Origin of the sequence: Amantichitinum ursilacus, assembly GCF_001294205.1 — a bacterium.
Lineage (GTDB): Bacteria > Pseudomonadota > Gammaproteobacteria > Burkholderiales > Chitinibacteraceae > Amantichitinum > Amantichitinum ursilacus.
In genome coordinates, this window is record NZ_LAQT01000027.1 from 56,725 (window position 1) to 105,006 (window position 48,282).

At 60.4% G+C, this 48,282-nt stretch carries 51 protein-coding genes (1 of these 51 only partly in view); 10 read left to right on the forward strand and 41 right to left on the reverse strand.

Annotation, left to right across the window (positions count from 1 at the left end):
- Positions 1 to 1,690 carry the 3' portion of a helicase-related protein gene (locus WG78_RS16430; RefSeq protein ID WP_053938923.1) on the forward strand. The gene continues 317 nt to the left of window position 1, outside the view, so only the last 1,690 of its 2,007 coding nucleotides appear in the window; its start codon lies beyond the left edge, outside the window; the stop codon is at positions 1,688 to 1,690.
- Between the two features lie 58 nt (positions 1,691 to 1,748).
- Here WG78_RS16430 and WG78_RS16435 read toward each other — a convergent pair whose 3' ends face one another.
- The 11 genes from WG78_RS16435 to WG78_RS16485 form a co-directional block, all read right to left on the reverse strand.
- Positions 1,749 to 2,975, reverse strand: a complete 1,227-nt coding sequence (locus WG78_RS16435) for a sensor histidine kinase (RefSeq protein WP_053938924.1) — start codon at positions 2,973 to 2,975, stop codon at positions 1,749 to 1,751.
- Between the two features lie 2 nt (positions 2,976 to 2,977).
- On the reverse strand, positions 2,978 to 3,595 hold the full coding sequence (locus tag WG78_RS16440) for a hypothetical protein (RefSeq protein WP_053938925.1): 618 nt from the start codon (positions 3,593 to 3,595) through the stop codon (positions 2,978 to 2,980).
- 5 nt (positions 3,596 to 3,600) lie between these two features.
- Entirely contained in the window at positions 3,601 to 3,975 is a 375-nt protein-coding gene (locus WG78_RS16445; RefSeq protein ID WP_053938926.1) for a response regulator transcription factor, read from the reverse strand.
- Between the two features lie 79 nt (positions 3,976 to 4,054).
- The gene (locus WG78_RS16450; RefSeq protein WP_053938927.1) at positions 4,055 to 4,294 is read right to left on the reverse strand and encodes a hypothetical protein; all 240 of its coding nucleotides are present in this window, start codon (positions 4,292 to 4,294) and stop codon (positions 4,055 to 4,057) included.
- Positions 4,291 to 6,747 carry a chemotaxis protein CheA gene (locus WG78_RS16455; RefSeq protein ID WP_053938928.1) on the reverse strand — a complete coding sequence of 819 codons (2,457 nt, stop codon included), beginning with the start codon at positions 6,745 to 6,747 and terminating at the stop codon, positions 4,291 to 4,293. The genes WG78_RS16450 and WG78_RS16455 overlap by 4 nt, the downstream gene beginning before the upstream one ends.
- A complete protein-coding gene (locus tag WG78_RS16460; protein WP_053938929.1) occupies positions 6,744 to 7,118 on the reverse strand; it encodes a response regulator in 375 nt (124 codons plus the stop codon). The genes WG78_RS16455 and WG78_RS16460 overlap by 4 nt, the downstream gene beginning before the upstream one ends.
- Position 7,119: 1 nt before the next feature.
- Positions 7,120 to 7,983, reverse strand: coding sequence for a CheR family methyltransferase (locus WG78_RS16465; protein WP_053938930.1), 864 nt, complete (start codon positions 7,981 to 7,983; stop codon positions 7,120 to 7,122).
- Position 7,984: 1 nt separating this feature from the next.
- Entirely contained in the window at positions 7,985 to 8,530 is a 546-nt protein-coding gene (locus WG78_RS16470) for a HEAT repeat domain-containing protein (protein WP_161805138.1), read from the reverse strand.
- Between the two features lie 12 nt (positions 8,531 to 8,542).
- Entirely contained in the window at positions 8,543 to 9,595 is a 1,053-nt protein-coding gene (gene cheB, locus WG78_RS16475) for a chemotaxis-specific protein-glutamate methyltransferase CheB (protein ID WP_053938932.1), read from the reverse strand.
- Complete coding sequence (locus WG78_RS16480) at positions 9,592 to 10,989, reverse strand: chemotaxis protein CheW (protein WP_053938933.1); 1,398 nt, start codon at positions 10,987 to 10,989, stop codon at positions 9,592 to 9,594. The genes cheB and WG78_RS16480 overlap by 4 nt, the downstream gene beginning before the upstream one ends.
- Entirely contained in the window at positions 10,989 to 12,917 is a 1,929-nt protein-coding gene (locus tag WG78_RS16485) for a methyl-accepting chemotaxis protein (RefSeq protein WP_053938934.1), read from the reverse strand. Before WG78_RS16485 ends, WG78_RS16480 begins: the two co-directional genes overlap by 1 nt.
- 211 nt (positions 12,918 to 13,128) lie before the next feature.
- Between WG78_RS16485 and WG78_RS16490 the strand changes: the two genes are divergently transcribed.
- Positions 13,129 to 13,572 carry a hypothetical protein gene (locus WG78_RS16490; protein ID WP_053938935.1) on the forward strand — a complete coding sequence of 148 codons (444 nt, stop codon included), beginning with the start codon at positions 13,129 to 13,131 and terminating at the stop codon, positions 13,570 to 13,572.
- A gap of 205 nt (positions 13,573 to 13,777) precedes the next feature.
- Here WG78_RS16490 and WG78_RS16495 read toward each other — a convergent pair whose 3' ends face one another.
- The 18 genes from WG78_RS16495 to WG78_RS22745 form a co-directional block, all read right to left on the reverse strand.
- Positions 13,778 to 14,074, reverse strand: coding sequence for an ElaB/YgaM/YqjD family protein (locus WG78_RS16495; RefSeq protein ID WP_053938936.1), 297 nt, complete (start codon positions 14,072 to 14,074; stop codon positions 13,778 to 13,780).
- 341 nt (positions 14,075 to 14,415) lie between these two features.
- Positions 14,416 to 16,503, reverse strand: a complete 2,088-nt coding sequence (locus WG78_RS16500) for a methyl-accepting chemotaxis protein (RefSeq protein WP_053938937.1) — start codon at positions 16,501 to 16,503, stop codon at positions 14,416 to 14,418.
- A 464-nt stretch (positions 16,504 to 16,967) separates the two neighbouring features.
- Complete coding sequence (locus WG78_RS16510) at positions 16,968 to 17,270, reverse strand: hypothetical protein (RefSeq protein WP_152969255.1); 303 nt, start codon at positions 17,268 to 17,270, stop codon at positions 16,968 to 16,970.
- Complete coding sequence (locus WG78_RS16515) at positions 17,264 to 17,692, reverse strand: hypothetical protein (protein ID WP_152969256.1); 429 nt, start codon at positions 17,690 to 17,692, stop codon at positions 17,264 to 17,266. The genes WG78_RS16510 and WG78_RS16515 overlap by 7 nt, the downstream gene beginning before the upstream one ends.
- A gap of 372 nt (positions 17,693 to 18,064) precedes the next feature.
- Positions 18,065 to 18,538, reverse strand: coding sequence for a DUF6714 family protein (locus WG78_RS16520; RefSeq protein ID WP_053938941.1), 474 nt, complete (start codon positions 18,536 to 18,538; stop codon positions 18,065 to 18,067).
- On the reverse strand, positions 18,535 to 18,903 hold the full coding sequence (locus tag WG78_RS22525) for a hypothetical protein (RefSeq protein ID WP_161805139.1): 369 nt from the start codon (positions 18,901 to 18,903) through the stop codon (positions 18,535 to 18,537). The genes WG78_RS16520 and WG78_RS22525 overlap by 4 nt, the downstream gene beginning before the upstream one ends.
- A 207-nt stretch (positions 18,904 to 19,110) precedes the next feature.
- On the reverse strand, positions 19,111 to 19,392 hold the full coding sequence (locus WG78_RS22530) for a hypothetical protein (RefSeq protein ID WP_152969258.1): 282 nt from the start codon (positions 19,390 to 19,392) through the stop codon (positions 19,111 to 19,113).
- A 234-nt stretch (positions 19,393 to 19,626) separates the two neighbouring features.
- The gene (locus WG78_RS16530) at positions 19,627 to 20,283 is read right to left on the reverse strand and encodes a hypothetical protein (protein ID WP_152969259.1); all 657 of its coding nucleotides are present in this window, start codon (positions 20,281 to 20,283) and stop codon (positions 19,627 to 19,629) included.
- Positions 20,284 to 20,435: 152 nt separating this feature from the next.
- The gene (locus WG78_RS16535; protein WP_053938944.1) at positions 20,436 to 20,786 is read right to left on the reverse strand and encodes a hypothetical protein; all 351 of its coding nucleotides are present in this window, start codon (positions 20,784 to 20,786) and stop codon (positions 20,436 to 20,438) included.
- A 713-nt stretch (positions 20,787 to 21,499) separates the two neighbouring features.
- Positions 21,500 to 21,808, reverse strand: coding sequence for a hypothetical protein (locus WG78_RS22535; protein WP_152969260.1), 309 nt, complete (start codon positions 21,806 to 21,808; stop codon positions 21,500 to 21,502).
- Between the two features lie 55 nt (positions 21,809 to 21,863).
- Complete coding sequence (locus WG78_RS23425) at positions 21,864 to 22,097, reverse strand: polymorphic toxin type 37 domain-containing protein (RefSeq protein ID WP_373278990.1); 234 nt, start codon at positions 22,095 to 22,097, stop codon at positions 21,864 to 21,866.
- Between the two features lie 4 nt (positions 22,098 to 22,101).
- Complete coding sequence (locus tag WG78_RS22540) at positions 22,102 to 22,365, reverse strand: hypothetical protein (RefSeq protein WP_152969261.1); 264 nt, start codon at positions 22,363 to 22,365, stop codon at positions 22,102 to 22,104.
- A 10-nt stretch (positions 22,366 to 22,375) separates the two neighbouring features.
- Complete coding sequence (locus WG78_RS16545) at positions 22,376 to 22,798, reverse strand: DUF4279 domain-containing protein (protein WP_083459250.1); 423 nt, start codon at positions 22,796 to 22,798, stop codon at positions 22,376 to 22,378.
- 821 nt (positions 22,799 to 23,619) lie between these two features.
- On the reverse strand, positions 23,620 to 23,946 hold the full coding sequence (locus tag WG78_RS16550) for a hypothetical protein (protein WP_053938947.1): 327 nt from the start codon (positions 23,944 to 23,946) through the stop codon (positions 23,620 to 23,622).
- A gap of 550 nt (positions 23,947 to 24,496) precedes the next feature.
- Complete coding sequence (locus WG78_RS16555; RefSeq protein ID WP_053938948.1) at positions 24,497 to 24,808, reverse strand: hypothetical protein; 312 nt, start codon at positions 24,806 to 24,808, stop codon at positions 24,497 to 24,499.
- Positions 24,809 to 24,922: 114 nt separating this feature from the next.
- Positions 24,923 to 25,396, reverse strand: a complete 474-nt coding sequence (locus WG78_RS16560) for a hypothetical protein (protein ID WP_053938949.1) — start codon at positions 25,394 to 25,396, stop codon at positions 24,923 to 24,925.
- Between the two features lie 131 nt (positions 25,397 to 25,527).
- Entirely contained in the window at positions 25,528 to 25,893 is a 366-nt protein-coding gene (locus WG78_RS16565) for a hypothetical protein (RefSeq protein WP_152969262.1), read from the reverse strand.
- Between the two features lie 603 nt (positions 25,894 to 26,496).
- Positions 26,497 to 26,643: a hypothetical protein gene (locus tag WG78_RS22745; RefSeq protein ID WP_161805140.1), complete on the reverse strand. Its 147-nt coding sequence runs from the start codon at positions 26,641 to 26,643 to the stop codon at positions 26,497 to 26,499.
- A gap of 339 nt (positions 26,644 to 26,982) precedes the next feature.
- On the opposite strand from WG78_RS22745, the gene WG78_RS16575 reads away from it, so the two are divergent.
- Positions 26,983 to 28,263 (forward strand): Gfo/Idh/MocA family protein, encoded by a 1,281-nt coding sequence (locus WG78_RS16575; protein WP_053938952.1) that lies wholly within the window; start codon positions 26,983 to 26,985, stop codon positions 28,261 to 28,263.
- Between the two features lie 36 nt (positions 28,264 to 28,299).
- Here WG78_RS16575 and WG78_RS16580 read toward each other — a convergent pair whose 3' ends face one another.
- Together WG78_RS16580 and WG78_RS16585 are read right to left on the reverse strand one after the other, a co-directional pair.
- Entirely contained in the window at positions 28,300 to 29,052 is a 753-nt protein-coding gene (locus WG78_RS16580; protein ID WP_053938953.1) for a glucose 1-dehydrogenase, read from the reverse strand.
- A gap of 54 nt (positions 29,053 to 29,106) precedes the next feature.
- A complete protein-coding gene (locus WG78_RS16585; RefSeq protein WP_053938954.1) occupies positions 29,107 to 30,294 on the reverse strand; it encodes an MFS transporter in 1,188 nt (395 codons plus the stop codon).
- A gap of 80 nt (positions 30,295 to 30,374) precedes the next feature.
- Between WG78_RS16585 and WG78_RS16590 the strand changes: the two genes are divergently transcribed.
- Positions 30,375 to 31,283, forward strand: a complete 909-nt coding sequence (locus WG78_RS16590; RefSeq protein WP_053938955.1) for a LysR substrate-binding domain-containing protein — start codon at positions 30,375 to 30,377, stop codon at positions 31,281 to 31,283.
- Here the strand turns inward: WG78_RS16590 and WG78_RS16595 are convergent.
- Positions 31,262 to 31,885 (reverse strand): TetR/AcrR family transcriptional regulator, encoded by a 624-nt coding sequence (locus tag WG78_RS16595; protein ID WP_053938956.1) that lies wholly within the window; start codon positions 31,883 to 31,885, stop codon positions 31,262 to 31,264. The two genes, WG78_RS16590 and WG78_RS16595, sit on opposite strands and share 22 nt — an antisense overlap.
- Positions 31,886 to 31,973: 88 nt before the next feature.
- Here WG78_RS16595 and WG78_RS16600 point away from each other — a divergent pair, with 88 nt between their 5' ends.
- Positions 31,974 to 32,747 (forward strand): SDR family NAD(P)-dependent oxidoreductase, encoded by a 774-nt coding sequence (locus tag WG78_RS16600; protein WP_053938957.1) that lies wholly within the window; start codon positions 31,974 to 31,976, stop codon positions 32,745 to 32,747.
- Between the two features lie 100 nt (positions 32,748 to 32,847).
- Positions 32,848 to 33,960: an S-methyl-5-thioribose-1-phosphate isomerase gene (gene mtnA, locus WG78_RS16605; protein ID WP_053938958.1), complete on the forward strand. Its 1,113-nt coding sequence runs from the start codon at positions 32,848 to 32,850 to the stop codon at positions 33,958 to 33,960.
- On the opposite strand, the gene mtnC is transcribed toward mtnA, so the two are convergent.
- From mtnC to WG78_RS16640, 7 genes are all read right to left on the reverse strand, one after another.
- On the reverse strand, positions 33,930 to 34,658 hold the full coding sequence (gene mtnC / locus WG78_RS16610) for an acireductone synthase (RefSeq protein WP_053938959.1): 729 nt from the start codon (positions 34,656 to 34,658) through the stop codon (positions 33,930 to 33,932). The two genes, mtnA and mtnC, sit on opposite strands and share 31 nt — an antisense overlap.
- Positions 34,648 to 35,193 (reverse strand): 1,2-dihydroxy-3-keto-5-methylthiopentene dioxygenase, encoded by a 546-nt coding sequence (locus tag WG78_RS16615; protein WP_053938960.1) that lies wholly within the window; start codon positions 35,191 to 35,193, stop codon positions 34,648 to 34,650. The genes mtnC and WG78_RS16615 overlap by 11 nt, the downstream gene beginning before the upstream one ends.
- On the reverse strand, positions 35,190 to 35,840 hold the full coding sequence (gene mtnB, locus WG78_RS16620; protein WP_083459252.1) for a methylthioribulose 1-phosphate dehydratase: 651 nt from the start codon (positions 35,838 to 35,840) through the stop codon (positions 35,190 to 35,192). The genes WG78_RS16615 and mtnB overlap by 4 nt, the downstream gene beginning before the upstream one ends.
- Positions 35,837 to 37,117, reverse strand: coding sequence for an S-methyl-5-thioribose kinase (mtnK, locus tag WG78_RS16625; RefSeq protein WP_053938961.1), 1,281 nt, complete (start codon positions 37,115 to 37,117; stop codon positions 35,837 to 35,839). Before mtnK ends, mtnB begins: the two co-directional genes overlap by 4 nt.
- A 25-nt stretch (positions 37,118 to 37,142) precedes the next feature.
- On the reverse strand, positions 37,143 to 38,195 hold the full coding sequence (locus tag WG78_RS16630; RefSeq protein WP_053938962.1) for a substrate-binding domain-containing protein: 1,053 nt from the start codon (positions 38,193 to 38,195) through the stop codon (positions 37,143 to 37,145).
- A gap of 65 nt (positions 38,196 to 38,260) precedes the next feature.
- Entirely contained in the window at positions 38,261 to 39,295 is a 1,035-nt protein-coding gene (locus tag WG78_RS16635) for an ABC transporter permease (protein WP_053938963.1), read from the reverse strand.
- A complete protein-coding gene (locus tag WG78_RS16640) occupies positions 39,292 to 40,878 on the reverse strand; it encodes a sugar ABC transporter ATP-binding protein (RefSeq protein WP_083459254.1) in 1,587 nt (528 codons plus the stop codon). The genes WG78_RS16635 and WG78_RS16640 overlap by 4 nt, the downstream gene beginning before the upstream one ends.
- A 216-nt stretch (positions 40,879 to 41,094) precedes the next feature.
- On the opposite strand from WG78_RS16640, the gene WG78_RS16645 reads away from it, so the two are divergent.
- Complete coding sequence (locus tag WG78_RS16645) at positions 41,095 to 42,393, forward strand: NAD(P)/FAD-dependent oxidoreductase (protein ID WP_053938964.1); 1,299 nt, start codon at positions 41,095 to 41,097, stop codon at positions 42,391 to 42,393.
- A 79-nt stretch (positions 42,394 to 42,472) separates the two neighbouring features.
- On the forward strand, positions 42,473 to 43,414 hold the full coding sequence (locus tag WG78_RS16650; protein ID WP_053938965.1) for a glycoside hydrolase family 6 protein: 942 nt from the start codon (positions 42,473 to 42,475) through the stop codon (positions 43,412 to 43,414).
- A gap of 10 nt (positions 43,415 to 43,424) precedes the next feature.
- Here the strand turns inward: WG78_RS16650 and WG78_RS16655 are convergent, their stop codons facing one another.
- Together WG78_RS16655 and pdxR are read right to left on the reverse strand one after the other, a co-directional pair.
- The gene (locus WG78_RS16655) at positions 43,425 to 43,898 is read right to left on the reverse strand and encodes a hypothetical protein (protein WP_053938966.1); all 474 of its coding nucleotides are present in this window, start codon (positions 43,896 to 43,898) and stop codon (positions 43,425 to 43,427) included.
- A 96-nt stretch (positions 43,899 to 43,994) separates the two neighbouring features.
- Complete coding sequence (gene pdxR / locus WG78_RS16660) at positions 43,995 to 45,467, reverse strand: MocR-like pyridoxine biosynthesis transcription factor PdxR (RefSeq protein WP_053938967.1); 1,473 nt, start codon at positions 45,465 to 45,467, stop codon at positions 43,995 to 43,997.
- Positions 45,468 to 45,573: 106 nt separating this feature from the next.
- Between pdxR and gabT the strand changes: the two genes are divergently transcribed.
- Entirely contained in the window at positions 45,574 to 46,857 is a 1,284-nt protein-coding gene (gene gabT / locus WG78_RS16665) for a 4-aminobutyrate--2-oxoglutarate transaminase (RefSeq protein ID WP_053938968.1), read from the forward strand.
- Between the two features lie 25 nt (positions 46,858 to 46,882).
- Positions 46,883 to 48,282 (forward strand): NAD-dependent succinate-semialdehyde dehydrogenase (locus WG78_RS16670; RefSeq protein ID WP_053938969.1); only part of this gene is annotated, 1,400 nt, incomplete at its 3' end.

Sequence of the window (48,282 nt, forward strand, 5' to 3'; positions counted from 1 at the left end):
GCAAAACGTGCTGAAGATTGCGCAATCGGCCGAGCTGGACCCCGGCAGCGCGCTCAACGCCTTGCAAGGTCGTTACGAACTGGCGCGGGTGCGTTGCAAGCTGGCGCTGGAGCGGATTGAAGACCAGGCCGGCAGCAGCGCCGAAGACCGCCAGGCGCGGCAGACGCGCGATGCGGTTAATCTGTCGCTCTACCCCGAATCGTTTGTGGTGGCGCAAAGCATGTCGCGCCACTTTATCGCAGTGCTGGGCCCCACCAACTCCGGCAAGACGCATGCGGCGATGGAACATCTGGCCCAGGCCGAGACCGGTGCCTATCTGGCGCCCTTGCGTTTGCTGGCGTTAGAAAACTATCGCCGTCTGCAAGATGCCGGTGTGGCGGTCAGTTTGATTACCGGTGAGCAGCGCAAGCTGCACCCGGACGCCACGCACGTGGCCAGCACCGTGGAAATGCTCAACCCCAACAAGCCGATCGAAGTGGCGGTAATCGACGAAATCCAGCTGCTGGACGACCCCGATCGCGGTGCGGCATGGACGGCGGCAGTGTGCGGCGTGCCAGCAAAAATCGTCTATCTGTTGGGCGCGGCCGAAGCGCAGCCTGCCATTGAGGCGCTGGTTAAACGCGTCGGCGGCACGCTCGAAGTCATCCACAAAGAACGCATGTCGCCGTTGCAGATGGACCCGCAACCGCTGGGCACCTTGCGCAATCTCAAGCCGGGCGATGTGTTGATCGCGTTTTCGCGGCGCGATGTGCTGAACTGGCGCGATCAGGTGTTGGCGCTGGGCCTGCCGGTGTCGGCCATCTACGGCAATTTGTCGCCGGAAGTACGCCAGGCGCAGGCGGAGCGGTTTATCACGGGCGAGACGCGCATCGTGGTCGGCACTGACGCCATCGGCATGGGCCTGAACACGCCCGCACGGCGGGTGATTTTTACGACGTCGCACAAGTGGGATGGTTACGCCGAAGGCACCATCAGCGCGGCGCTGGCCAAGCAGATTGCCGGGCGCGCGGGTCGCTTTGGTGAGCACGAGGCGGGCTTTGTGGCCGGGCTGGATGCGCAAACGCACAAAGTGATCACCGGCTTGTTGCGGCAGAAGCTGGAACCACTGCCCGCTACCGGCTTCTTTGTGGCGCCCAATCTGGATTATCTGCAGCAGATTGCCAACGCCAGCGGCCAGACGCGTCTGCAGGCGTTGCTGGAACTGTTTACCCGCCACATCAACGTGCATGACGAATTCTTTTTGCCGGCCAACCTGACCGAGCAAATGGAAAAAGCCAAATGGCTGGATACGCTGACGCTGTCGCTGCCTGATCGCTTTGCCTTCAGCCTGTGTCCGATCTCGACCAAGGTGCCGATGCTGGAACGCGCGCTGCAGGATTGGGCGCGCATCCGCGCCGCGCGCAAACAGGCGCCGTTGCTGCGCATGGAAGGCATGGGCGGACGCAACGAGCTGCAATATCTGGAAGACACCTGCAAGCTGTACGCCGCGTATGCATGGTTGGGTTATCGCATGCCCGAGACTTTCCCAAGCGGCGAAATGGCGCAGGCCCTGATGCAATCAACATCAGAAAAAATTGACCATTTGCTGCAGGCGCAGAACACGCATCGGCGGCGCGACGGTCATGGCAAGCCGCGGCCTCATGGCGGCGGGGAAAAGCGCGGCGGACACTTCCGCCATCGGCGCAGTTAAAACAAACGCCCGCGATCACCACAGCGGGCGTTGTTTTTACCGCGACGACGTGCGCGCCTTAATGCTCCGGCGCAGGCGTCGCGGTGGGCGCGACACCGCTACCGGCCGCCAGCGGCAAGCGTACTTCCACCCGCGTGCCCTTGCCGGGCACCGACACCAACTCGAAGTCGCCACCGCGGGCCACGATGCGTTGGCGCATACCCAGAATGCCGTGCGTGCGCGGTGTATTGCGCGCTTCTTCGGTCATGCCCACGCCGTTATCGGCCACGGTAAACCAGATTTCGTCCGGGTCCAGTTGCAGCAACAAATCCACGCGGGTGGCCTGGGCATATTTGGCGGCGTTGGTGAGTGCCTCTTGCGCCACGCGGAACAGCGCCAGTGAGATATCTTCGGGCAGATGCTGCGCTTTGGCGTCCAGATCCAGCCCCAGTTGCCAGCCGTTGACGTCGGCCATTTCACCGGCAGCAAATTCCAGCGCTTCCACCAGGCCAAACTGCGTCAGCAAGGTGGGGCGCATGCCATCGATAATGCGGCGCTTCATCTGGATGGCTTCGGACAGGTTGTTCAGCACGCGCTGCAGCTTGTCCTGGATTTCCGGCACGCTATCGCCCAACTTGCGCGCTGACCAACTCACATCAATGCGCGCAGCGGTCAGGATTGAACCCAGCTCATCGTGCAGTTCGCGCGCCAGTTGCGATTTCTCGGCTTCGGTCACGTCTTGCAGATGGCGCGCCAGCTCTTCCAGCTGCGCCGTGCGCTCGCGCACTTGCAAGTCCAGCAGATCGTTGTGTTGTTCCAGCTCCTGCATCAGCCGCGACTGCGCTTGCAAGCTGTCGTTGAGCAGCGTGGCCTGGCGGCGCAAGGCGGCTTCGCGCTCAAACGCGGCCGACACATCACTAACCTGAATCACGCAAAAATGCTGCTCGGACGAATGCCGCAACGGCAGAATCTGGATGGCCTGGTGCAGGCGATCGTGCTTGTTGGCGGGATTCGCGTACAAGGGCAAAGGATTGCGGTTGAGCGATCCGGTCAGTATGGCCGGTTGATGCAACAGCAAGGCTTGCTGGATGGCCGCTTCAAACCGCGTACCCGACAAACCCGGAAACAGTTCGAGCACCGGTCGATGCAGCGCCGTGTCTCGCGCGATGCCGGAATGACGCGACATCCAGTCGTTCCATTCCAGTACGCGCAGCGACTGGTCGACCACGATCACGCCAAGGTTCAGCGTCACCAGTACCTGTTCGCATAACGGGCCGATTTCCACCATGTGCTCTTGGGTCTCCATGCTTAGCTCCGCATGGCTTTCTGGATAAAGCGTTCGATGCGTTCGACGAAGCCCTGGTACGAACGCACATCTTGTACAAACGCCACGTGGCCGCTGATTTCGTATTTCTCCACCGAGAAATCGATATGCAGCAGCATCACCACCTGCTCTTGTTCGTCGGTGGCGCCTTGCATGATCTCGACGCAATCACCTTGCTTGAACACCGGCAACGAAATCGAAAACTCGCCTTCCAGCAAATTGGTGATGGTGCCAATGCACGCGTTCAGGATGATGTTGCCCACCTCGGTCAGCGCTTCGCGTTCGATCTCGGACACAAAGGTCAGATCCACCGATTCGCCCAACATCAACCGCACCAGCTGCAGGCTTTTTTCTTCGGGGAAAATCAGGATCGCATCGGCGCCAAATTCGCCGCGCAGTACTTGCGTGATGCTGCACACGCGACGGCTGGTGCCGCCCAGCACCAGCGCAGCCTCTTTGCGCCGCATCAGCCGCACCGACGGAATGCTCAGCTTGACTTCCTCGTTCACCAGCGTCGACAGCGCCGCAGCGGCGCGGCCCATGCCGATATTGAACACCTCCTCGAGGGTTTCTTTCTGTAGTTCAGTCAGCACAATATTCATGGCGTTTACATTCCGAACAGGATTTTGCGGACGCCTGCTTCGTTAATGGGTTTCTCGACGACCGCCACGAAGAAAATGCCCAGGCCTTGCAGCTTGCGCCGCATGCTGTCCTGGATATTGGCCGTTACGATGGCGATCCGGGCGGTCGGGCACACTTCGGTAATGCGTTGGGCGGCCTCGATGCCGTCCATTTCGGGCATGTTCAAGTCCAGCGTCACCAGATCTGGCGTCACCGTCTTCAGTTTTTCCAGCGCATCAACGCCTGAGCTGGCGTGCACAAACTGCCAGTCCGGCATCTGATCCGAAATATGGTTCTGCACCATCATGCGTGATACCGAGCTATCGTCCACGATCAAGACGGTCTTGACGTCGCTTGCCATGCTTTTCCCTTTTGCTGGTTGCTACCAGATCTGAGTTTTTTAATGTGTTTGCGTTGCCGTAACTGGATTACGTCATTTTTTATATGGTTCGTATGCCGCTATTGCACACGATCTCGACAAACGGGTCTGTCGGTGCCCCGCCGACCCGCGCGCCCGCGCACAGCGCGATCTGCCACAACGCCGCGTGCAAATGGCGACAGCCGCTCAGGTCGAGCGGCGCATCGGGATTATCCAGCAATGCGTTCAGTAATGCTTGCGCATCGCCCACCGGGCAAATGCCGGTCAGCATGATGCGGCCGTTCTGTAGTTGTACGCTCATCGCACCAGCCCCGCCGGGTTAAGCACCAGAAACACCTCGCCGGTGCCGGCCATCGCCGTGCCGACATACTGCGGCAAGCCCGCCAATGCACCTTCCAGCGGCCGGATCAGCACATCCACCGTGTCCAGCAACTGGTCCACCAGCAACACAAAGTCGCCCGGCGCGGTGGTGATCTGCAAGGCGCGGCCGCGCGTGCCTGCGGGCAACTGCAGCAAACCGGCCAGATCGAACACGGCAAACATCTGCTCGCGCCAGACCAGCGTTTGCGCGCCTTTGACCGTTTGCAGCGTGGTGCGCGCCAGTGGCAACGATTCGACCAGACTGCTGACCGGCAGGCCAAACAGTTGCTCGCCCGCACGCACCAGCAGCACACGCGACAGCATCATGCTGACCGGCATGCTAAGGCTGATGCGCGTGCCCTGCCCGGGCGTGCTGGCCAGTTGCACTTCGCCACCCAGTTGCCGCAGCGTGGTGCGTACCACGTCCATGCCCACGCCGCGCCCCGAAATCTCCGAGACCGCCGCCGAGGTCGAAAAGCCCGGCTCAAATACCAGTTGCAGCAAGGCCTCATCATCGATGCGCTCAGCGCGTTCGGCATCGATCAAACCTTGGGCGCGGGCGCGCGCACGCACTTTGGCCGGGTCGATGCCCGCGCCATCGTCGCTGATTTCCAGCACCACACGTTCTTCCTGCTGTTGCGCCTGCACGCGCAAGCGGCCGTGCGGCGGCTTGCCCGAAGCGCGCCGCACTTCGGCGTCTTCGATGCCATGGTCCAGCGCGTTGCGCAGCAAATGCACCAGCGGCTCGTGCAGCGCATCCACCACGGCCTTGTCGGCAAACGCCTCGCCGCCACTCAATTCAAAATCCACCGGTTTGCCCAGCTTGCGCTCCAGACTGCGCACCAGCCGCGGCAAGCGTTCAAACACCCGTTCCAGCGGCACCAGCCGCATTTTTTGCACCACGTTCAGCAAATGGTTAATTTGCCGATCCAGCTGTTGCATCGGCGCGGTAAACGCCAGTTGCATTTGCTGCGCGTTGATCGTGGTTTGCAGCGTGTGCCGCGTAATCAGTAGTTCGCTGAGCAAGCCCAGCGCCTCGTCCACCTGTTCCGCGCCAATGCGCAGACGTTCGTTGCTGACCGTCGGGGTGACCGGCGCTGCGGCAACGGGCGCATCGGGCGCGCAGCTTTGCAGCAACTGGGTGATTGCAGCCACCAGGGCATCCGCTTGCAAGGTGGGCGCATCGTCTTCCGGGCGCACGCCGTCCAGCACGCCGCTGCGATCCAGCGCGCGCGCCACATTGGTCACCACCATGCGTACCGACGGCAACACCACCGGCAAGCGTTCGGGCGCCGAAGCCACCAGCACATCGCGTTGTTGTTTCAGCAGCGCCAGATGCAAGGGCAACCGTGCCTCGGCGCTGGCGGCATTGCCGGGCGCAGGCGCAACGGGCGTCAGCGCGGACCAGTCGGGCTGCTCGTTCTGAATGGCGTAATTAAGCAGATAGCGCAACGCCGTCGGTGCGGCTTGCGCGTTCACCAGCGCTTCCAGCCACAGCGCCGTGCTGCGCGCGCGCGGCGACGGCGGCACGGCAGCCAGCAAGGTGGCGGCCTGGTCCAGCAACTGGCCGGTGCGGGCATCATTCAGCGCTTGCAGCAAAGGCGGCAATACCTGCGCCAGGGCCTCATCACGCGGCGGCAACTGGATCAGCTGCAGCGGCTGCAACTCGTACAGATCGAACTCACCGCTGCAATCAAACTTGATCTTTTCAATGGCGCTGGCCGGGCTGTGGCTTAACGCAAACCAGGTCAGCAGATTGCGAAACGGGTCCAGCTCAGCCAGCGCGGGCAAAGTCTGGTTAGGGATGAAGCCCAGCGCCAGCAGCTCGTCAATCTGGCGCACGTTATACAGCGGGTCTTCGCCGGCAAAAAACGCGCCTTCATCGGGGCGATAGCGCAGCAGCACCAGCGGACGCTGGTTTTGCAATGCCGATTGCAGCGCGCGGATGCGCTCGGCCTCGGGCAGGCAACGCAACCAGGCGGCTTGCAGCGGCGGGGCTACGCGCTCGGAAGGCGCAGCATGCGCATCCGGGGCATGCGCCGCCAGGCGCGCTTGCAGCGCGGCATCGTCGCTGAGCGGCGCGTCGGCTTCAATCTGGTCGATCCATTCGCCCAACTGATCGGCCACCTCAAACAACACATCCACCAGCGCGGTATCCAGCGCCAGCGAGCCATCGCGCACCGCCGCCAGCACGGTTTCGCCGTTGTGCGTCAGGTGCGTGACCGGTTCGTAATCAAACAGCCCGGCATTGCCTTTGATGGTATGAAACGCGCGGAACAAGCGATGTACACTTTGCGCATCGGCCTCGCCGCGCCGGGCCAGCGCCAGCACGTCGCCCATGTCGCCAATCAATTCGCGACTTTCGCCAATAAAGCCCGCTAACAGAGGGTTCATGCGCTCGCGCCGCCGGTCAGCATATCGGCGTACACCACCAGTTCGGTGGCATCCACCGGTTTAAGCAGGCACAGATTGGCGCCGGTTTGCGCGGCGCGCTCGCGGTGGCGTTCCAGCGCTTCGGTGGTGATGATCATGGCGGGCGTGGCGCTGGAGCGGGCGTCTTCACGCAAGGCCGCCAGCAAACTGTAGCCATCCATGCGCGGCATGTTCACGTCGATCACAAACAGATCAAACGTATCGACCAGCGCTTTTTCCAGCCCTTCGATGCCGTTGGCGGCTTCGGCCACGGCATAGCCCGCGGCCTCCAGAATCTGCCGGTGGTACATGCGCACCGTGGTGGCGTCATCAACAATCAGAACCCGTTTCATATCAGCCTTCTCCTGACGGCTTTTGGTACACAATCACCTCGCCCAGGCGGCGCGCCCGAAACAACGGTGAGATCCGGCTCATGGATTCGGAATGTCCCAAACAGATATATCCGCCTGGCGCCAACACTTCAAACAAGTGATCGGCCGCCAGCCGGCGTGAGACTTCATCAAAATAAATCAGCAGGTTACGGCAGAAAATCACATCCACCTGCCCCACCTGGCGCACCGAATCGGGATCGGTGACATTGATCGGCATAAAGCGTACGCAATCGCGCACGTCCTGATCCAGCACATAGTGGCCGCTGTCATCTTGCGCGGCAAAATAGCGTGCGCGCACTTCGGCGGGCAGCGCATGCACGGCGCGGGCGGTATAAACGCCGGCCGCCGCCGCCTGCAACATCGCGGTATCGATGTCGCTGGCAATAATCTCGATATCGACGTCATTAAGCGCGGGCCAGTTTTCCAGTAGCCACATGGCAATCGAATACGGTTCCTCACCCGATGCGCACGGGATCGACCAGATGCGCAACGGTGCGCCCGCCTTTTTGCGGCTGAGCACCTCGGGCAGGATATGTTGGCTGAGCGCCTGAAACTGGTATTCCTCGCGGTAAAACCAGGTTTCGTTGACGGTCATGGCATTGATCACGGCTTCCATCAATTCGGGGTGGCCATGACGCAATACATCGTACCAACCACGAAAACCGGTAAAGCCGGCCTCGCGGATGCACGCCACCAGACGCCGGTCTACAAAGTAGCGCCGGCCATCATCAAAGTAGATACCGGTTTTGCGATAGAACAACTCGCGAAATGCGGTGTATTCCTCGGCGGTAATGGGTATAGCTGGCTCGCCGTATTGCTCGGTCATGTCATTCCTGGCCAGAGATATTGCGTAGCGCCTGGCTCACAGCGAGTTGTAAAAACGGTCGGCCCGAAAAGCGCTGCGCCACTTCACGCAAGGCGCTCACATGCCGCTGTTCGCCAATGCGGCCCAGCAGCTCGGCGGCGGCGGCACAGACGTTTTCTTCGTCGTCGCGTTGCAGTTGCAAGGCCATCAAATCGGCCGTGGCCGCATCGGTGTTTTCATCGAGGATGCTGATGGCGTAAATGCGCAGGTTGACGTCGGACGAGCGCAGCAATTGCGCCGCCACCGGCAACACCTGGCCGGTCATGTCGCGCAGCGCGTCCATCACTTCGTTGCGCAGCGTAATCGGGGCGTTGTCCAGCATCTGCGCCAGCTCACGCGCGGCATTGGCATCTGCGCTGCGCACCAGCGTGGTCAGAATGCGTTGGCGTTGCGTGGCCGACGGGTCGGTGCGCAAACGCGCCACGGCCTCGCTGACATCCATATCGGCCAGCATGGCATGGGCAATCACCGGCGCTGGGGCAGCTACATCTTTTTTAACGAGAGGCATCATGTCTCCTTTTCATGTTGTTACCAAGGGGGTCTGAGCCACTTCTGCGAGGGCTGTTGCGATCGCCCATCCCGGCATGATGCGGGTGGCGCCGCCCAGCTCGATCAATGCGCGCGGCATACCGTAAACCACCGCGCTTTGTTCTGATTCGGCAATGGTCAACCCACCGCCACGGTGTATTTCTTTCATGGCGCGCGCGCCATCGTCGCCCATGCCGGTTAACAACACGCCCACCAATTGCGGCGCGCTGAAGACCTTGAGGGCGCTTTCCACCAACGCGTCCACGGATGGATGCCATGGTCGTGTGGTGTCTTGCGGCATCGGCAACAGCATGGGGCCGCCTGGACGCGACACCAGCTGCAAATCACCGCCACCATGCGCGATATAAATCACGCCGTTTTCCAGCGCGCGCAGGCTGGTGACTTCCACCACGGGCAAATTGCACAAGCCCGCCATGCGCTGCGCAAACAAGGCCGTAAACGTGGCGGGCATATGCTGCGCCACCACAATCGGCCACGGAAAATGGGCCGGCAGCGCCGGCAATATGTCTTCGAGCACGCGCGGGCCGCCGGTGGATACCCCAATCAGCACCACGCGATGCGGTTCGCGGCTGACCACGCGCGGCAGCGGCTCGATCGGCCGTGCTGGCGCGCGCGAGCTGGGGCGCGGCGCGCTGACGTGCGCTTGCGCCGCCAGCCGCACCTTGGCCAGCACATCAGCTTTCCAGTCGTCGGTGTCGGCCATGCTGCGCGGCTTTTCCACGCATTCAATCGCGCCCAGCGCCAACGCCTGCAGCGAAGCAAACGTGCCCTTGGCCGTCAGCGACGACAGCATCACCACCGGCGTCGGGCGCTCGATCATGATGTGGCTTAACACCGTCAAGCCATCGGTATCGGGCAGGCCCACATCCAGCGTAATCACATGCGGCGCAAATTCCGGCAGCGCCGCCAATGCCTCTTTGCCGTTGCGACAGACCCGCAATTCGTACTCGCCCGTGTCGGTAAACAACTGGGTCAGCACCTGCCGCATCAGGGCGGAATCTTCGACGATCAACAAACGGATCATGGCGCCTCCGCCATCAGCGCGCGCAATGCGCCCGCCGCGTCCAGATGCACCAGCGCATCGGCCTGCAGCAAGGGCAACATCGGCGTGTGCTCGCCGCGATGAATCAGCTGTTTGATCAGTTGCGCCTGCAGGTCTTGCAAGGCGGGTGCATCGATCAGTTCGTCGGCGTGCAGCGTAAACATCTCACGCATTTCATCCACCAACAGGCCGCTTAACACCCCGCCAATCGGCAGGATCAGTACGCGTGCGCTGGCCGGGATGGCGGCATCGGTGGACTGGTTCAGCAGCGCGCGATAATCCAGCACCGGCACCGATTGCCCGCGCCATTGCAACAGGCCGCGAACGTAAGCGGGCGCGCCCGGCACCGGTTGCAAGGTCGCAGGCAGGCGCACCACCGCATCGGCCGCGCTGATGGGCAAGGCAAAACGATGTTCGCCCATCCGCAACACCAGCACATCTTCAAGCGCGTTGCGCACTGCCATCGGTTTTTCCTCTTCCACTTCGGCGCTTGCCGCGCTCGCTTGTACACGGGCGTTGCTCAGCAAACGGTCCAGATCCAGTACGGTCACTTGTTCGTCCGGCGCGGCCGGGTCGTGATACACCGCGCTCACATCCTGCAGATCGCCGCGCTGCGCCAACAACGGTGGCAACGCGCGCAATGCGCTGGCGGGCACGCGCAAAATGGTGCGCAAGCGGTCGACCGCCAGCGCCACGCGTTCGTTGCCGTGGCGCACCGCCAGCCATTCGGATTGCGCCTGCGCCGGGTGTTCCCAATGCGCACGCAACTGCAATTGCGGCAAGGCGGCCATGGCGGGCGTCAGTTGCCGCGCCACCTGTTCAACGTGTTGCAGCGGCAAGGCGTAGTATTCGGCATTGACGCTGAACACCAGCAAGTCCTGATCCGGGTCGGCCGCGCTGTCCGCAGCGCGAGCGCCCACGCCAGCCGCAGTCAGATGCGCCCCCGCACCGACCGGCCCCTGCGACGGCAACACCACGCTGCTGCGCAGCAGATCGGCCAATGCGCCCAGCGACCACCCTTCCGCGCCCGCGCCATCCACGGCATCCACCCACAAACCACAGCGCGACGGCTGTTGTAGCACCACAATGCGCGCGCCGCGCAGGCTTTGATCAATGCGATTGCCCGGCGCCAGTAACTGGCTGAGCGCAAACACCGGCAAGGCGCTGCCCTGCCAGTTGATCAGCCCCAGCACGGCATTGGGCGACAACGGCAGCGGCGTTAGCGTGCCCGGCCGGATCACCGCGGCAATCGCGGTCAGCGGCAGGCCCACGCGTTGGCGCGCGGCGCAACACAGCAGATAGTCGCCGCCCAGCGCGGGCGCTGCCTCATCCGGGGCAGGCGCCAGTGCAACGGCGGAGGATTGCGCGATATTCATCACAGGTTCTGCAATTCTTCGGCCAGCGCGGCCACGTCTTCAACGGCTTGCGCCAGTTCTTGCGCACCTTGCATTTGCTGGCGCGCGGCCGTGGCGGCCACGGCGGTGGCCTGGCGCGCTTCGGCGGCGGCGGAGGCAATCTGGCCTATGCCGCGCCGATGTTCCTGCAAACCGGTACTGATATCGGCGGCCGCGTCGGCCACCACTTGCGCCAGATTGCGCAATTCGGCAATCGAGGTCGTGACGTCGCCCAGGCCCGCTTGCACCTGGCCAGTCCGTTCGGTTTCCTGCTGCGTGATCTGCGCGATTTCGTCGCCATCGCGGCGCACATCGTTCAGGCTTTCCTGCATCGAACGAATGCGGTCTTTGATTTCGCCGGTATGCGCCATGGCATCGGCGGCCAGACTGCGGATATCGGCGGAGACGCTGACAAAACCACGCCCGGCTTCGCCAGCACGCGCAGCTTCCACCGAACCGGTGACGGCCAGCATATTGGTCTGCAGCACCAGCATCGACACCGAATCAGCCAGCCGTTCGATCTGGCGGCTGCGTGCGGTCAGTTGCAGAATCTGCGCACTGCTTTGCGCGTTTTCGGCATGCACCGCCGCCAGACCTTCCAGCAAATGGCCGACGTCGGTGCCGCTTTGTTGTTGCAGCTCGGCCAGCGCGCTAAAGCGGGTCAACATATTGCTCATGGCGTCGGTGGCAAAACGTGCGCCCTGGTCAATCTGATCGGCTGCGCTGACCATTTCTTCGGCCGCGGCGGATTGGTCGGCTGCGCCGCGGTTGATCTGCTCCAGCGCCGCCATGATTTGCGTGGCGGAATGGCTTAGCTCTTGCACCGACGCCGACAGCTCGCTCGATGCGGTGGCCAGTTCGCTGGCGCGCGCGCGCGAATCGGCTTGCGACGCCAGTACTTCGACCAGATGCGCCAGATCTTCGGCGGCGCGTTCGGCCTGATTGAGCCCCACCGCTTGTTCGGCCACGGTGCGCGCGCTTTCTTCGGTGGCGGCGGCCTGCTCGCTGGATGCGGTGGAAATCTGTTCGGCCGCGCGTTGTGCCAGGCCCGCGGCGCGGCTGGATTCGTCAGCCAGCACGCTGATCCGGCGCGACGCTTCGCTCATCTCGGCGATATCGCGCACCATCTGGCCCAGTTGCCGATTAACTTGCACGCCCGACGCCACGCGTGTGGCGATCTGGCTGGCCGATAGATTGATGCCATCGGCCACTTCGCGCACGCCTTGTTGAATCTCCGTCACCGTGCGGGCGATATCAGCCGCAGCGGCTTCGGCCGCATCGGCCAGCGTGCGCACTTCCAGCGCCACCACGGCAAAGCCTTTGCCGTTCTGGCCCGCTTTGGCGGCTTCAATCGCCGCATTCAGGGCCAGCAGATTGGTCTGGTCGGCGATATACGACACCGACTCGACCACACCACCAATATCAGTGGCCAGTTGTTCCAGCAGCGCCACGCGTTGCGCGGCATTGCGTTGCTTGTCGGCGACGCGGCTCACGCCGGTGACGGCCAGCGCGATATCGGCGGTCACCCGGTCGATCAGATGTCGCAGCGATTCGGTGCCCGTGCGCGCGCTTTCGGCGCTGCGTTGTTGCACGGTGAGCGCGGCGGCGGTTTTCTGGATGACGGCCACCGAGAGTTCGGCCGCGCGCGAGCTTTGTTCCGCGCCCACGGCCATCTGGTCGGCAGCGCGGCGCAATTCGCCCACGGCCGCATTGGCTTCGGTCAGGCCACCCGCCATTTGCGTGGTGGTGGCGGACAGGCGCTCGGCAATCTGCTGCTGGCGCGCCATCTTGCGGGCACGTTCACGCAAGCGGTCCGCTTCGGCGGTCGCGCGGCGGCGATCCGTATCAGCCGGGTTGGCGGTCTCGGTCGGCAAGGGATTGCCAGGCAGGTTGGAGCGCAATAAAGCCATTTTCTTCGTCCCGGATGCCGTATCGCGACGGCTTTGTTGTCATTAAGAATTACAGCGGCAGCCATCTTACCCGCGCCGCGCACTTACTGCGTGAATGCCTGCGTCTGGCGACGCGTCGGTGCTTTCTTGCAGCACTTCGCGCGCGCGGCCCGATGGTGCCGGCCTGCCCGTTTACGCACACTGCTGACAGTCCCAAGCAGAGGTTTTCGCCATGCGTACCCGTACCGCTTTGTTACTTGCAACGCCGTTTCTGGCCGGCGCGGTGGTGGCGTTTGCTGCCTTCCCGACCGGCCTGAACTACGCGCATCCGCAGCACATGGCCGCTGCGGCGTTCAACGATGTCACTTTGCGTCCGCCGGGCCTGGCCACCGATGTGGCGCAGCCGCTGGCCGAAAACGATACCGGCGCCCGACAAGCCGCCTTGCATCCGGCGCCGTCTTATCGCGTGTATCGCTGCCTGGATACCAATGGCGATCTACGCATCGTTGACCATCGCTGCGAAGCGCCCGATAGCGACGCCGAAACCGATGCCACCCCTGCACCACCTAACGCCGAAGACACCGCTGCCGATACCGCCAGCACCGAAAGCGTCAATGCCGATATTGCGGCGTCTTCGCATGGCGCCGCTTTGTTGGCCGCAGCGCCGAATACCTGAACTGAACGTGAAACATCTGATTGATAGCGGTCTGGCCACGCCAGGCCGCTTTTGTATGCCATTTGCAATGCAATCCGACCGCTACATACACAAGCGGCGGCGCTAGTCAGGCGCCGCCGCTTTGTGGCTTGCTGTGTTTTGTTGTCTTCGCGTATCTGTAATCTTGAGTGCTATGGCGCGCCTGTACCGGCGCGTCCATGCCGTGTTAACGGCGGCAGACCAGCAGGCCCGCCAGAAAACCAATCCCTGCGGCAATCCCGAGCGATTCCCACGGGTTGGCGCGTACATAACCGTCCGTGGCCTTGTAGGCATAGTCGGCTTTGCCGGCCACCAGCTCGTGCGTTTCGGCCAGCTTGCTGCGTACCGTATCCAGATTGGCGGCAATGCGCGCACTGGCGTTACGGCCCACATCGTTACCGACGTCTGCGGTGTCGCTCAGCAGCTTTTCGGTATCGGCAAGGATGGTGCGCAAGTCGTCTACCAGATCCTGAGTCCGTGCCATGGGTTTCTCCTGTTTTTTCTGTTATTGACGAGTGCTGATCGCGGTGGAATAGCCCACCGCGCGTCGCGGAATAAAAAGAAAACGGTCTGCCCGTGGGCTCGAGCGGACAGACCGCCGGCTGCAAGTCGGTCAAGCGACTGCAACCTTTGCACAGCTGGCCGGGACGGTTGGCCTGCTGCGTTGAAACCAGTCTAGCCAGGGCCGCATTTAATCCCTGCGGGGGTTTGACGGAGGGCTTGGTCGGAAAGCACCGAAAAACCTGTAGGCGCTGGCTGACGTGGTGCAGGCGTTTTGTAGGCGGCCCAAGCAACCGTTTTTCCGTTACGCCCGCAAGCATTTAATTACAAACGAAAATTCCCCACCAAGCGCTCCAGATTGGCCGACAGCGCCTGCAATTGCTGTACTGCGCGGCCCATTTCTTCGACCACATCGCCATTGTCGAGCGCCATATTGCTGATGCGTTCCACGTTCTGCGCGATCTCGGTACTGGCCGCTGATTGCTGGCGCGTGGCCGACGCAATATCCACCATCCGCCCCACCAGTTCGCCGGTGTGGTTGCTCACCTGGCGCATATTGGTATTGGCCTCATCGGTAACCGCCATGCTCTGCAGCACCTGCCCGCGCGTGCCCTGCACTTCGCTGACCGCATCGCTGGTATCGCTGCGGATCGCGGTAACGATGCGGGTGATTTCCAGCGTGGCCTCGCCGGTACGCGCCGCCAGCTTGCGCACCTCATCGGCCACCACGGCAAAGCCGCGGCCCATCTCACCCGCGCGTGCGGCTTCGATGGCCGCATTCAAGGCCAGCAGATTGGTCTGCATGGCGATATCGGTAATCACCTGCACGATGGTCGACACCTCTTGCGACCGCTCGCCCAGGCGGTTCATGCGCTCCACCAGCGCGTTCATCGTTTGGGTTACTTCGGTAATGCCGCTGGTAACGCGTTGCACCGCATCGGCGCTGGCCGTGGTCAGCCCGCCCGTGGTCTGCGCCATGTCTTGCGCCTGCAAGGCGGTATCGGCGATGTGCTGAATGCTGACGGTAACCTGCTCCACCCCGGCCGCCGTGGCGCTGGCGGCTTCGGACTGGGTTTGCGACGAACGCCGCACGGTATCGGCCGACCGCGCCAGCTCGCCCGCCGATTGCGCCACCGCCGTGCTTTGCTGGCGTACATCAATAAACATGGTGCGCAGACTGCTGATAAAGCGGTTGAACGCCGCAGCGGTGCGGCCAATCTCATCGCGATTGCTGATCGCGATGCGCGCGGTCAGATCGCCCGTGCCGCTGGCCAGCTCTTCCATCGTGCGCGCCAAGCGGTCCAATGGCCGCGTCAACACCGACACCACCGCCGAAATCACCAGCAAGATCAGCACCAAGGCCACCGCACCAATCCCGATGGCCACATTGCGCACCTTGACCGCCGGGGCGTTGATCGCCGCATTAGGCACCGTCACGCCCAGCGACCAATGCTGGCCGGTATTGCCGATGCTGATTGCGTGATAGAAATGCGTGAACTCGCCATCGTCGTAATCAAAATCCTGCCCCGCCTTGATCTTGCTGGCGGACTGCCCCAATGGCGTGGCCGGATCAACCGGCTTGCCCAGTTTGGCCGCATCGCTGCTGACCACATACAAACCGCCCTCCGAGACCAGCGTGATGTGGCCGGTGTCGTACGGGTGGATGGCGGACAAGCGGGTCTGCAAATCGTCCAGCTTTAAATCAGCCGCCGCCACGCCCAGAAACTTGCCCGCGTCGTCTTTCATTACATACACCAGCGACGATTCCAGCACTTTCTGCGCCCCGGCCACCTCAAACGGCGCGGGCTCGGTCACCGTGTCGCGCTGGCGCTGCTTGGGGATGTAATAGAAGTCGCCCCAACCGGGCTTCTCATACGCGGGCTGATAGGTTTCCGGGTGCTCGCGATATTGCTCGAACGTTTTGGTGGTGACCTCATCGCTCATGGTATCCAGCACCACCGACCCGTCCGGCTTGTGATTGGCAATCGGGGTAAAGCGCCCGGTGGGATCTTGCTGCGGCCACTGCAAGCGAAACGCGTTGTCGTCGCCATCAAACGCATTGGGCTCCCACAACATCCACAAGCCCACCACCGCATGCTCGTCTTGCAGCACGCGCAGAATCATATGGTTGACCGCATTGCGATCAGGCTTGCCCACCGCTTTGATACCCAACACCGCATGCGCCAACGTGGTGGGGATGTTAAAGGCGCGGTTGAGCTGGCTTTGCGCATCATTGGCATACCCCGCCGCCTGCTGCCGCGCCAGATCAAAACCCGCACTGCGCGCGCTGTCGTAACTGAACTTGACGATCAACCCGATCATCAAGCCAAACCCGACAAATATCGCCGCCGCCGACACCAACACAATGCGCGTGCGCAACTTGCCCCAATGCGTGTGCTCAACCTCGGCCATAGTCCGTGCTCCCTGCGGGTGGTTTTGTGTGGGTGATGCGGGTGCGGTGGGGTTTTTTATTTATTGGTATAGCGGGTGACGACGGGGTGCGCGCGGGGAATGTGCGGGGGATGCGGGATGGCGACTTGCAAAACGGGGCAGCCGGTGAGCCTCCAGGAGCGAAAGCCGGATCGCCCAGCGATGAGAAGTATTTACTCACTCAAGCACGTGAACTGTGTCATGAAATGGACCAAGCATATTCAAAGTAAGGTCCGGTGCGAAATTCAACATGATTTTGTGCATTATGCCTTTTAAATAAAACCATCGGCGTCTTCACAAATATAAAGCATGACCTGAATTTTTTTATTTTTACTCCCCCTTTTTGGTGGCACATATCCGGCACCGCGGGAAAAAAAGCAAAAATCCTTGCCAAGGCATTGTGTCTCCATCGAATCAGCCAAATCAGCCGGAGCACCTATTATTTTTTAAAACCACGTCCACATCAAGAAAGCCAAGGCATAAATGGTAATTAAAATAAGAGTTACGCAGTAAAAACGGACTTCGCCGTCCTTGACTTGGAAGAACCTTAATCTCCAGATGAATGCACTTAATGCTTTTTGGCTTGCCGACCAAGAGGCATTCTCTATTCCGGGGGAGCCCAGTGCCACAAACAGATCATGATGTTTGCGCCGCAATGCAGAAATAAGCCGGGCTTGTACCCACCATGCAAAAACGATCAGCACGATGTAGATCAAAAACAGCGGTCGTTGCAGCAGTTCGTTCACCATTTCCATGTATTGCCTGTGGTCGCGTTAACTGAGGGACTGCCGCCCACCATGGCGGTGCTGAGCGACGACGCCTCGCCGAGCAACCCACCTGGCCAGTGGGCGCCGGATATCCTTAACACATGAGCCTCCATACCAGCAACACCCTCCCCATAAGGAAGAGAACAAAAAATAGTAATATCTATGCGTAGAAAGCTGTGCGCAATGACGTCAAACTCCATGAGTTTGAGAAATCCAAATTCCCACAAAAACTTGTTAAAGGCGTGTGCGCCTGGACTTCCCTTCGATTCCATGACCGAAGGTTTACCGAGCCGCGAGTAGGAATTTGGAAACGTCCTCTTCAACGAATGCAGAAGCAATGCTCTTAACAGAAAACCGACAGCCATTAAAATAATGGTAATGATCAGGATTGTTTGTTTATCCACGCTTACCATTTCCGGTTTCTTCTCCCTGTTGCACGGGATGAAGGAATGCTTCTGGCAAAGCGAGTACTCGCGGAGATCGTCGCCATAAGTTTCCGCAGTAAAACGTATTGCCCTCGCCCTACGGGTCTTCATGCGGATTCGGAGTCGGTCCGAAGGGGTTGATTTCCCAGCGCGCCGGGGACGTTCGTTAAATAGAACCTGCTGATTTCTCTATGAGTGTCGGCAGGTAGGCGGACCCGATTATTCGTCGAGTTAATTTGATTGGCCGAAAATCCGCTACACCCAATTTGGCACTGCTCTAGCACATGGCGGATCTGTTCCCTGCCTTTAAAGCAAGGACGCTTTTTCCCTGGCGAAATGAGTGGCGTTCATTCAATTTATTAAAGAGATCAATAAATCCACTGTGGCTAGAGATCGTTCGAGCGAATCGTCCGGATATGCAGACTCAGGACAACTGGCTATCCAGAACAGCCACCCCTGCACAACTTCACACTCTCGCATCGACAACAAGGTCCATCTTTTTCGAAAAAAATCATCCCACCAGTCGGTTCTTGGACTTCTATCCAACATCATGACTATTGAAGCTACCGCGATCAGGTTCGGAAGGTTTTCTTCTACGGAGACCTTGATAAGGCTTGGCAAGTAATAGCAGAAGGCTGCGGGTGAAAGCCAGCTAATAACGTCCGAATATTTTTCCCAGTCCTCGGCGGTAAGTTCGGTCCAGGGGAAACGACCGATATGGGCGAGATTTTTTTGCTCCCATTCTTCGAGCTCAATGGAGTCCTGGAGCGCTTCCGGGCGCAACCTGGCACTGAAAGCGATGCGAAGTTGCTGGATCAGGTTCATCGCAAAAATCCTTGGCAGTTTGACAGCTGGTGCCACGCCGTTGCTTGTTCTATCTGGCGGTTTTCGTCGTCGCCGCCATGGCAGGTTTGGTCGCGCTGGGCCCGAGCACTTGCTAAATTTATCCAATCATTAACACGTTGTTGGAGCTGATACCGTGACATGCCATCGCGGCAGACAGCTTCCCCTTTCTTGTCATTTTGTCTTATTCGATCTTTTGCTAATCGGACGCGTTGTTTCAGATCATCACAAGGATCTTTGAGCGGCGTCGGCTGGCACATTTGGGCGACGACGTGCGCCGCTTGCTTCGCTACCTTCTGACCTTGCGGTGACATGAAGACTACGCTGACACCGAATGCTGGCAGCATCGTAGCCTTCGGTGGTTTTGACCATACGGCCGACGTTGTCGTACACGAAGGTGAAGCGAGTGATCTGATAGGCAAGGATCTCTCGATCATGTGGATCCAACGCGCTTCCCAGCCTCTCAGTAGAGCTTGTTCGAACGGCGTTAGCGCGAAGATACCCAAGAAATTCTTAACAGCGAGTGCCAAGGGTAGCTTCATGAATAAGTACCTCTACTCCACGCGGCATGTCCTGGATTGCAGCTCGAAATAGCGCTGCACTCCTTTAATTATTGCTTCCTTATAAAGTGGCTCTATTTCCCCAGAGCATCCTTCTGGCATTTTTTCCCACTCTTCAATTGAAGAAGATCTAATAATACGTTCAGCGCTAAAAAAGCCAGTCTCGTAGTCCACCCACACTAAGGCAGAAAATTCTCCGTCGCTGTATCGAAGTGTCTCGCTATCCATCCATTCAATGTATGCACTATTGCCAATAGAGGTCTTATTTTCGGCCATTTTTCATCTCACGGAATAAAATTCTTCGGGATATCTCTTGCATTCAAACTCAGGTCGGAAGCGATCGCTCAATCCAGTATTCGAGTTTCTGGCGCTTTCTCTTCACCATGCCTGGAAAGCTGCAGACATTTATCGCCCTTGTGTTAGTTGGAAACTAACGCGGACTTGGAGCTTTATCGCAATACTAACTGAATTACGCATCGCCCAAATGGAAGCTTTGCACCGGACACAAAACTACTTGATCTCGTCTCTATCCGATAGATGGCTTATGCCTTTTGAATCAATACGACAGCACCATTTGACATCGCTTCCCCAGCCTGGAATCGAATTTAATTCAATTCGGCCAGTGGCAACGAGGTCTTCAGGCTCCCCCAAATCATTGGAATCCGGCATGAATAGATATACTTCCATTCCTGCCCCTACTGTGACCGGCATTCCGTGGTCATTTATTTTGGTATCCGTCCTGGAAAAAAGTACCAGATCCGGCTCAACCATCTCATTAAAGTCAACTCGAAACTTGTCCATCGTAAACTTATATCCACTCAGCATTCCCCACGCAGTGATTTTGGTACCGGATTTGGCACTGTCGCAGCAAATAAAGCTTGTCGCTGTCCGCAGTACGTCCGTTAACAGTCGCATGGTTTGGATTTCGACGCGTGCCATCAAACACGACCCATTCTTGAACGGGCAAGATAATTCGTACAATGAAGCGCCAGGGGCGCTCTGGGTGGAGACGCCGTGTAGCTGACCGATAGCATTTGCGCCAACACCTGATCCGGCCGCAAAGTTGCATGCTTGGGAGGCTCCACCGCGTACGACTAACTGCTGATTTGTCTTGCGTGTGTCGGCGGTAGAAATGGTTGATGCCCCCACGACTGCAGCAGCGGTCATCCAGCTCCAGACGGATTCAGCCACGTAGACGGCAACTGTCGCGTCTAAATTACATGCATCCTCCCAGCGTAAACCCCCAGGGTCTCTCCATTTCAAGGGATGAGCTTCGCGGAGCCTTTTGTATCGGGCTCAGGGGTCAACGTGAGCGCAAATCAACTATGAATCGATTTTCTCAGTTTGAAAAAAACGGCGGCAATGACTAGCTCAATGGCTGCTGAAATCATATAAACGGCACCTCCTGCATGTGCGGTGAATACGCAGAAGATAAAGTGCCATATCAAGATCACAATAGCTAATGCGAGAGGCCACCCCATACTGACCGTATTTACCAGGAGCGCTAAACTGGTCCAAACAATCCATGGCAGAAATCCTGCCGCGATTACTACATACCGGGCAAAACCCACTACTCCCAAGCCACTTTGCTGCCATCCAATAAAAAATATGAAGAACAGAAAGGCAAATAAGGAGGTGCACGCGATGAGAATAAATGCTCTAAATACCATTTCGGAGGTCCTGGACCTGTGCCATTAAAAACGTCGTTATGCTACGAATCGATTCTCGTACTTGTTACGCCATTAGTTCCATCCAGGGCACGACAAATTGAGTCATAGGCGATCAATTCATTTCGAATTTTATTGTACATGCCCAGCTTGTGATGGATCTGTATTTCATCGCGCCAATGCATTCGCTAACCCAGCGTCAAGAAAACTATTTGCAAGCGGGTTTTCGCCATCGCACTGGGCAGATGTGCCTGAACCGCTGCGACGCGAGTTGGTCATCGCTACTGGCGAAGGTAAGTGTCACGGGCAAGCGTCAAACAACGATATTGACCCCCAATGATGATCTCTGCGTGCTGATTCCTGGCGAAGAGGATTGATCCAAAATGGCGACCCCGACGGAGATAATTCCGTACCGGCGTGTCGTTCACCGGGCAAGGCGCTGCGGTTGCAGTTCTTACCAGGGAGAGATTGGGCAGGGGTGCCAGAGAACTTGCTGGATAGACAGTTCCATGCCGGTGCACCGAAGGAGAAGTGGCAGACGGCATCAGCGAATTCCCGCTGCTGGCGGCAAGGTGTGGAAAACGTCCGCGTCCTCAGAGGGTCGATGTTCAGTGCAAATTAACGCACTCTCCTGACCTGCCGGCGAGCCCTCAGGATTGCCGCGTTCACAAGTCTGCAAAGTGACTCGCATTCCCTTGGCTCAGCTCAGATTTAAATTAACCAAATACGTACCGATACCAATATTTTTCCGGATTGTTAAACCATTCGCTAAATGATTCGTCGTCAAATTTTCTTAATTGACGCATGTCTACACCGTAGCGATGAAACAATGCGATAAGATCGCGCAGCATATCTTCATCAAGCATATCCCGTTTTACATACAAGAATAATGTATCCCCGCGACCTGAATACTCTTCAACGCAAGGGATCTTTTTAATCCATTCAAAGAAAGATTGTTCATCATGAGTGGAGTAAAAAATTATTTCACGGGCGGCCAACTCAACAATATGTTTAGATTCGGTCACCTTTGCTTGCCTCCCGGAAAAACATTTACATAGCCGCCATTAGGCCGTTGCGCATTCAAATACGGGCCCCCATGGCATCAGCACGCCCTGGTGTTTCAGGTCCCGTTGGAACCCAAACATTTCCTTTCGAATCCTTCCAGCCGCTTCCTCGGCCATTGGGATTCTTAACCCAGTCCTCCCCGCCCTTCGGATCTACAAAACCTTCTGGCTCACCCGGTTTTCCTGGGGCTTTCGCTCCATCGGGATCATGAGCGTCAGCTGGGGGCTGGGAGAATATGAGATTTTTCATCTTATCAAATCCTTCCGCGGCCCTCTTGCAAAAAGTCCTGCCATTGCTGCGGAATCGATTTAGGGTGGATTAACGAATCTATTGGATCGCCGGTGCATCGATAAGCAATCCCCAAGGGAAAAGCGACCCACTGGCAACTCGATCCACCAAGGTCTATCTCTGAAATCGGATTCCCGCCCACATAAGCGTAAATGTTGATGCCGACAGCCAACTCGATGGCGTCCGATTGAACACATATGTTGTCGTTGGCATCATAAGGCTGCGGCATGCCGTCGTATCTATGGTTTGCCCATTGCGACCGTGACTCGAACCGGCAAACCATACGTCGATAAGGCATTCACCTGCCACACTGGCAGTTCTAGCGAACAGGTCCCATCTCCATCTTCGTCTGACACGCCGGCTACGAAGACGTCGAAGTACACTTCTTCAACATACGGCAATGTCGCCAGCCCGGGTTGTGGACCAAGAGCTTCAAGTAATTCATAAATAACCGCCGAAACGTCCGCTGAATCCCTTTCCACAACTACGGCCCAAAGCCCGGTCTTAATAGTAAACGCGGTGCCTGATGAAGTGACACGCGCTTCTCCGCGTACCTGTGACGTCGTTGGCAGAATGCCCAATGCTGCACTGACATCCTGCGGCATTAGCCTGTCGCCCTTGATGTACAGGGCGGCTATGACTTTCATATCAGATTCTGTCATTTCGACTTCACATCCCCAAGGTTTCCAACGATGTCTTCATTCGGGTCAACAACATCGCCTGTCTCGGGATTAACACCGAACACTTCAGTGGCCCTACTGCCCGGGCAACTTTGCTTGATGCGATGGAAACGCCCTCTGCCTTCCCGGGCACCGACGCCGTTTTGGCTGACCCATTCGCCAACTCCTTTGGGTGCCGGCCAATATCCTGGCGGTAAACCACTGGAAAGCATCGGGCCGACTAAACCCGCGAGCTTGTCTGCTAGCAAATAACCACCAATGCCAACAAACCACGGCTCCGACAACCGTCCCGACGCCCGGAAAAACCATCGTCCCGATTTCGCCACCCAGTTCAGCACCGAGAACCGCGTTTCTACCTGTGGGGTCCGTGTATCTCAGCGGATTGCCGCCCACATATGAGTCAGTATTGACCCCCCACGCAGCGCGATTGGGTCCGACTGGATATACCGCCCCAGGTACGGATCATATTCGCGGAACCCGTTATTGCTACGTGAAATCTCCCAGTACTGCCCCGGCATGCACAGGTTATACACAAACGTATTGCCCGTACCCTGCGGATCTTCGCACGGATTCGGGTCGGTCCGAACGGGTTGGTTTCCCAGCGCCGCACCACCTTGTTGGTGGCTGTCAAACAGCCTGTGCCCGCGATGCGGGTGGTGGTCAGGCTATCCATTGTCGTAGCAATCGGCATTAGTGCATTACGCACGGGCCGAATCGACCATGCCTGCGCAGCGTGTATTGCTATAGCCTGCCGACCTTGCTGACGATGCGCACGCCGACGTCCCGGCGCGGCGCATCGAATGTTATTCATTGGGCGTCTTGTCCATCGCCAAAGAACTTTTGATCTCCAGATTGCAGTTCTTTGACCTCAAGATATAGGTCCTGACATCACCGGCCATCATTTGGTCCGGATCAACCAACGTTAACTCGGCAAGTACCATCAATGGTTCGGTCGTTGGGTTCCGTTTCAACCACCAATGAAATGCGCCGCTCCGATCATGTTCCGATCCGTCCTCGTGACCTGGTTCGTACCCAATTAATTGTTCATTAAAGAGTTCGTCTGGATACATCGCGTATTTTTGCCACTCGGCGGGGTATTTTAAGAGCTTTAAAAATTCTGTTTTGTTCAATTTACGCTCCCAATCCTCCAGATCTGCCGCTATAGGCTCAGCAGAGAAGTATAGCCACCCAGATTTCTAAATGACGCGCACGACATCAGGTCTCCTGATTGCATTGGGCTTCTGCCCACGTCACCACCAGGATTCGCTGAGTAGGTTCGGTTGAATAAATCGTACGGATCTCCAGCGAGATCAGCCTCTTTTTCCGAAGTTGAGCCTACGGACCCCGGATTTGCGCTTTGATTTTTTCGCAAGAATCTTTTTGATCTGGCTGCCCTGCTTGAGGAAACTGACAGCAGCAATCTCTACGCCAGGCGCCTTTCATCAAAGAAGCGGTTGCAATGAAATTTGCGTCAGTTCGTCCAGTTAACCGGGATGGCGCGCGGCTAATTGGGCTTTTACCACAGTCTATCGGGCGTCGAGGCCGTGCAACTGCCTGATGGGCTCGCCGAGGTCTGGCTGAAAGGCATTTCGCTGGCGATTTCAGCGCAGCGGACAAGGTTCAGCGCAAATTAACAGGCAACCGTTTGGCATCACCAGACGATTGCTCCATGATGCCCTATCAAATATTTAATGCTTGCTTTACGGCCTTTGGCTTCGCCTTATGGCAACGAATCATGTGGAAACAATAGTCTTCGACGGTTCTGATCACCAGCGAGCCAGAAGCGATCTCTTTTGTCACCTTACGGTTTGCGACGTCGTGTATGTCGTCATTGATAAGATCAAATTCATTCCTTCTGAAATCGGAAACAAAGCTGCTCTTCAAATCCTCTCCAAATTTCAGCGCCGGGCGCACGGCTTCAAGATCGATTCCAAACACCTCCGCAACCCGCCTCATCGCAGCGTCCCATATTTGCTTTTCGATATCAGTCATAGAGCCTCTTTATTTCCGGCAACCACAATCGTCTGATGACGTTGAATAGGCCCCTGCCAAACAGACCCCAAACAGCACAAACAACAATGCCCACCTGGGTGGCGTTTAAGAGGTCTAGCGTGATTCGTACGGGCTTATCAGGCCCATCAATTGCTCAATGATTACGGTCTGGCCATCCTTCTCTGCTTGGTCGAGCATGAGGCGCACAAGATAGAATTCTTTTTCACTTCTTATACGACCACGCCCCAGGATTACTTGCAGATCAGCATCCATCTGTGCAAAGAATTCTGGCAGTTCCTCATTGATCACCGAAAGATAGGATTCCACAGCTTTCTTTTCGAGATCCACAGGCATCCCGCCAAAGACTTGGGGCATTTCCAGCAACCCCTGCTTTAACCCCCCAACCAAAACCGATGGGGTCATACCAGTAGCCTTGCTTTCAAGCATCTCAAAAAACTTCTGCCGCGTACTGGGCCACGTATCAATGATCAACTTCGGTGTCGGATGATCCAAGGAAGCAAGACTATTAACCACTTTGCCATACACCTCCATCAACCGATGGAGCTCCTGTTTCTTGGTCTTTTTCATTATTTTTACCCCTACCAATTTCTACTGCGCGGCGGCGAATTGTCTGGCAATGCGCCAAACACTCGCGTCCAACACATATTGCTGTGCGCCGGGCCTCGCCACGCTCTACCAGTCTCTCCGCCCTGATGCAGTTATTCCGCCGGGCGACTTAACCGACATCCTTGGTCAGTGGGTTCGATGTCAGTCACTCCTATACTTTGACATATCGCTATATCAATTTCCGAGCTTAAAGCTCCGTATATCGTGATCTGGTCAAATTGATGATGTTCATCAATTGTCAGAAGAAGTCGCGCACACGTATCCAGTTTGCTTTCGCCGTCGCGTTCAAAAAACACCGTCACGTCGACGTGGTTTAAACGCGCAACGTCTGCGGCCTTGTCATTCTCCGGGCTGCGTATTACCCAGACAGGCATGGCGCCGGCCAATTCATCAATCAACGGCGCCGCAGCTTTTTCAAAAATCAAAGCCACTTTTCTGGAATTCTGATTGTTGATCATGGACGCTTACCTGGTTTACGGCCCTGTGGCCAAGGATAAATGGGCCAGCCATTATCGCGAGTATTGCCATACTGATTATGCCCTGGAGGTGAGCCTTGTCCGTGATCATGATCCCAATCAATATCATATTCAGGCCTCCCATCCGAGCCGTATTTGCGCTCTTGGCCACTGACGGGATTCACGTCGCAAGAGCATGGTTCACCGGTGTTGGGCGTCCTGGACGGTTTATTATAAATTAGGCCGTTCGCCCATTCCCCCGCAGCCGTGCTCAACAGGATCCCACTTTTCCTCCCACGAGACCACCAATGGCACCGCCCACAATAGAGCCGTAGCAGGTGTAGTCGGTGTCGTGCGAGCGAGGTTAGTCAGCTTTATACATTCGCTTTGAATGCATCCCCTAAGAGCAGATTTTTAAAGCTCGAATTCTCTTGTACCGAATAATATCGGTAATGGTCCGCCGGACCTTCGACTCGTAATGGAGGCTTGAGATGTTCTGATCGAGTCGAATTAGCGTCATTTGCATACACTCAGCTCAGCCCGAAGCCAATAAAAATTAAAATGAGTATCCGGGGAACGGGTCGAATAAAGACAACCAAAATGAATTCAAGCATGCGCATAAATTCGCTGGCGGCAATAACGCCGAGAGAAAATATATTTGAACGGAGCATGCGCCTGCGTACTCAACATAAGAGCAATCAATACGGCAAAGCGCTGGCACGCACGCGCCAGCGCGTTCAGGGGAGCGGTCATCAAAGACACCTTCGTTTTAATTAGTGATGTGCGGGCGCGGCGAGCGTCAGCCGCCAGCGCCGCGAAAATCTAATCAATACCTGAAAATCTTTCAACGAACATTTGATTAAATGACAAAACAACTAAGCGGAATACCGCAATACGACATCTGCATGATTACGCCACCGTAATCCCCCGCTCAATCCTGCATAAAGCCTGCTCAGCCTGCAGGACGCCTGCCCCAGCAAAAACCGCAGCCACCTACGCCGCCAACTCCCGCCAGCCGACAATCCCGTCGCAGCGCCTGTTGCATGCTTGCCCAGACCGCATTCCGCCAGCCAGCCCAACCTGGAGCCCCGCATGTCTATCGACCCAAGCGCCAACCTTTCTACCGATGACGCCGACAACACTCGCCGCCAGTTTCTCCGCCTTGCCGGCGGTGGCATGGCCGCGATAGCCACCGGGGCGTGGGCGGCGGCCACGCCGGAGATCGAAGCCAACAAGGTGACGTTGCCACCACTTAACGCGCCCACCGAACAGCAAGAAAAGCCGCAAGACCCCAGTGCCCCGCCGGCGCGTCGGGTGGGTTTTGCGATTGTGGGGCTGGGGCATTTGTCGCTAAACCAGATCCTGCCCGCGTTTGGTAAGAGCAAATACGCCTATCCCGCCGCATTGGTCAGTGGCGATCCGGTGAAGGCGCGCAAGATTGCGGCGCAGTACGGCATTGATGCAGCCAGCATTTACAACTATCAAAACTACGACGAGCTGGCGCATAACCCGAGGGTGGATGTGGTTTACGTGGTGTTGCCCAACAGCATGCATCGCGAATTTACGGTACGCGCGGCCAAGGCGGGCAAGCATGTGTTGTGCGAGAAGCCGATGGCCACCTCGGTGGCGGATTGCGAGGCGATGATTGCCGCGTGTGCGCAGGCCGGGCGCAAATTAATGATTGGATATCGCAGCCAGTACGAGCCGCATTCGCGTGCTTTGGTCAAATTGTTAAAGCAGAACAAATTGGGCGAATTGCGCGAGTTTATTTCGGCCAATTCGCAAAACGAGGGCGACCCCACGCAATGGCGGCTTAAAAAGGCGATGGCGGGCGGAGGGCCATTGCCCGATGTCGGCATTTACAGCATTAATCAGATCCGCTTTTTAACGGGGCTGGAGCCGGAAGAGGTGTTTGCCACCACGTACGCCCCGAGCGGCGACCCGCGCTTTACCGAAGTCGAAGCGTCCATCCAGTACACGCTGCGCTTTCCCGGCGGGCTTAGCGCCGCGTGCAGCAGCGCATACAACAGTCACAAATCGCAATTCTTCCGCGTGCAAGGCAGCACCGGCTGGGCCGAGATGTCGCCTGCGTTTGCCTATAACGGCCTGAAATTGCGCACCAACCAGGTCATGGATGGCAACGAAGTAACGCAAGAACCCGCCATCGCCGAGAAGGACCAGTTTGCGTTGGAACTCGACCATATGGCGCAGTGCGTACTGCAAAACCTGACGCCGCATACGCCGGGCGAGGAAGGCCTGCGCGATCAGCAGATTATTGAGGCGCTGTACGAATCGGCGCGCACGCATCGGCCGGTGAAAGTACCGCCGGTCAAGGGCCCGCTGCGGGGGCCGGAGCCTGCGGAATCGGCGTAACCGAATCCGCGCCCTGAACATCCGGGCCTACGCCGTTTATTTGCCGCCGGTGACATCGAGAAACGTGCCTGTCACAAAAGACGCCTCGGCGCTTGCCAGCCACAGGATGGCGCGCGCCACCTCTTCGGGCTGGCCGCCGCGCCCCATCGGAATGGTGTCTTTGATGCGATCCACCCGGCCGGGCTCGCCGCCGCTGGCATGCATCGCGGTGTAAATATGGCCAGGCCGCACCGCGTTAACGCGGATGCCTTCGCGCGCCACTTCTTTGGCAAAACCGGTGGTAAAGGTCTCCAGCGCACCTTTGGAGGCCGCGTAGTCAACGTATTCGCCCGGGCTGCCCAACCGCGCCGCAGCGGACGACACGTTGATGATGGCGCCACCCTGCCCGCCGTGGCGGGTGGACATGCGTTGCGCCGCTTGCTGTGCGCACAACATCGGTCCGATCGCGTTAACGGCAAACATGCGCTGCATGCGCGCAAAGTCGAGGCCCTCCAGCCGTGATTGCTGCGCAATGATGCCGGCGTTGTTAACCAGCACGTCGATGCGGCCGAAGGTCTGATCAATGGCGGCAAACAATTGCGCCACCTGCGCGGGGTCTGCGCTGTCGGCGCGGCAGGCCAGGGCGCGCCGACCGGCGTGTTCGACTGCGCGCACTACGGCTTGCGCTGCGGCCTGATCGTGCACGTAGCTGATCGCAACGTCATAGCCTTGCGCGGCCGCCAGTTGCGCGGTAGCGGCGCCCACACCGCGGCTGCCGCCGGTAATCAGGATCAAAGGCGTTGGGGTCATCGGTACGGGGTCCTCTTAAACAATGCGCGAACGGGGAATGGCGGCGGGACGCGACTAAGCCGTCGCGCCATGGCGCAAATGCGGTCGCAGCAGCAGCACCAGCGGCACAATCAGCGCGGCAGTAGCGGCCGCCGCCAGCAGGCCCACGGTTTGGTTGCTGTGGTCGGCCACCGCGCCATAAATAATCGGGGCGATGCCGCCCGAGCCGATCACAAAGGTATAAAACACTGCAAAGGCGCGGCCGGTATCGCCTTCGGCCAGCTCGGGCACGGTGCCGTACAACACCGACGAGGTGCCGTTGAGCACGATGCCCAGCAGCGGCAGCAATACCAACGTGGCGTTAAGCGGCGTCAGCAAAGTGGCGGCAATCAGCAAGGCGGTCGCGCCTTCGGTGGCGATGACGGTGCCGACCACGCCCAGGCGCTCGCCCAAGCCGCCGCACGCCGCTTTGCCCAGCGCGCCGCCGATAAATAACAGCGCCAACGCGATGCCGACCGTCGGTGAGCCGCCGCCCTTGCCGTGGATTAAAAACGGCAGAAACAGCAGATAGCCCATACGCGTGGCGGTATCGAGGCCGCCAATCAGCGTCAGCAAGCGAAAGCCGCGGCGCATGCCACCGCTACGCTGGCTGGGCGCGGCCGGGCGTACGCTGCGGGTGGCCGGGGCCAACGTCCACAAGGCGGCGGCCACCGCCAGCCCGGGCAATACCAACAGCGCGAGCAACGGTCGCCACGCCAGCACCGGCAACAACACCGCCACCAATGCCGGCAACGCGGCCTTGCCCAGGTCGCCAGAAAAGTTATAAACGCCCAGCGGGCGACGCGAGGTTTTGCCAAAGGTATCTGTCACCAGCATCGATCCGCGCGGATGCTGAATGCTGGAGCCCACACCCGCCACCAACAGCCCGACGCACAAACCGGCAAAGCCCAGCGGCAAGGCCATGATCAGCAGGCCTAATGCGGCCACCAACGTCGACAACATCAAAGCCGTGCGCGGCGATTGTTTGCGCAAGGCGCGATCCGCCGGAATCTGCAGCCCGCCCATGGTGCCGGAATACAACGCGCGCAACAGCGCTAGCGCGGCATACGATAAGCCAAACTGCGCTTGCCACACTGGCAAAAACGCATACAGGCCATCGGTATAGCCATCATGCAAGGCGTGGGTGAGACACGCGGCCAGCAAGCTGCGCGACGCGGCGGGGGTGGGTTCGGCTACAGGGGCCAGAGCGGTGGAAGTCGTCATTGCCCCAGCATAAATAAGCGAGTAATTTTCAACAAGATGGCCTGTCGTCACGATATACGTGACATTTACTCACGGAATATATGCGCCCATTACCCCCGCTGAATGCCTTGCGCGTGTTTGAAGTCGCCGCGCGCACCGCCAGTTACGCCGACGCCGCCGCCGAACTGGGCGTGACCCACGGCGCGGTCAGCCGTCAGATTGAGGTGCTGGAAAGCTGGCTGGGCCAGCGCCTGTTTTTCAAGGATGGTCGCCGCATGGTGGCCACGCCGATGGCAAAGATTTTTGCCGCCGAAGTCGGCCTGTCGTTCGACCGGATGGCGCTTGCCGCAGAAGCCTGCGGCCGCCCCAGCGCGCGGCGCATCTTGCGGGTAAGCGCGCCCACCAGCCTGGCGATGCGCTGGCTGATTCCCCGGCTGGGCGCGTACCACACCGCGCATCCCGACGTCGAAGTGGTGGTCACCACCGTCACCACCTTGTTTGAGGAACTGCGTGGCGGCGTCGATGTGTCGATCCGTCGCGGCAGCGCGCGCGCCGATTTGTGGCCGCAGCATCAGGTCGTGCCGATTCTGGATGACGTCGACACCTTGATCATCAGCCCCGCCCTGTTCGCGCAACGCCCCATCCTGCAACCCGCCGATATCGAAGCGCACAAATTGCTGGCCAGCGAAACGCGCGGTGGCGATTGGGTGGACTGGCTGCAAGCGGCCGGCATCCCGCAGTTGGCCAGTTTGCCGCGCCAGGTGTTCGATCATTTTTTTGTCACGCGCCAGGCGGTGGAAGACGGTCTGGGCATCGGCATCGGGCCGCTGCCCTTGCTGCAACTGGATGTGGACAACGGCCGCTTGCTAACGCCATTACCCCACATCCGCGTGCCGCGCACCGGCTATGTGGCGCTGGTGCCGCGTCAGGCCGACGTGGGCCATTTGCTGGGCGATTTTGTTGACTGGCTTGCCAGCTCGCCCGACGCTCAAGCCGCGCCAGGTCGCTGACCCGGCCACGCCGACAAGGCGACGTCCACCAGCTTTTGCAAGGCCGCGGTACAGGCGCCGTCGCACGCTTGTGCCGACATCCCCTGCACCACCGCGCTGTAAAAACGCGCCAGCGTATCGGTGTCGGTCGCCGCGGGCAGATCGCCCTCCGCGACGGCGCGATCAAAGCGTGCCTTCATCGCGCCGATCGACAACTCGCGCCGCGCCGCCACGGCTTGCGCGACGTTTTCGTTTTCCACGGCATGTTGCAGCACCGCGTTCGACACCATGCAACCGCGTGGTTTGGCCGGGTCGCTAATGCCTTGCGCCACATCGTGCAGATACAGCGCCAGGGCTTGGTATGCCGGGATGGCCGCCGCCATGGCCTCGGCACGCTTGCCGGTTTCCTGCGCAATGGTATGGTCCAGCGCCAGCTGATACAGATTCTCTTTGGAGCCATAGGTGGCGTAGAGCGACGGCGGCGTAATGCCCATGGCCTGGGTCAGATCGGCAATCGACGTGCCTTCATAACCGCGTTGCCAGAACAGACGTGCGGCAATGGCCAGGCCGGCCTCGCGATCCAGCAAGCGCGGACGGCCGCGTTTGCGCACCGGTTCATTCATTTTTATATCGATCCCTATAAATTCATTTGACATGCGATTTTGCTGGTTATTATAGTGACCACTACAAATTTAACCAAGGAGTCATCGCATGGCCGCAAAACTGTCTGACAAAGTCGCTCTGATTACCGGTAGCTCCCGCGGCATCGGCCGGGGCATTGCCCTGGCGTTTGCGCGCGAAGGCGCAGCGTTGATCGGCGTGCATTATGCCAGCAACGCCGAAGCGGCCCAGGCCACGGTGCGCGAGATTGAAGCGCTGGGCGTCAAGGCCGTCGCCATCCATGGCGACCTTAAACAAGGCAAGGCGGCGGCGGACAGCATCCGCACGCAGTTCGAAGCGGCGGCGCAAGCGGCCATCGGCGCAAACCGGCTGGATATTCTGGTGAATAACGCGGGCGTGGCGCCGTCGTTGTCGTTGGCGCAAACCACCGAAGCGGACTACGACGAAGTGATGACGGTCAACCTGAAAGCACCGTTCTTTCTGATCCAGGCGTTTGCCGAATTGATCCGGGATGGCGGCCGCATTATCAATGTCTCGACCGGCTTTACCCGCATCGCCGCACCCAGCCACCCTGCCTATGCCGCATCAAAAGGCGCGCTGGACACGCTGACGCTGGCGCTGGCCCCGCATTTTGCCCCGCGCAATATCACGGTGAATGCAGTGATGCCCGGCGTGACCGAAACCGATATGAACGCCGAGTGGCTGTCCAACGCCGAAGCGCGCGCTGGCGCAGAAGCGTGGTCAGTATTCAAGCGGGTGGGCACGCCCAGCGATGTGGCTGATGTGATCGCGTTTCTGGCTTCGGCCGATTCGCGCTGGGTCACCGGCCAAGTGATCGACGCCACGGGCGGCACGCAGTTGTAACGGCGGCAGGCGGTGGCCCTGCATTAGCGCCACCGCGCGCACCTGCTGCAATCGCAATTAAATGATATATTGCTTCGACTTTATATAAACCGATGACCTAATGAAAGTTAACGACCAAGCGTGGCGTTCCATCTGGCGCGAAGGCGCGATCCTGCACGTGGTGGATCAAACCGTGTTGCCGCATCGTTTTGTCAGCCGCACGTTGCACAACGTGGCCGATGTGGCGGACGCCATCCAGAACATGGTGGTACGCGGCGCGCCGCTGATTGGTGTAACCGGTGCCTATGGCGTGGCATTAGCGGCGCGGCACGACGCCAGCGATGCCACGCTCAACGCCGCAGCCGCCACGCTGATTGCCACGCGCCCCACCGCCATCAATCTGCGCTGGGCCGTCGAACAGACGCTGGCGCAATTACTGGCGCTGGATGTCTCGCTGCGTGCCAGCGCCGCGTTCGCCTTGGCCGACGCGCTGGCTGAGGCCGACGTCGATACCAACGCCGCTATAGGCCGCCATGGCGCGGCCTTGCTGCGACAACGCTGGGAAAACCTGGGCCGCCCGGCGCGCCTGAATGTACTGACGCATTGCAATGCCGGCTGGCTGGGTTGTGTGGATTGGGGCACCGCCTTGGCGGCCCTCTACCAGGCGCACGACAGCGGTGTGCCAGTGCATGTGTGGATTGATGAAACGCGCCCGCGCAACCAGGGCGCGAGCCTGACCACGTGGGAACTGGCCGCGCATGGCGTGCCCGCCACCTTGATTGTCGATAACGCGGGCGGTTTGTTGATGCAGCAAGGGCAAGTGGATGCCTGCATCGTCGGCGCCGACCGCATCACGGCGCGCGGCGACGTCTGCAACAAGGTCGGCACCTATCTGAAAGCCTTGGCGGCGCAGGCGCATCAGGTGCCGTTTTATGTGGCCGCGCCGGTCAGCACCATCGATTGGCAAGCGTGGGATGGACCGCGGGAAATTGAAATTGAAGTGCGCGCCGCCAGCGAAGTGACACATATCACCGGCCGCACCACCGAGGGCCGCGTGGTGCAGGTGCAACTGGCGCCGCCCGGCACCGCCGCGCACAACCCGGCGTTTGATGTCACGCCTGCCACGCTGGTCAGCGCCATCGTCACCGAACAAGGCGCGGTGGCCGCCACGGCCGCAGGCCTGCAGCCGCTACGCCCGGCGCATCAAGCCACGGCGGCCGCCAGCGCAATCTGATCAAAACGGTGTAAAGCCACCTGCCCCGGCCGCGCCGCCACCGGCGGAGGCGAATCGGGCCGCGTCAGCAACAAGGCGTGCCAACCCGCGCCCTGCGCCGCCGCCACTTCGCCGGCGTGGTCCGACAAAAACAGCACGGCGGACGGCGGCAACGCCAGCGTGGCGGCAATCTGCCGATATGACGTCGCTTCCAGCTTGCCGCCGCTGGTGGTGTCGAACCAATGGCTGAACAGCCCGCGCAAATCCCCATGGTCGGTATGGCCAAACAGCAGCTTCTGCGCGGGCACCGATCCGGACGAATACACCGCCAGCGTCAGCCCTAACGCCTGCCAGTTTTGCAGCGCGGGCGGCACATCGGCATACACCGGCGCCACCAGGCTGCCATCGGCGTAACCCGCCGCCCAGATCAGGCCCTGCAACACTTTCAGCGGCAGAATTTTACGGTCGGCATCGCTCCACGCTTCCAGTTGGGCAATCGCTTGTTCCAGCGTGTGCGAGCGGGCGGTTTCGCGCTCGATTTGCGTGATGATGTCGCGCGCTTCGGCGCTGTCGGCATGCGTGCGCAACCAGCTACCCAAGCGCGGCCGCGCATACGGAAACAAGGTGTCGCGCACAAAGTCGATTGGCGTGGTGGTGCCTTCAATATCGGTAACGATGGCGCGGATATCAGCCAGTGGCGGCAGGGTGTCATTCGCCATGGCGCGGAAACTCGCTGGCGATTTTTTCACCGGTAAAGTGCCCCACCCAACCGGCCGGATCGATAAACAAACGGATGGCGGTAAAGTACGGCGCCGGGCCCATATCAAACCAGTGCCGCGTGTGGGCGGGCACGCGCAACAGGTCGCCGCGTTCGCACGTCACCTGGTACACGCGGTCTTGCAAATGCAGATAAAACGCGCCGCTGCCTTCCACAAAAAAACGCACTTCATCTTCGCTGTGCGTGTGTTCATCCAGAAATTTCTGCCGCAAGCTGGCGCGCTCCGGGTGGTCCGGTTTCAGCCGCACCACGTCGCTGGTGATATAGCCGCCTTCGGCTTGCAAGCGAGCGATATCGGAGGCATAAGCGGCCAGGATGGTGGCCTGGTCGGCGTCCACCGGCAAGGGCGCGTCGGCCTGCCAGCGCTCAAAATCCACGCCCACGCGCGCCAGTTCGGCGGCGATCTCCGAAGGGTCGGTGATGCTGACGATAATCTGTTCCGGCGCGGTGTCCGGGTAGAGGGTCAAACGGCTCATAACGGGTTCCTTTCCCATTCCAGCTGCAACTGCAGCAGCACATCAAACGCTTCCAGATGGCGCAAGGTTTCGCGGCCAGTGCGGCCCCAGGCATACAAACCGTGGCCCGCTAGCAGATAGCCGGGCGCGAGATCAGCCTGGTTTTGCAAGCGCGCTTCCACTTCGGCGGCCAGCGCCACCGTGTCCTGGCTGTTGGCAAACACCGGCACATTCAGCACGGCCAGATGACTGGTCACACCGGCAAATGCTTTCTGCAATTCCCAGCCTTCCAGCGTTAACACGCCGTGCCGCGCGTTGCGCCGCGACGCCAGCGCGGCGGCGGGCGAATGCACATGAAAAATCGCGCCGATGCTGGCATCAGCCAAATAACGCGCCACATGCAACGGCGCTTCGGCTGACAAGCCTGGCGGCAGCGGCTCGCGCAGATTGACCACGGCCAGATCGGCGGGCGTCAGCGCGCCTTTATCCGCACCCGAGCGCGTCACCACGATACGATCAGCATCCACCCGCGCCGAGAAATTGCCGCTAGTGGCCGGCACCCAACCGCGCGCGGCGGCAAACTGACCTGCGGCCATCACTTGCTGTTGCGCGCTGGCAACTGGGTCGGCATCCGTCACGCGCTGTTCATTCAGGGCAGGTGCGTTCATGCGGCCACCGCTTCGGCTTCGACCAACGCCTGGGCCGAATCCAGCACGCTGTCGATATCGGCAAAACGTTGCGGTTGCAGTAACAGCGCCCGCGCCAGCGTCAGCGCGCGCGTTTCGGCGGCGGCACGCTGGCTGCGGTCGGCAATCGCCTCAAAATCAAGGTTGTGCGCAAAGCCCAGGATGCGGCGGATGATTTCCGCGCCAGCAAAGCCCAGGGTATCGGCAAACACCTGTTGCAGATGCTCACGCCGGGCGCGCGCAAACACGCCCTCTTCGCCCACAAACAAGCGGCGCGGCCATGCATCGCCATCGGCATGCGCTTGCCACAACGCGTCAAAGCGCTGGGCAAAATGCCGCCAGAACACGCCGGCCTGCTGCAAGATCCAGTCGGCGTGGTCGCGCCGGTCATCCGCCGCCGTGGCGTGGCCCGGCTGCGAGAAATACGCCATCAGCAAATTGGCGAGAAAAGCGCCGGTATCAAAACCAACCGGGCCGTACACGGCAAATTCCGGGTCGATGACGCGGGTGTCGTTGTCGCTGACCATCACCGAACCGGTATGCAGATCGCCATGCAGCAGTGCGTCTTGTTGCGTCAAAAAGCGATGGCCCAGGCGGGCAACCGCCGCGCGCAACGCTGCATCGGCGCGCACGCTGGCGGCCACCTCATCCAGCTCGGGCGAGGTCCAGCGATTACGCGGCAAGTCTTCAAACGGATCGGCAAACACCAGTTCCGCCGTCACGCGCGTCAGGGCATGGTTGCGCGAAAAGAGCGCCGCCTGATCAAACACCGCCTCAAACGGCTGCGCCAGCGCCGAGGTCAGCACCGCGCTGCGTGCGGCAAATTCCGCCACCGCTGTCACCGCCTGCGGATAACGCCGACCCGCCAGCAGCCCTTGGCGCAGGATGATGTGCGGGCTGAGCAATTCCATCACGCTGGCGTACAGCAGCGGGTCGTAATGCCAGATTTGCGGCACCAGGCCCGCCAGATGCGGCCCGGCCACTTGCTGATGCTGGTATTCAAAAAACGCGCGTTCCAGCGGCATGGGCCAGCTTTCGCCCGCGGCGCGTACATACGGCAGCGATTGCTTGACGCACACGCCACCGGCGGCGCCGCGCACCAGAAACACCAGGTTCAGGTTGCCATCGCCCACTTCGGTGATGTGCCAGTCGGCGGGCGCGCCGCCCACCTTGGCCGCCAACGCGGGCCGTTGCGCCAACCAGACGCGCAGGCCGGGTTCATCCAGCGGGTAATAGCCTTCGGGGGTAGGCAGGCTCATGCAGTTCTCCAGACTTCTGATCACATCAACGGGTGAGCGGAATCCACGCCGCCAGCGCGGCATCGCTGCGGCCAAAGCTCGGCGATTTGGCGGCCAGTTCTTCCACGGTCTTGATGTCGTATTGATTGAGTTCTTCGCGCGTAATCAGCACCGGTTTGATGGCGATGCGCGCCGCTGGGGTTTGCCCGGCCACGGCCAGCGCAGCGGCACGCACGGTGGTCGCGCCCACCACCGACGGGTTGGTGGCGGCGGTGGCCACCCACGGACTGTTGGCTTCGCGGATTTCGGCGATATCGGCGGTCGAGACATCGGCGCTGTAAATCTTCAGCTTTTTGCCCGCGCCCAGTTCGGTGGCGGCCAGCTTGGTGCCACGCGCAAATTCATCCCACGGCGCAAACACCACGGTGATATCCGGATTGGCGCGCAACGCGGCATTGGCTTGCGCCGCCACCGAGGTCGCCACCGGCGCAGCGACCGTGCCCCAGCGCGCTTTTTCCACGATGCCCGGGTTGGCTTTTTTCACGCCGCTCCACACCGCATCGCGGCGGTCCAGCGGGGCAAAACCGGGTACGTACACATAGCCCGCTTTAAAGGTTTTGCCGTTGTCCTTGATGGCCTGGCCCAGCACCGATTCGGCCAGATCCTTATCGCTTTGCTCGATCTGGATCACCTTGGGGTTATCGATGTTGACGTCAAACGCCACCACTTTGATGCCCGCATCCAGCGCTTGCTGCACCACGTCTTTCAGCGATTCTGGCTGGCCGTGGTCGATGATGATGGCTTTGACGCCCAGATTGATGGCTTGCTGAATCTGGTCGCGCTGCAGCGCCGCGTCTTCTTTGCCCGGAAACACGCGCAGATCAACATTCAGCGCCTGCGCCTGGCGTTGTGCGCCATTGTTAAAGGCGCGGAAAAAATCGCCGCCCGAGATATAGCCCACCAGCGCGACCTTGACGCCGCCTTTATCAAACGGCGCCGGTGCGCCTTTCAGGCCATCGGCAAAGGCCGCGCCTGCCAGCAGGCTGCTGGCCAGCAAGGTAAGGTAGGCGCGTTGGGTAAACGGAAAACGTGGGCTCATGAGGCTGCTCCTGGGGTGTTTGTTATGAGTAAGTGGATCGAACAATCGGTGGCAAAAAACGGGGTCTAGCGCCGGGCGCGGCCGAGGCCGAAGGTGAGCCCCAGTGCGGCCACCAGCACCAGCCCTTTCACAAAATCCTGGGTATAGAACGGCACGTTCAGCATGGTCAGGCCGTTGAGCAGCACGCCGACAAAGATCGCGCCCACCAGCGTACCCAGAACATTGGGTCGGCGCGCATCCAGCACGGCAAAACCGATCAAGGTGGCGCCCACGCTATCGAGCAACAACGAGCTGCCGCCCGACACATCGCCGCGCCCCACGCGCGCCGCAATAATCAAACCGCCCAGTGCCGCCAGCGCGCCCGAAATCACATAGGCCGTGGTGCGATACCGCGTGGTGGGAGCGCCCGCCAGCCGGGCCGCTTCTTCGTTGCCGCCGGTGGCGTAAAACACGCGGCCCCAACGGGTGCGTTCCATCAGCGCCCAGATCACGAGGGCCAGCACGCCCACCACCAGCACCGGCACCGGAATGCCCAGCAAGCGCGCACGGCCCAGCGCCAGAAATGCGGGCGCGAACACGCCGGTGGCGCTGCTGCCGTCGCGCAACATCAAGCCACTGCTAATCGACTGCCCGCCGGTGGGAATCAGCTGTAAACCGCCCAGCAAAAACATCGTGGCCAAGGTCGCCAGCAAATCGGGAATACGCAGTCGCACCACCAGCAGCGCGTTAAACAAACCAATCAGCACACCGCTGAACAGCCCAAACACCAGCGTCGGCAGCGCACCCCATTGCCACACCACCATGGCGTAGCTGCTGGCGATTAACGCGGTGGCGGCGGTGGCGCCGATCGACAGATCAAACCCGCCTGCAATCAAGGCCACGGTGACGGCCAGGCCCAGCAAGGCATCCACCGAAGTGCCCTGCAGAATGCTCAGCAGATTGGCGGGCTGGATAAATGCGGGTTCGGCGCTGCTAAAGCCGATAATCAACAGCGCCAGCACGCCAAACAAGGCATAGCGGCGCAGGCGTTCCAGCGCGCTGCGGCGCGGTGATTTAACGGCGGATGGGGCCAGCGGCAGCGTGGCGGATTGGCTGGTCATAAAACGGATTCCGTGAGGGGCGCGGGGGTTGCGGCCCGAGGGGTAGCGGTAATGCCCAGAGCAAAGCGCTCCAGGTGTTCGAGGTGTTCAATCAGCGAACCGGCATCGGCGTGCTGGCCGGGGTCGTGCAGCGTGTGCTGGTCCATGATCAGCACGCGGTCGGCCACTTCCAGCGCTTCGTCCAGATCGCTGGTGGCGATCAGCACGGCGGTGTCGCTGGCGGCGCGAATCGAGGCCACCAGATCATGGCGTGCGCCCACATCGACGCCCTGAAACGGCTCGTCCAGCAACAGCACGCGCGAGGGCTGCGATTGCCAGCGCGCCAACACCACTTTTTGCTGATTGCCGCCCGAGAGCAGGTCCGGCGTGTCGTTCGGCCCCTGGCAGCGGATGCCGAGGCGGTTAATCCAGAGTTGTGCGGTCTCATCCAGCTGGCCGGGTTTGATCCAGCCGCTGCCAAACAAGCGGCGCAGATGCGGCAACGCAATCAAATCCGCCAGCCGCGCGCCCAGGCTATCCACCGGCAAAAAGCTGCTGCGCCAACGGTCTTCGCCCGCCATAAATACACCGGCGTCAATGGCGTCGGCGCAATGGCGCGGCTGCCAGTTTTTGCCATCCAGCAACACGCGCCCGGCATGCCAGCGCTGCAAACCAAACAAGGCCTGCAGCAGACTGGTTTTGCCTGCGCCGAGATTGCCGGTTAACGCGATCACTTCGCCGGCGTGCAGGTTCAGATCAAACGGGGTGCTGTCCGGCCGCAGCTGGATTTGTTTTAGCGCCAGCCGCGGCACCGCACCGCGCACCACGTCCACGTTTTTGGCAGGCCGCGTCGGCAGCGTGCTGCCCACCAGCGCGCGCACCGCCGCATCCAGATCCAGCGGCGCGGCAAACGTGCCCGCTACACGGCCATTGCGCAGCACCACCGCGCGATCAGCAATGCGGCGCAAATCGGCCAGCCGGTGCGATACATACAGGATGGCGATGCCCGCCGCTTTCAGGCGCTCAATCATGGCAAACAAGCGCACCGATTCGGCTTGGGACAGGCTGGCGGTGGGCTCATCAAAAATAATCAGACGGGCTTGTTCATGCAGCGCCCGCGCCAGCGCCATCAACTGGCGTTGCGCGGTGGTCAGGTCGGCAAAATCGGCGTGCAGCGGCAAGTCGGGCGCGATATCGCCGGCAATCGCGGCAGCCTGCTGCTGGATGTGCGCCGGGCTGATCAGCACCGCACTGCGCGCGCTGCACAGGCGGCCCAGCAACAGGTTCTCGGCCACGCTCAAACCGGGCACGCCCAGTTGGCTGGTTTGCTGATGCACCGTGGCCACGCCCGCTTGCAGCGCGGCGCGGGGGCTATCAAACACGGTAGGCACGCCCGCCCACAGCAACTCGCCCTCATCGGCCTGGCTGGCCCCGGCAATGATCTTGACCAGCGTGGATTTGCCCGCGCCATTGGCCCCCATTAGCGCCACCACCTCGCCCGCACGCACGCTTAAATCCACGCCATCCAGCGCCACGGTGGCGCCGAAACGTTTGCGGATTTGCCGCAGCACAAGCAGCGGCGTATCGGGAAGGGTGGAGGTCATGCAAGCTGGCCGGTAATCAGTCAGCGCACAGCCTACACTGCCGCCCCATATTCCCGATAAGAATCAAATATCATTTTTTAATGTCTTTTACGCATAATGACTATACGTGGTGCGTCGTCCTACTGCGGGTGGGGCCGTCCGGCCGATGCCCACTGTAACGAGGACGCGCGACAATCCAGCCTTATCCCATCGCGCAGTCTCGTTAAGGGAAACCCCATGCATAAACCCAAGCAGATCCTGATTGTGGGCGGCGGTGTGGCCGGGCTGGAACTGGCCACGCAGCTCAGCCACGCCTTCCGGCACAACCACAAAGCCGCCATCACCCTGGTCGACCGCGACTCCGGCCATATCTGGAAACCGATGCTGCACACCATCGCCGCCGGCACGCGCGATGTGTATCAGCAGCAAACCTCGTTTGTGGCGCACGCCAAAGAACATGGCTTTACCTACTGGCCCGGCGAGATGGAAGCGCTGGACCGCATCGGCCACGAAATCCGGCTCAAGCCGCTGTACATGCGCGATGGCCGTTTGCTGCTGGAAGCGCGCGCCCTGCCCTACGACGTGCTGATCATGAGCGTGGGCAGCCAGGCCAATGATTTCGGCACCCCGGGCGTGCACGAATACTGTCACTTTATCGACGACCGTCTGCAGGCCGACGCCTTTAACCAGGAAGTGCGCGCGCTGTTGTTCAAGGCCTATGCCGAGGGCACCGAATTGCATCTGGCCATTGTCGGCGGTGGCGCCACCGGCGTGGAGCTGGCGGCCGAGCTGGTGCAGATGGAAGAAACGCTGGCCAGCTACGCCAGCGGCGAACACGCCAGCACGCGCCTCAAGCTCACGCTGATCGATAGCGGGCCGCGCTTGCTGGGCGCGTTTCCCGAATCAGTGTCGGCGGCGGCCAAGGCGCAACTGCAAAAACTGGGCGTGGAAATCCGCAGCGGCGCGCGCGTGGCTGCGGCGGAAGCAGGCGGCGTGCGCCTGAAGGACGGCACCCATATCGCCGCCGCGATGACGGTCTGGGCGGCAGGCGTTAAAGCGCCCGACTTTATGCGCGATCTGGGTGGACTGGAAACCACGCACGGTAATCAGTTGGTGGTACGACCCACGCTGCAAACCACGCTGGACGACGCTGTGTTTGCGCTGGGCGACTGCGCCGCGCTGACACCGGCCGGGGCCGAGCGGCCACTGCCGCCCTCCGCGCAAATCGCCTATCAACAAGCCACCTACTTGATCCGCAATCTGCCGGGCTGGCTGGACGGTAAACCACTACCGCCGTTTCACAATATCGATATGGGCGCGCTGGTGACGCTGGGCCGCTATAACGCATTTGGCTCGCTCGGCAAACTGGGCATTTTTAAAAACGACTTCACCTATCGCGGCTATCTGGCGCAGCTCAGCCATATCTTTTTGTATCGCAGCCACCAGGCGCGGCTGCACGGCTTCTGGCGCGGCAGTTTGTTGTGGCTGATCGACCGGATTAACGCGTGGGTACGACCGGCGGTGCGGCTGGATTAAGCCGCCCAGGCGCTCAGGCCAGCAGCCGCGCAACGCGCCGATATAATCGCCGCCAGTGTCCATGATCCGGATTGAGACGATGTGGCTTAAACCCTGCAGCACGCTGCTGCTGCTCACGCTGGCTGGCGCGTTGCACGCGGCGGAACCGGTGCGGCCAGACGCAGCCAGCGCCTTTTACGTCAACCCCGATTCCAACGCCGCGCAATGGCTTAACGCGCACCGCGATGACCCGCGCGCCGACGCCATCCGCAGCGCCATCGCTAGCCAGCCCACCGCCCTGTGGTTCGGTGGCTGGAGCGCCGATGTGCGCGGCGCGGTGGAGCGTTATATCAGCGCCGCCGCGGTACGCGGGCAACTGCCGCTGTTGGTGGCGTACAACGTGCCGCAGCGCGATTGCGGCCAGTACAGCAAGGGCGGCGCGGCCTCGGCCAGCGCGTATCAAACGTGGATAGAAAGCTTCTTTGATGGCATCGGCCCGCGTGCCGCGCTAGTGGTGCTGGAGCCCGATGCGCTCGCGCAAATGGATTGCCTGAACGCCGCCGACAAGGCGCTACGCCTGCAATTGCTGCGCCACGCCCTCGACTACGCGCGCAGCCACGCCAGTGCCAGCCGCGTGTATCTGGATGCCGGCCACAGCGGTTGGCTGGCCCCGGCCGAAGCGGCGCGGCGCCTGACCGCCGCCGGAGTGGCGCAAGCGCGCGGCTTTGCGCTGAATGTTTCCAATTACGGCACCACCGCCGCTAACACCGCCTATGGCAAACAGGTGGCGGCAGCGTTACAGCAACAAGGCATCCGCGCGCATTTTGTGATCGACACCAGCCGCAATGGCAACGGCCCGTTGGGCTCGCAATGGTGTGATGCGCCGGGTCGCAAACTGGGCACCCCCGCAACGCAGTACGCAGGCGAGGACGGACTGGATGCGGTGCTGTGGATCAAGCCGCCAGGCAATGCCGATGGCTGCGCCGCCAAGGCCGGCACGTTTGACGCCGACCTGGCGAACAAGCTGATCAACGGGGATTAAGCCGCCGCGTTCAGAACTTCGGCCCGGCCGCCTGATCCACCAGCGCGCAATTGCCGCTGAAATCGGCAAAACCGCTGCTTAACGTCAGCGTGCCGGTCAGTCGGTCGATCTTGATCCTGGGCTTGTTCAGCAGGTTAAAGCGGATCGAGCCGGTAATTTCCTTGTCGCCGATAAAGGCGTCGTTAAGCACGTACCACGCCTCTTTGCCATCGCTCAGCACCGGCACCACGGCGGGCGGCAATTTCAGTCGCACCGTGCTGTCGGACAACTCCACGGTGGCCGTGCCGGAGAACGGTTTGCGCACGGTGGTGCTACTGCTGGTGCTTTTATCGATCTCGTGCGTTTTGTAGTTGTAATCCTGGCCGTTGGTGGTCTGCACATCGCTAACCGTGCCGGAGCCGGTGCAGGCCAGCAATTTGTCTTGCGCGTGGACGACGCTGGCAGCGCTGCAGACGGCGGCGAGGAGGAATACAGCGAGCTTCATGGCATGACCTTGCAAGCGGTGGGATGACGACAGCATCAAGCGCGCATGCCCTTGGCGTCAATGCCTGCAGCCGCCGTCACGCCGTGCAGAGGGCGCTTACACGCCCAGCGCTTTCACCACCGCCGCCAGCACCGCAAAGGCGCTGGCAATCTCGGCATCGGGCACGCAGGCATAACCCAGCAACAAGCCTTTCTGCCGCGACGCGCCGCCGCTGTAATACGCCGACAAGGGCCGCGTGGCGATGCCCGCCGCCAACGCGGCCTGGGCGACCAGTTGGTCATCTACCTGATCGGGCAAACCCAGTACCAGATGCAGCCCGGCCTCATCGCCATGCACCGGCCAGTCCGCGCCGAAATGGGTGGCGATGGCTTGCATCAACAGCTCACGCCGTTGGCCGTACACGTGGCGCATGCGGCGGATGTGCGCGCCGAAATGGCCCTGCTCGATAAAGTCGGCCAACACCGCTTGTTGCAAGGATTGGCCTTCGCGAAACAACTCGGCCAGTGCCAGCGCAAACGGCTCGGCCAGCGCGGGCGGCACCACCATGTAACCGACGCGCAGCCCAGGGTACAGAATCTTGCCGAGGCTGCCGACATAGATCACGCGGTCGGCTTCATCCATGCCTTGCAACGCGCCCAGCGGCCGGCTGGCGAAGCGGAATTCGCTGTCGTAATCGTCTTCGATGATCCAGCTTTGCGTCTGGCGCGCGTACTCCAGCAACATGCGGCGGCGCGCCAGGCTCATCACCATACCCAGCGGGTATTGGTGCGATGGCGTCACCAGCATCATGCGCGGCGGCCGCGCCAGATCGGCTTCGCTGGGGTTGATGCCCTCGGCGTCCACGGCAATCGAGCGCAACTGCAAACCCGACGCCTGCATCACGCTGCGCACGCCCCAGTAACACGGGTCTTCGGTCCAGACCTCGTCGCCCGAATCACTGAGCAGCCGCACCGCCAGATCCACCGACTGGTGAATACCGGTGGTGATGATCACCTGCTCGGCGTGGCAACGCACCCCGCGCGCGCTGCGCAGATATTCGGCCAGTACTTCACGCAACGGCATATGGCCACCGGGTGGGGCATAGCTGAGTAATTCGGGCTGCAGATTGCGCATGCGGCGCGATTGCAAACGGCTCCAGACCTCGGACGGAAAGCGCGTGACATCGGCCACGCCCGGCACAAACGCACCCCACTGCCGCCGCGACACCCCGGCCGCATCCAGCAAGCGCCGTCCCCGAGCCGACAGCGGCTGGGTGGATGCCGTCGGCTGCGGCAGCGTCACCCCGGCAAAGCGCGTATCGGGCGCGCTGTCGGCCACAAAGGTGCCGCTGCCCGTGCCCGCCTGCACATAACCTTCCAGCGCCAGCTGTTCGTACACCTGGATGACGGTATTGCGGCCGATACCCAGTTCGGTGGCCAGCAAGCGCGACGATGGCAATTTGCGACCCGGCGCCAGTTCGTGCAGCAAGATGGCCTGGCGCAAGGCGTCTTGCAGTTGCCGATACAGCGGCGCGATATCGGCTTTATCGATGCGCTGGGCCAGCCAGTCGGATAACAAGGCAGTGCGCAAGTGGTTCCCCCTTTGGGTAGAAAATGGCTCTTTTGTCAGGAGCCGAAAGCCTACACCATTGCGCCATTCCTTCCCACCCAGAGCACGGCTCGCCGGAGATTCAACCATGTCACGTAATGCAGAATTACTTGCCCGCAAAAACGCCGCCACGCCACGTGGTGTGGGCGTGATGGCGCCCTTTTTTGCGGTACGCGCCAGCAATGCCGAGCTGTGGGATGAAGAAGGCCATCGCTATATCGACTTTGCTGGCGGCATTGCGGTGCTGAACACTGGCCACGCGCATCCGGTAATTACCGCCGCGGTCAAACAACAGCTGGAGGCGTTTACCCATAGCTGTTATCAGGTGGTGCCGTATGCGTCGTATGTGGAACTGGCCGAGCGGCTTAATCAGGTTACGCCCGGTGATTACGCCAAAAAGACCGCGTTTTTTTCCACCGGCGCCGAGGCCGTGGAAAACGCCATCAAGATCGCCCGCGCCGCCACCGGCCGCAGCGGCGTGATTGCGTTTGCCGGGGGTTTTCATGGCCGCACCATGATGGGCATGGCGCTGACCGGCAAAGTGGCACCGTACAAGATCGGCTTCGGGCCGTTTCCGGGCGAGGTTTACCACGCGCCCTTCCCCAATGCGCTGCACGGCGTAACGGTCGAACAATCGTTGAAGGCACTTGGCGATCTGTTCAAAACCAGCATTGAGCCGCGCCGCGTGGCCGCCATCATTCTGGAACCGGTACAAGGCGAAGGCGGCTTTTATGTGGCGCCGCCCGAGCTGATGCAAGCACTGCGCCGCCTGTGCGACGAGCACGGCATTGTGCTGATCGCGGACGAAATCCAGAGCGGTTTTGGCCGCACCGGCAAACTGTTTGCCATGCAGCATTACAGCGTCGCGCCCGACTTGATGACCATGGCCAAATCGCTCGCTGGCGGCTATCCGCTGTCCGCCGTCACCGGCCGCGCCGAGTTGATGGATGCGCCCGCGCCGGGCGGCCTGGGCGGCACCTATGCGGGCAACCCTTTGGCGATTGCGGCGGCGCATGCGGTGCTGGATTTGATGCAACAGGATGACTTGCCCGCCCGTGGCCAGGCGCTGGGCGACCAATTGGTGGCGACGCTGAACGAGCTGAAACCGGCCGTGCCGCAACTGGCCGAAGTGCGCGGCCTGGGTGCGATGATCGCCGCCGAATTTCTCGACCCCGCCACCGGCGCACCCGACGCCGCTTTTGCCAAAGCGGTGCAAACCTATGCGCTGGAGCGCGGGCTGATTGTGTTGAGCTGCGGCGTGTATTCCAACGTGCTGCGGTTTTTGTTTCCACTGACCATCGAACAAAACGTATTTGAAGAAGGTCTGGGTATTTTGAGCCAGGCGCTGCAAAACGCTGCGTCCTACGCCTGACCCAGCCCATACAAGGAGTAAGGCCATGCAACTGAAAGACTCGTCCCTGCTGCGGCAGCAATGTTTTGTTAACGGCGCGTGGATAGACGCCGACAACCAGGAAACCGTGCCGGTCAACAATCCGGCCACCGGCGAGATCATTGCGCATATCCCCAAGCTGGGTAAGGCCGAAACGCGCCGCGCCATCGAAGCCGCACAAGCCGCGTGGCCCGCCTGGCGCAGCAAGACGGCCAAGGAACGCTCGCAGATCCTGCGCAAGTGGAACGACCTGATGCTGGCCAATGTGGATGATCTGGCGCTGATCCTGACGTCCGAACAAGGCAAACCGTTGGCCGAAGCGCGCGGCGAAATCACCTATGCCGCCAGTTATATCGAATGGTTTGCCGAGGAAGCGCGCCGTATTGAAGGCGACATCATTGCCCCGCCCAGCAATGACCGCCGCATTCTGGTGTTAAAACAACCGATCGGCGTGACGGCCGCAATTACGCCGTGGAATTTTCCCGCCGCGATGATCACGCGCAAGGTGGGCCCGGCGCTGGCGGCCGGTTGCCCGATGGTGCTGAAGCCCGCAACGCAAACGCCGCTATCGGCGCTGGCGCTGGCGGTGCTGGCCGAGCGCGCAGGCGTGCCGGCGGGCATCTTCAATGTGCTGACGGGTTCGTCCACCGAGATTGGCGGCGAGCTGACCGCCAGCCCCATCGTGCGCAAAATCACCTTTACCGGCAGCACCGAAGTGGGCGCCAAACTGATCGAGCAAAGTGCACCCACCATCAAGAAAATGTCGATGGAACTGGGCGGCAATGCGCCGTTTATTGTGTTTGACGACGCCGATCTGGATGCCGCGGTGCAAGGCGCCATCGGCTCCAAATATCGCAACAGCGGCCAGACCTGCGTGTGCGCCAATCGCTTGTTGGTACAAGCGGGCGTGTATGACGCGTTTGCGCAAAAACTGGCGGACGCGGTGAATGCGCTGAAGGTGGGCAACGGCGTGGACGATGGCGTGACGCAAGGCCCGCTGATTGACGACAAAGCCATCGCCAAGATCGAAGAGCATATCGCCGATGCCACCGGCAAAGGCGCGCAGGTTTTGACGGGCGGCAAGCGCCATGCCCTGGGCGGCACCTTCTTTGAACCCACCATCCTGACCGGCGTGACCCCGGCCATGAAAGTGGCGCGCGAAGAAACCTTTGGCCCGCTGGCGCCGCTGTTCAAGTTTGAAACGGAGGAAGAAGCCATCGCGATGGCCAACGACACCGAATTCGGCCTGGCCAGCTACTTTTATACGCGCGATCTAGCGCGGATTTTCCGGGTGGCGGAAGGGCTGGAGTACGGCATGGTCGGCATCAACGCCGGTCTGATCTCGTCCGAAGTGGCGCCGTTTGGTGGCGTTAAACAATCCGGCTTGGGGCGCGAGGGCTCGCGCTA

Excerpts from the sequence above, each read along its gene's own strand:
- WG78_RS16435 (WP_053938924.1), bottom strand. The coding sequence starts at position 2,975 with ATGGAGACCCAAGAGCACATGGTGGAAATCGGCCCGTTATGCGAACAG.
- WG78_RS16440 (WP_053938925.1), bottom strand. The coding sequence starts at position 3,595 with ATGAATATTGTGCTGACTGAACTACAGAAAGAAACCCTCGAGGAGGTG.
- WG78_RS16445 (WP_053938926.1), bottom strand. The coding sequence starts at position 3,975 with ATGGCAAGCGACGTCAAGACCGTCTTGATCGTGGACGATAGCTCGGTA.
- WG78_RS16450 (WP_053938927.1), bottom strand. The coding sequence starts at position 4,294 with ATGAGCGTACAACTACAGAACGGCCGCATCATGCTGACCGGCATTTGC.
- WG78_RS16455 (WP_053938928.1), bottom strand. The coding sequence starts at position 6,747 with ATGAACCCTCTGTTAGCGGGCTTTATTGGCGAAAGTCGCGAATTGATT.
- WG78_RS16460 (WP_053938929.1), bottom strand. The coding sequence starts at position 7,118 with ATGAAACGGGTTCTGATTGTTGATGACGCCACCACGGTGCGCATGTAC.
- WG78_RS16465 (WP_053938930.1), bottom strand. The coding sequence starts at position 7,983 with ATGACCGAGCAATACGGCGAGCCAGCTATACCCATTACCGCCGAGGAA.
- WG78_RS16470 (WP_161805138.1), bottom strand. The coding sequence starts at position 8,530 with ATGCCTCTCGTTAAAAAAGATGTAGCTGCCCCAGCGCCGGTGATTGCC.
- cheB (WP_053938932.1), bottom strand. The coding sequence starts at position 9,595 with ATGATCCGTTTGTTGATCGTCGAAGATTCCGCCCTGATGCGGCAGGTG.
- WG78_RS16480 (WP_053938933.1), bottom strand. The coding sequence starts at position 10,989 with ATGAATATCGCGCAATCCTCCGCCGTTGCACTGGCGCCTGCCCCGGAT.
- WG78_RS16485 (WP_053938934.1), bottom strand. The coding sequence starts at position 12,917 with ATGGCTTTATTGCGCTCCAACCTGCCTGGCAATCCCTTGCCGACCGAG.
- WG78_RS16490 (WP_053938935.1), top strand. The coding sequence starts at position 13,129 with ATGCGTACCCGTACCGCTTTGTTACTTGCAACGCCGTTTCTGGCCGGC.
- WG78_RS16495 (WP_053938936.1), bottom strand. The coding sequence starts at position 14,074 with ATGGCACGGACTCAGGATCTGGTAGACGACTTGCGCACCATCCTTGCC.
- WG78_RS16500 (WP_053938937.1), bottom strand. The coding sequence starts at position 16,503 with ATGGCCGAGGTTGAGCACACGCATTGGGGCAAGTTGCGCACGCGCATT.
- WG78_RS16510 (WP_152969255.1), bottom strand. The coding sequence starts at position 17,270 with ATGGTGAACGAACTGCTGCAACGACCGCTGTTTTTGATCTACATCGTG.
- WG78_RS16520 (WP_053938941.1), bottom strand. The coding sequence starts at position 18,538 with ATGAACCTGATCCAGCAACTTCGCATCGCTTTCAGTGCCAGGTTGCGC.
- WG78_RS22525 (WP_161805139.1), bottom strand. The coding sequence starts at position 18,903 with ATGCTGCCAGCATTCGGTGTCAGCGTAGTCTTCATGTCACCGCAAGGT.
- WG78_RS22530 (WP_152969258.1), bottom strand. The coding sequence starts at position 19,392 with ATGGCCGAAAATAAGACCTCTATTGGCAATAGTGCATACATTGAATGG.
- WG78_RS16530 (WP_152969259.1), bottom strand. The coding sequence starts at position 20,283 with ATGACCGCTGCTGCAGTCGTGGGGGCATCAACCATTTCTACCGCCGAC.
- WG78_RS16535 (WP_053938944.1), bottom strand. The coding sequence starts at position 20,786 with ATGGTATTTAGAGCATTTATTCTCATCGCGTGCACCTCCTTATTTGCC.
- WG78_RS23425 (WP_373278990.1), bottom strand. The coding sequence starts at position 22,097 with ATGAAAAATCTCATATTCTCCCAGCCCCCAGCTGACGCTCATGATCCC.
- WG78_RS22540 (WP_152969261.1), bottom strand. The coding sequence starts at position 22,365 with ATGCCGCAGCCTTATGATGCCAACGACAACATATGTGTTCAATCGGAC.
- WG78_RS16545 (WP_083459250.1), bottom strand. The coding sequence starts at position 22,798 with ATGACAGAATCTGATATGAAAGTCATAGCCGCCCTGTACATCAAGGGC.
- WG78_RS16555 (WP_053938948.1), bottom strand. The coding sequence starts at position 24,808 with ATGACTGATATCGAAAAGCAAATATGGGACGCTGCGATGAGGCGGGTT.
- WG78_RS16560 (WP_053938949.1), bottom strand. The coding sequence starts at position 25,396 with ATGAAAAAGACCAAGAAACAGGAGCTCCATCGGTTGATGGAGGTGTAT.
- WG78_RS16565 (WP_152969262.1), bottom strand. The coding sequence starts at position 25,893 with ATGATCAACAATCAGAATTCCAGAAAAGTGGCTTTGATTTTTGAAAAA.
- WG78_RS22745 (WP_161805140.1), bottom strand. The coding sequence starts at position 26,643 with ATGACCGCTCCCCTGAACGCGCTGGCGCGTGCGTGCCAGCGCTTTGCC.
- WG78_RS16575 (WP_053938952.1), top strand. The coding sequence starts at position 26,983 with ATGTCTATCGACCCAAGCGCCAACCTTTCTACCGATGACGCCGACAAC.
- WG78_RS16580 (WP_053938953.1), bottom strand. The coding sequence starts at position 29,052 with ATGACCCCAACGCCTTTGATCCTGATTACCGGCGGCAGCCGCGGTGTG.
- WG78_RS16585 (WP_053938954.1), bottom strand. The coding sequence starts at position 30,294 with ATGACGACTTCCACCGCTCTGGCCCCTGTAGCCGAACCCACCCCCGCC.
- WG78_RS16590 (WP_053938955.1), top strand. The coding sequence starts at position 30,375 with ATGCGCCCATTACCCCCGCTGAATGCCTTGCGCGTGTTTGAAGTCGCC.
- WG78_RS16595 (WP_053938956.1), bottom strand. The coding sequence starts at position 31,885 with ATGAATGAACCGGTGCGCAAACGCGGCCGTCCGCGCTTGCTGGATCGC.
- WG78_RS16600 (WP_053938957.1), top strand. The coding sequence starts at position 31,974 with ATGGCCGCAAAACTGTCTGACAAAGTCGCTCTGATTACCGGTAGCTCC.
- mtnA (WP_053938958.1), top strand. The coding sequence starts at position 32,848 with ATGAAAGTTAACGACCAAGCGTGGCGTTCCATCTGGCGCGAAGGCGCG.
- mtnC (WP_053938959.1), bottom strand. The coding sequence starts at position 34,658 with ATGGCGAATGACACCCTGCCGCCACTGGCTGATATCCGCGCCATCGTT.
- WG78_RS16615 (WP_053938960.1), bottom strand. The coding sequence starts at position 35,193 with ATGAGCCGTTTGACCCTCTACCCGGACACCGCGCCGGAACAGATTATC.
- mtnB (WP_083459252.1), bottom strand. The coding sequence starts at position 35,840 with ATGAACGCACCTGCCCTGAATGAACAGCGCGTGACGGATGCCGACCCA.
- mtnK (WP_053938961.1), bottom strand. The coding sequence starts at position 37,117 with ATGAGCCTGCCTACCCCCGAAGGCTATTACCCGCTGGATGAACCCGGC.
- WG78_RS16630 (WP_053938962.1), bottom strand. The coding sequence starts at position 38,195 with ATGAGCCCACGTTTTCCGTTTACCCAACGCGCCTACCTTACCTTGCTG.
- WG78_RS16635 (WP_053938963.1), bottom strand. The coding sequence starts at position 39,295 with ATGACCAGCCAATCCGCCACGCTGCCGCTGGCCCCATCCGCCGTTAAA.
- WG78_RS16640 (WP_083459254.1), bottom strand. The coding sequence starts at position 40,878 with ATGACCTCCACCCTTCCCGATACGCCGCTGCTTGTGCTGCGGCAAATC.
- WG78_RS16645 (WP_053938964.1), top strand. The coding sequence starts at position 41,095 with ATGCATAAACCCAAGCAGATCCTGATTGTGGGCGGCGGTGTGGCCGGG.
- WG78_RS16650 (WP_053938965.1), top strand. The coding sequence starts at position 42,473 with ATGTGGCTTAAACCCTGCAGCACGCTGCTGCTGCTCACGCTGGCTGGC.
- WG78_RS16655 (WP_053938966.1), bottom strand. The coding sequence starts at position 43,898 with ATGAAGCTCGCTGTATTCCTCCTCGCCGCCGTCTGCAGCGCTGCCAGC.
- gabT (WP_053938968.1), top strand. The coding sequence starts at position 45,574 with ATGTCACGTAATGCAGAATTACTTGCCCGCAAAAACGCCGCCACGCCA.